This window comes from Pseudomonas brenneri, assembly GCF_007858285.1.
GTDB lineage: Bacteria > Pseudomonadota > Gammaproteobacteria > Pseudomonadales > Pseudomonadaceae > Aquipseudomonas > Aquipseudomonas brenneri.
Genome location: NZ_VFIL01000013.1, coordinates 57672 through 115342 on the forward strand (window position 1 = coordinate 57672; position 57671 = coordinate 115342).

The following is a 57671-nucleotide window of genomic DNA, read 5'->3' on the forward strand; positions in this document are numbered from 1 at the left end:
CAGCCACGTACCAGATACGCTCGGCGCCCGGCACGGTCAGCTCGCGCTTGAGGATACTCATGCTTTCCGGGTTGCTCAGGTCGAGCTTCTCGTCCAGGCCGCAAACGCCCACTTCCAGGCCACGCAGGGCTTTTTGCAGGGATTCCTGGAACGTCCGGCCGATAGCCATGACTTCACCGACCGACTTCATCTGAGTGGTCAGGCGGGCGTCGGCTTTCGGGAACTTCTCGAAGGCAAAGCGTGGCAGTTTGGTCACGACGTAGTCGATGGACGGTTCGAAGGACGCCGGCGTAGCACCGCCAGTGATTTCGTTTTGCAACTCGTCCAAGGTGTAACCGATCGCCAGCTTGGCAGCGATGCGCGCAATCGGGAAGCCGGTAGCTTTTGATGCGAGCGCCGAAGAACGCGATACACGCGGGTTCATCTCGATCACGACCATGCGGCCTGTATCCGGGCAGATGCCGAACTGAACGTTGGAACCGCCGGTTTCAACGCCGATCTCACGCAGTACCGCCAATGAGGCGTTACGCATGATCTGGTATTCCTTGTCCGTCAGGGTCTGTGCCGGCGCAACGGTGATCGAGTCACCGGTGTGCACGCCCATCGGGTCGAAGTTTTCGATCGAGCAGACGATGATGCAGTTGTCCTTTTTGTCGCGGACAACTTCCATCTCGTACTCTTTCCAGCCGATCAGGGATTCGTCGATCAGCAGCTCTTTGGTCGGCGACAGGTCCAGACCGCGCGCGCAGATTTCTTCGAACTCTTCACGGTTGTAAGCGATACCGCCACCGGTGCCACCCATAGTGAAGGACGGACGGATAATGCACGGGAAACCCAGCTTTTCGAGAACCGCGTTGGCCTCTTCCATGCTGTGAGCGATACCCGAGCGCGGGCAGTCAAGACCGATGGACTTCATGGCCTTGTCGAAACGCGAACGGTCTTCAGCCTTGTCGATGGTGTCGGCATTGGCGCCAATCATCTCTACGCCGAACTTTTCCAGGACGCCTTCGCGCTCCAGGTCCAGGGCGCAGTTCAGTGCAGTCTGGCCGCCCATGGTCGGCAGCAGTGCATCCGGACGCTCTTTCTCGATGATCTTGGCAACGGTCTGCCATTTGATCGGTTCGATGTAGGTGGCGTCGGCCATGTCCGGGTCGGTCATGATGGTGGCCGGGTTGGAGTTCACCAGGATGACGCGGTAACCCTCTTCACGCAGGGCCTTGCAGGCCTGGGCGCCGGAGTAGTCGAATTCGCAGGCCTGGCCGATAACGATCGGGCCAGCGCCGAGAATCAGGATGCTTTTTATGTCTGTACGTTTTGGCATGGGTTTGTCACTCAAATCCGCAGGTCAGTCGGCAAGCCGTCTTGAACAATCCTTGAAGAGCCTGAGGGGGCCACCGATTTTCCGGGCCACCCTCAGGCCACTCATTTAGCGTCGCTTGGCCATCTCATTGATGAAACGGTCGAACAGCGGCGCTACGTCGTTCGGGCCCGGGCTTGCTTCAGGGTGGCCCTGGAAGCTGAACGCGCTCTTGTCGGTGCGCTCGATACCCTGCAGGGAACCGTCGAACAGCGACTTGTGAATGGCACGCACGTTGGCCGGCAAGGTGGCTTCGTCCACCGCAAAACCGTGGTTCTGGCTAGTGATCATCACGACGCCAGTGTCCAGGTCTTGCACCGGGTGGTTGGCACCATGATGGCCGTGGCCCATTTTCAGGGTCTTGGCACCGGAGGCCAGGGCCAGCAGCTGGTGGCCCAGGCAGATACCGAATACCGGGATCTCGGTTTCCAGCACATCCTTGATCGCCTGGATCGCGTAGTCGCAAGGCTCCGGATCGCCCGGGCCATTGGACAGAAACACGCCATCCGGTTGCAGGGCCAGCACATCGCTGGCCGGGGTTTGCGCCGGCACCACGGTCACGCGGCAACCACGTTCGACCAGCATGCGCAGGATGTTGTACTTAACGCCGTAGTCATAAGCGACCACGTGGTAAGGCAGCTCGCTAGCCTCGATGGTCGCGTGGCTGTCAGTCTTCAAGTCCCAGACAGTGGAGCGCCACTCGTACTGTTCTTGGGTGCTGACGACTTTCGCCAGATCCATGCCTTTCAGGCCAGGGAAGCCTTGCGCTGCAGCAATCGCTGCGGCTTCGGAAACATTGTCACCGACCATGATGCAGCCATTCTGCGAGCCTTTTTCACGCAGGATGCGTGTCAGGCGGCGCGTATCGATACCGGCGATCGCCACAACGTTGTTGGCTTTCAGGTAATCGGACAGCGACATCGTGTTACGCCAGTTGCTCGCAACCAGTGGCAGGTCACGAATCACCAGACCGGCCGACCAGACACGATCAGACTCGACGTCTTCCGGTGTAGTACCGGTATTGCCGATGTGCGGATAGGTCAGGGTAACGATCTGCTGGGCGTAGGAAGGATCGGTAAGGATTTCCTGATAGCCGGTCATGGCGGTGTTGAACACCACCTCTCCAACGGTCTGACCGTCGGCTCCAATGGCTTCGCCGCGAAAAATGCTGCCATCAGCAAGGGCGAGTATGGCTGGCTTAGTCAAGAAGACCTCCCGTAAATAAAGCCTGAAAGGGCGATCGCAGGTTGTAAAAAAGCGGAGTGACGTATGGACACGTCACCCCGCTTCTTCACTGAATTATTCTGCGCGCTTTTAGTGGACACACTAAAGCTGTAGCTTACAGAAAAAGGCTTTTTTGGTCCACCGCTAAAGAGCCTAAAAGGCAGGAGAATGCGACAGGACGTCGCTTAGCGGGTAAAAACGGGGCCCTAGAGTAATACCCAGGGCCCGTTTTTGCTACTGATTAACGCAGATCCAGCACGTCTTGCATGTCATAGAGGCCCGCTTCGCGCCCCTCCAGCCACAATGCCGCACGCACCGCGCCCTTGGCGAAGGTCATGCGGCTGGAGGCCTTGTGAGTGATTTCCAGGCGCTCGCCTTCGGCAGCAAACAGCACCGTGTGATCACCCACCACGTCACCACCGCGCACCGTGGCAAAGCCAATGGTTTCACGCTCGCGCGCACCGGTATGGCCTTCGCGGCCATATACCGCGACTTTCGACAGGTCGCGCCCCAGGGCATCGGCAATCACTTCGCCCATGCGCATGGCAGTACCCGATGGCGCATCCACTTTGTGGCGGTGATGCGCCTCGATGATCTCGATGTCCGCGTCATCACCCAGTACCCGTGCAGCCATGTCGAGCAACTTCAGCGACAGGTTGACGCCCACACTGAAGTTGGCGGCAAACACGATCGGAATATCCTTGCCCGCCGCGACAAGCAATTGCTTTTGCTCGGCATTCAGGCCAGTGGTACCAATAACCATGGCCTTGCCCGCCTTGCGGCAGAACGCCAGGTTTTTCAGCATCACCTCGGGCAGGGTGAAGTCGATCAATACATCAAATTCATCAGCCACTTGCTCCAGGCTGCCAGACAACGCCACACCGATCCGCCCCAGCGAAGCCAGCTCACCGGCATCGGCACCGATCAGCGTACTGCCCGGACGCACGATTGCCGCCGTCAACCCCGACAGAGGCGAGCGTTGCTGCACCGCCTCCACCAGGTTCTTGCCCATGCGCCCGGCGGCGCCCATCACTGCTATACGTCGCATATCCACGTCCTTACAGGTCGCCGAAGAAGCGCTTCACGCCTTCAAACCAGCCAGCGGTCTTGGGCGAATGGGAGCCATCACCGTCCAGGGAGCTGCGGAACTCTTCGAGCAACTCACGCTGACGACGATCCAGGTTGACCGGAGTCTCGACAGCCACACGGCACATCAAGTCGCCCGCCCCACCGCCACGCACTGGCGCAACGCCTTTGCCACGGATGCGGAACTGCTTGCCGGTCTGCGTCCCCTCAGGGATCTTCAGCTTGACGCGACCATCGAGGGTCGGAATCTCCAGCTCGCCACCCAGGGCAGCATCGACAAAGCTGATCGGCACTTCACAGAACAGGTGCTTGCCGTCGCGCTGGAAGATCGAGTGCTCGCGCACATTGATCACCACGTACAGATCGCCCGTCGGACCACCCTGCGTACCTGCCTCACCTTCACCCGACAAACGGATACGGTCGCCGGTATCGACACCTGCCGGCACTTTCACCGACAGGGTCTTGTACTCTTCGACACGCCCTTCGCCGTGACAGGAGTCGCACGGATCGGAAATGATCTTGCCCTGACCATGGCAGCGCGGACAGGTTTGCTGAACAGAGAAAAACCCCTGCTGCATGCGTACCTGGCCAATACCACCACAGGTTGGGCACGTAATCGGCGAAGAGCCTTTCTTGGCACCCGAGCCGTCGCACGGCTTGCAATTGACCAGCGTCGGCACGCGGATGTTGACGCTAGTGCCGCGCACAGCCTCTTCCAGGTTCAGCTCCAGGGTGTAGCGCAAGTCGCTACCACGCTGGGCACCGCCACGCTGACCACCACGACCGCCACCGAAGAAGTCGCTGAACACGTCGCCGAAGATATCGGAGAAGTTCTGGCCGCCAAAACCGGCACCGCCGCCGCCCATGCTCGGATCGACACCGGCGTGGCCGTACTGGTCGTAGGCCGCGCGCTTGTTCGGATCACACAGGCATTCGTAGGCCTCATTGGCCTCTTTGAACATTTCTTCGGATTCTTTGTTATCCGGATTACGGTCCGGGTGGTGCTTCATCGCCAGACGACGGTAGGCCTTCTTCAGGTCCGCCTCGCTGGAGCCGCGCTCCACACCCAACACTTCGTAATAGTCACGCTTTGCCATAAGTCTTTGCACTCTTAAGGACGTTCAGCAAAACCCTCCTGAGCTTGCCAAACTCGTTGAGCCCCAATACAGGCCCGGACCCAACTCACGTCAAATTCAACGATCCTGGTCTTTACTGCTCTCAGCCGAGACCCAGCTAAAAACGCGGTGACTGTCGATCGCAAAGCAGGAGCATTCCCGATCACACCGCCAGCATCCGACCCTTGTCGCATGCTGTAAAAATTCGCGTACCCCAGACACGCCAACGCGGGAGCAAGCTCCCGCGCGGCGACATCCTACCAGTCACCGCTTGATAGCGGTCAACCGGGCGACCAAGTTACTTCTTATGGCCTTCTTTGACTTCTTCGAACTCGGCATCGACAACGTCGTCGTGCTTGGCTTCAGGCTCTGCCTGTTGCGCAGCGCCATCACCTTGCGGAGCCTGCTCGGCGTACATCTTCTGAGCAACCGGCGCGGAGACTTTCGACAACTCCTCAACCTTGGCTTCGATGGTGGCCTTGTCGTCGCCTTTGACGGCGGCTTCCAGGGCAACCACGGCTGCTTCGATTGCGGTCTTCTCTTCAGCAGTCACTTTTTCGCCAGCATCAACGATCATTTTGCGCGTCGAGTGAACCAGCGCATCACCCTGGTTGCGGGCAGCGGCCAGCTCTTCAAACTTCTTGTCGGCCTCGGCATTGGTTTCAGCATCACGAATCATCTGTTGAATTTCTTCATCAGACAGACCGGAGTTGGCCTTGATCGTGATCTTCTGCTCCTTGCCGGTAGCCTTGTCTTTCGCGCCGACGTGCAAGATACCGTTGGCATCGATGTCGAAGGTCACTTCGATTTGTGGCACGCCACGTGGTGCTGGTGGAATATCGGCCAGGTCGAACTTGCCCAGGGACTTGTTCTGAGCAGCCTGCTTACGCTCACCTTGCAGCACGTGAATGGTCACAGCGCCTTGGTTGTCATCGGCAGTCGAGAACACTTGCGATTTCTTGGTAGGAATCGTGGTGTTTTTCTCGATCAGCGCAGTCATCACGCCGCCCATGGTTTCGATACCCAGGGTCAGCGGGCTGACGTCCAGCAGCAACACGTCTTTCACGTCGCCGGCCAATACCGCACCCTGGATAGCAGCACCCATGGCAACCGCTTCGTCCGGGTTCACGTCTTTACGCGCTTCTTTACCGAAGAACTCGGTCACTTTCTGCTGTACCAACGGCATACGAGTCTGACCACCGACCAGAATCACGTCGTTGATCGCACCCACGTCGATACCGGCATCTTTCAAAGCGGTACGGCAAGGTTCGATGGTGCGCTGAACCAGGTCTTCAACCAGGGATTCGAGCTTGGCGCGCGAGATCTTCACGTTCAAGTGCTTAGGGCCGGTGGCATCTGCTGTGATGTACGGCAGGTTCACGTCAGTCGACATGCTCGACGACAGCTCGATCTTCGCTTTTTCAGCAGCTTCTTTCAGGCGCTGCATGGCCAGCGGATCACCCTTGAGGTTCATGCCGCTTTCTTTCTTGAATTCGTCGACGAGGTAGTCGATCAGACGAATGTCAAAGTCTTCACCGCCCAGGAACGTGTCACCGTTGGTGGCCAACACTTCGAACTGGTGCTCACCGTCGACTTCAGCGATTTCGATCACAGAAACGTCGAAGGTGCCGCCACCCAGGTCATAAACGATCACAGTGTGATCGCCCTTGGCCTTATCCATACCGTAGGCCAGAGCGGCTGCGGTTGGTTCGTTGATGATGCGTTTTACGTCCAGGCCCGCAATGCGGCCGGCGTCTTTGGTCGCTTGACGCTGGCTGTCGTTGAAGTAGGCAGGAACGGTGATCACCGCTTCAGTCACTGCTTCACCGAGGTAGTCTTCGGCAGTTTTCTTCATCTTTTTCAAGACTTCAGCCGAGATCTGCGGTGCAGACATCTTGTTGCCGTTTACTTCAACCCAGGCGTCACCGTTGTCAGCCTTGGCGATTTTGTAAGGCACCATCTTGATGTCTTTTTGTACGACTTCTTCGTCGAACTTACGACCGATCAGACGTTTCACCGCGTACAGGGTGTTGTGCGGGTTGGTTACAGCCTGACGCTTGGCCGACTGACCAACGAGGATTTCACCGTCGTTGGCGTATGCAATGATCGACGGCGTGGTACGCGCGCCTTCGGCGTTTTCGATAACTTTGGCTTTGCCGTTTTCCATGACGGAGACGCAGGAGTTGGTGGTCCCCAGGTCGATACCGATAATTTTGCCCATGATTTACTCTCCCGAAACTTGAATTTGGTTGCCGCAGCAGTGGTGGCTGACTGCGACAGACTTAAACACTTGACTTATAAATGGGGTCGTTACGAAGGATTTCAAGCCTGCTCGTCAATCGACGGTGCAACAGGTGCAGGAGCCTTGCTCACCACGACCATCGCAGGGCGCAACAAGCGACCATTGAGCAAGTAACCCTTCTGGAACACTTTCAACACACTATTGGGCTCAAGATCTGCACTTTCCTGCATCGCCATGGCCTGGTGATGTTCAGCGTTGAACGGCTCACCGCCTTGCGGATCGATGGCTTCCAACTGATAACGCTTCAGGGTGTCCTGGAACATTTTCAGGGTCAGTTCGATCCCCTCGCGCATGGCGCGGATGTTTTCGTCGTCCGGGTTGGACAACTCAAGGCCACGCTCCAGGCTGTCGATGATCGGCAACAGATCACCGGCAAACTTTTCCAGCGCGAACTTGTGGGCTTTCTCTACATCCTGCTCGGCGCGGCGGCGGACGTTCTGCAGATCGGCAGCAACACGCAAAGCCTGATCCTGAGCGCCTACCAACTGCTCTTCGAGCACTTGCACACGAGCCGCCAGGTCTTCACCCGCTGCCTGCGAGGCCTGGTTGGCGTCTGGGTTTTGCGTATCCAGCGTCTGTTCGTCAGCCATAGTTCTCTCCTTTCTAAATCCTGCGCGAACTCGACTCGCGCTTCTGTTCCGGTATATGGGGCCACAATTTCCAGGTTCAAGGGCCGACATGTCCCGACTCATACTTTCCACTCATTCCTCATCGCACTAAAAAAAACTACTACCCAAGCAAATTGAGCTAAGCCGCAGGATTGTCAGCCCAGAACAAAACACTGTATAAATAACCAGACCTAAAGCCTGGGAGCAGCCGTCATGCTGGTTCACCTGTCCGTACATAACTACGCCATCGTCGAGCATCTGGATCTTGAACTGGATCGCGGGATGAGCGTAATCACAGGCGAAACCGGCGCCGGCAAGTCGATCATGCTCGACGCACTGGGCCTGACCCTGGGCGACCGCGCCGACAGTGGCGTGGTTCGCCCCGGCGCAGACAAGGCCGACATCCTGGCAACCTTTGATCTGGCCGACATCCCGGAGGCCAGCGCCTGGCTCGCCGAACGCGACCTTGACAACGATGGCCCGTGCATCCTGCGCCGGGTAATTACCGCCGAAGGCCGCTCCCGCGGCTACATCAATGGCACGCCCTGCCCACTCGGTGATTTGAAAGCCCTTGGCGAACTGCTGATCGACATCCATAGCCAACACGAACACCAGTCCTTGCTCAAAACCGACACCCATCGGCGACTGCTGGACGAATACGCCGGCGCGACCGACCTGGCGCGCCAGGTACAACTGGCCGCACAACGCTGGCGCCAGACCCGCCAGGAGCTGGAACGGCTGTCCAATTCCGGAGACGAACAACGTGCCCGCCACCAGCTTCTCAGCTATCAGTTGGAAGAGCTGGAAAGCCTGGGCCTGGGCGAAACCGAGCTGGAACAGCTGGAGCAGGAGCACAAGAACCTGACCAATGCCGAGACACTGCTGGGCATTTGCCGCCAGGTTGTCGAGCAATGCAGCGAAAGTGACTCCGGCAATGTGCTGAATGCACTGACAGCAAGCCTTAACCGCCTGTCGAGCGTGAACAGCGGCTCTGGATCATTGAATGAAGCCACCACCCTGCTGACCAGCGCACAAATCCAGGTAGAAGAAGCCGTTGGCGAGCTGAACCGCTTCCTCGACCACTTCGATGCCGACCCGGCACGCCTGCAAGAGATCGAAGAACGCCTCGACACTATTTATACCCTGGCACGCAAACACCGTATCCAGCCGACCGAAGTCGCAGCCATGCAGCAAAAACTGCTGGACGAGATCGAAACCCTGAATGCCAATGATGAATCCATCGAGCGCCTGGGCGATGAACTGGCCTCCTTCGCCCGCCACTACCAGGAAAAGGCCCGGGAGTTGAGCGACCTGCGACATCATGCGGCAACCGGACTGGCCTGCGCCGTGGAACAGGAAATCCAACGCCTGGGCATGCCCGGCGGGCGCTTCACCATCGAGTTGCACACCAATAGCGGCAATGAACTGCAGCCCAACGGCCTGGAGCAGGTCGAACTACTGGTGAGCGCCAACCCTGGTCAACCCCTCAAGGCACTGGCCAAGGTGGCGTCCGGCGGCGAACTGTCACGGATCAGCCTGGCGATTCAGGTCATTACCGCCCAGACCTCACGCGTACCAACATTGGTATTCGACGAAGTGGACGTGGGGATCGGCGGGCCGACTGCAGAAATTGTCGGCCAATTGCTGCGCCGCCTCGGCGAGCGTGGGCAAGTCTTGACGGTTACCCACTTGCCACAGGTGGCAGCCCAGGGGCATCAGCATCTATTCGTGCATAAGGTGCGGGGCAGCGATGCGACGCATACCGCCGTGTCCAAGCTGAACAAGACCGAGCGGGTGGAAGAAGTCGCGCGCATGCTCGGCGGCATCGATCTGACCAAGGAGTCCCTGGCTCATGCGAAAAAGATGGTGGTAACGGCAAAGGTTTGATCCCGTTCTTTCCGGGATTTTCTGGCGACAGACAGCACGAAGGCGACCCTAGGGTCGCCTTCGATCGTTTCGCAGAGTGAATCTGCGTAGCTTTCTTACTTTTTCTTACGTATGTACAGAACCAGATTATGGTCCACCAAATCGAATCCGTGCTCCTCAGCAATCTTGTGCTGCAGCGCTTCGATTTCGGGACTGGTGAACTCGATAACCTCATTGGTATCCAGGTCAACCATGTGGTCGTGATGACCACCGTCAGCCAGTTCAAAAACTGCATGACCGCCGTCGAAATTATGACGAACCACCAGCCCTGCGGCTTCAAACTGGGTCAGTACACGGTAAACCGTGGCCAGGCCGACGTCCTCGTTAGACTCCATCAGCGCCTTGTAGACATCCTCGGCACTCATGTGGCGCTGCTCGGCGGAATCGAGCATTTGTAGAATCTTGACTCGTGGCAGAGTCACTTTAAGACCGGCTTTGCGTAGTTCGCTATTTTCAACCATGGTTAGCTTTCTCGCGGATGCTGCTTCGCAGCTTCTCTTAATACGGGTATGATCGGCGTTTACGTTGTCCCAGCCAAGATAGTGGAAGTCGCCCACCGATGCAAAACACCAAGCTCTTGCTAACCAGTTTCACCCTTGTGGGACTGCTCGCACTCGCCGGTTGTTCATTCCCCGGGGTTTACAAAATCGACATCCAGCAGGGCAATGTCGTCACGCAGGACATGATAGACCAGTTACGTCCGGGAATGACCCGACGGCAAGTACGGTTTATCATGGGCAATCCCCTGCTGACCGACACATTCCATGCCGATCGCTGGGATTATCTCTATAGCCTGCAGCCTGGGGGCGGGGAGCGCCAACAGGAGCGCGTCAGTGTCATCTTTAATGGCAACGACCAGCTCGTCAGCCTTTCCGGTGACTTCATGCCTGGCGTGAGCCGCGATGAAGCCCTGCTAGGCAAGGATAACGGCACCAACGTCACTGCTCCTGTGCAGAACGGCGAGAAGCCCAAGTCCGAAGTGCCGGCCAAGCCAGGTTCTTTGCTGGATACGATCCAGAAAGACATCGACAGCGTGGAAACCGTTCCGGTGCCAACACCAGAGCCGCTGGATACTGGCCCGCAATAATTTTCATTGTTCAACAAAAAGCCCGGCATGCCGGGCTTTTTGTTGCCTGCTATTTCACAGGTCACGGATTTTGCCGCCGAGCCTCGGCCGCTTTTGCCGCTCGCAAGCGCCTCACCTCTTTGGGATCCGCCAGCAAAGGGCGATAAATTTCAATGCGATCGCCGACCTGCACGCTGCGGGTTTGCGCATCCGCCACGACCTTGCCGAAAATCCCCAAAGGGCAATTAGCCACATCCACCTCAGGAAACTGTGCCGCAATGCCTGAGGCCAACACCGCCGCCCGCAGGCTCGTACCCGGCGCAACGGCCAGGTTCAACAGCCGTTGGCGGTCTACAGCGGCGTAGACCACTTCAATCTCGATCAGCGGCTCAGCCATGCAGTTGCTTGGCTCGCTGGCAAAACGCATCCACCAGGGTATTCGCCGCCTGGTTGAACAGTGGGCCCAACGTTGCCCGCACTATGGAGCCTGCATAATCAAACGTCAGGTCCAGGCTGATCTTGCACGCCTTCTCCCCCAATGGCTTGAATACCCAGACACCGTGCAGTTGAGTGAATGGCCCTTCTTCCAGATTCATCTCGATGGACCGGCCAGGAACCAGCACATTGCTGGTCACAAATTTTTGGCCAAGCCCGCCCTTGGACACTTCCAGACTCGCACGCATATGCTCATCGCTGCTCTCCAGCACCGTGGACGAGGAGCACCAGGGCAGGAAATCCGGGTAGCTCGCCACGTCGTTGACCAGGTCATAGAGCGCTTGTGCCGGGTAAGGCAACAGGGCCGAGCGTTGAATATGCGTCGTCATGGGAGCGTTATTTCCGAAGCTGAGCGGCAAACATCGCGAAAAGACTGCCCGATTCGCGAGAGAAAAAAATCAGAGAACAGCCTGTATTGTCCGGGATTCATCCAACACGCTCAAGCACGCAGGTTGACCGTAGCCGACACGCTCGCAACTCCCTATAATGCCGCCCCTATGGCTAAACAAAAGAAACACCCAACAGGGACCATCGCGCAGAACAAAAAGGCGCGACACGATTACTTCATCGAACATCGGTTCGAGGCTGGTCTGGTCCTGGCCGGCTGGGAAGTAAAAAGTCTGCGCGCCAGCAAGTTGCAACTGGTCGACAGTTACGTGCTGCTCAAGGATGGCGAGGCCTGGCTGCTCGGCAGTCATATCACGCCGCTGATGACCGCCAGTACCCACGTGATTGCCGACCCGGTGCGTACGCGCAAGCTGCTGCTCAATGCCCGCGAACTGGAAAAGCTTGCCGCTGCCGTGCAGCAGAAGGGTTATGCCTGCGTTTGCCTGTCGTGGTACTGGAGCAAGCACCTGGTCAAGTGCGAGATCGCACTGGGCAAGGGCAAGAAGGAATACGACAAGCGCGATACCGAGCGCGAGCGCGACTCCAATCGGGAATTGCAGCGTGCCGTACGCAACAAGGGCAAGGAAGACTGATCTTCCCCGCCCCTTGATGCGAGCCCGCGCGGCGTAGGGACGACTCCCTGCGCCGCAATGGCAGGCTACATGCCCTTGCGCCGCTCCGCCCGAGCCATGCGCTGCACTTCCTGACGCACCTCCTCCAACACCTCCTGCACATACAGCAGGTGACGTGTTGAAACTTCCCGTGCCTGTTCCGCCCGCCCTTCAATAATCGCCAGGTATAAATCCCGGTGCTGGTTGATCAGCATGTCGCGGGTTTCGGTGCGTTGCTGGTACATGCCGCCGATATTGGTCACCACGTTGCGCTTGAGCAAATCAAACAAGCCGCGAATGGTGTGCAGCAATACCGCGTTGTGGCTGGCCTCAGCGATAGCCAAGTGAAACCTGGCATCGGCCGCCCCCTCTTCAATGCGACTCACTTCATCATCACGCGTGTAGCAATCCTGCAACGCGTCAAAAGCTGCGGTCAGCCGTTCCCGGTCCACTTCGGTGGCGCGCAAGGCGGCGTAATACGCACAAGAGGCTTCGAGCGTCTGGCGAAACTCCAACAGATCGCGCTGGGCCTCGGGATTGCTTTCCAACAAATGCAGCAATGGATCGCTGAAGGTTGAACCCAGCGTCTCCACCACATAATTGCCGCCGCCCTGACGACTGACCAGCAACCCCTTGGCTGCCAGCTTCTGGATCGCCTCGCGCAGCGACGGGCGCGACACACCGAACTGTTCAGCCAGTGCGCGCTCGGCTGGCAATCGCTCGCCCGACTTCAACGTGCCCTCAAGGATCATCCCCTCAAGCTGCTCGACAATATCGTCGGACAAACGGCGCTGACGCACCTGATCAAACGCCATAACTGACTCTCCACGATCCCGGCCACTCGCCGGGCCCTCTATTCTGGCCTATTGCCGCGCCGGCGGCACCTATCAGAACCCCTTTGATTACACCGATCAGACCCTACGCCCGCCGACACGCGACCAAAGTTTCTCAGGCGGCAAATTGACACATCACCCCGAAGGCTCTTACCCTAGCCATCAGCGATTGTAAATTGGTATTACCAATTACCCAGATCAGCTGAGCATGCATGACCAACAACAATTAGGGGCCACCCCATATGCAAACCTGGCAACAGCTCTACAGCCCACTCGGCAGCCTTGGCCTGTCCGCACTGGCCGCCGTCATTCCTATCGTATTTTTCTTCCTGGCCCTGGCGGTATTTCGCCTTAAAGGCCATGTTGCCGGGAGCATCACCCTGGCGCTGTCGATCCTGGTGGCGATCTTCGCCTTCCAGATGCCGGTCGATATGGCACTCGCCGCTGCCGGCTATGGCTTTGCCTACGGCCTGTGGCCAATCGCCTGGATCATCGTCGCCGCGGTATTCCTCTACAAACTGACGGTCAAAAGTGGCCAGTTCGAAGTGATCCGCAGCTCCGTGCTGTCGATTACCGATGACCAGCGCCTGCAAGTGCTGCTGATCGGCTTCTGCTTCGGCGCGTTCCTGGAAGGTGCCGCCGGTTTCGGCGCACCCGTGGCGATTACTGCCGCGCTGCTGGTAGGACTGGGCTTCAACCCACTGTACGCCGCCGGCCTGTGCTTGATTGCCAACACCGCACCCGTGGCGTTCGGCGCCCTGGGGATCCCGATCATCGTGGCCGGCCAGGTCACCGGTATCGACGCCTTCAAGATCGGCGCCATGACCGGCCGCCAACTGCCGCTGCTGTCGCTGTTCGTGCCGTTCTGGCTGGTGTTCATGATGGACGGCTTGCGCGGCGTCAAGGAAACCTGGCCTGCAGCACTGGTGGCTGGCTTGAGCTTTGCCATCACCCAGTACCTCACCTCCAACTTCATCGGCCCGGAACTGCCGGATATCACCTCGGCCCTGGCCAGCCTGATTTCCCTGACCCTGTTCCTGAAAGTCTGGCAGCCCAAGCGCACTGCGGGTGCCCAGATTGCTGGCGCCACGTCCAGCGTTTCGGTCACCGGCAGCGTCGGCGGTTTCGGCCAACCACGCACTTCCGTGGCTTCGCCTTACAGCCTGATGGAAATTTTCAAAGCCTGGTCGCCGTTCCTGATCCTGACCGTGCTGGTCACCATCTGGACCCTCAAGCCGTTCAAGGCCATGTTCGCCGCCGGCGGGTCGATGTACAGCTGGGTGTTCAACTTTGCGATTCCGCACCTGGACCAGATGGTGGTCAAGGTTGCGCCCATCGTCACCAACCCGACGGCCATCTCGGCGGTGTTCAAGCTGGACCCGATTTCCGCCACGGGCACGGCGATTTTCTTCTCCGCATTGCTCTCCATGCTGGTGCTGAAAATCAACGTCAGAACTGGTCTGACCACTTTGAAAGAGACGTTCTACGAGTTGCGCTGGCCAATCCTGTCCATCGGTATGGTGCTGGCGTTCGCATTCGTCACCAACTACTCCGGCATGTCTTCGACCATGGCGCTGGTATTGGCCGGCACCGGCGCGGCATTCCCGTTCTTCTCGCCGTTCCTTGGTTGGCTGGGCGTGTTCCTCACCGGTTCCGATACCTCGTCCAATGCCCTGTTCAGCTCCCTGCAAGCCACCACCGCGCACCAGATCGGCGTCAGCGATACCCTGCTGGTAGCGGCGAACACCAGTGGCGGCGTGACCGGCAAGATGATTTCCCCGCAATCGATCGCCGTGGCCTGCGCCGCGACCGGCCTGGTGGGCAAGGAATCCGACCTGTTCCGTTTTACCCTCAAGCACAGCCTGTTTTTCGCTACGATTGTCGGCCTGATCACCTACGCCCAGGCGTACTGGTTCACCGGCATGCTGGTGCATTAAGACCACAGGCAATACCGTAAGAACCGACGCCGCAGCCGCCTTGCGGCGTCAGCTATTCACAACCCAGTCTGCTGAGCCGTGGCGCCTAGGCTCCTCAGACTGGGTGCTGCTGATCCTGGAGGCACCATGAGCCTACCCATCGCGTTCCTTGATGCTGTCGCACGACTGATCCCGAAAGATCGGCGCTTCGACGACCCTCTTTCCACCCTGGCCTTCGGTACCGATGCCAGTTTTTACCGACTGATCCCACAACTGGTGATCCGCGTCGAATCGGAAGATGAGGTAGTCGAACTGCTGCAACTGGCGCAACGCGACCGCGTGCCAGTGACCTTTCGCGCAGCCGGTACCAGCCTCTCCGGCCAGGCGATCAGCGATTCAGTGCTGATCGTGCTCGGCGATAACTGGAACGGGCGCGAGATTCGTGGCCAGGGTACGCAGATCCGCCTGCAACCCGGGGTGATTGGGGCCCAGGCCAACGCCTGGCTTGCGCCGTTCGGACGTAAGATCGGTCCGGACCCTGCGTCAATCAACGCCTGCAAAATTGGCGGAATTGTCGCCAACAATGCCAGCGGCATGTGCTGCGGCACCGCGCAAAACACCTATCACACCCTGGCGGGGATTCGCCTGGTACTGGCCGACGGTAGCCGCCTGGATACTGAAGATGCCGCCAGCGTCGCAGCGTTCCGCCAGCAACACGGCGCACTGCTTGAACGTTTGGCCACCCTGGGCCGCGAGACCCGGGCCAATGCTGAACTGGCTGCAAAAATCCGCCACAAATACCGTCTGAAAAACACCACCGGCCTGTCACTCAACGCCCTGGTGGATTTCGACGAGCCGCTGGATATCCTCAGCCACTTGCTCGTGGGTTCCGAAGGCACCCTGGGGTTCATCAGCGCAGTCACCTACGACACGGTGATCGATCACCCGAACAAGGCTTCGGCCCTGATCGTGTTCCCCGATGTGGAAACCTGCTGCAACGCGGTGACGGTGCTGAAAACCCAGCCCGTCTCAGCGGTCGAGCTGCTGGACCGACGCAGTATGCGTTCGGTGCAGGACAAACCCGGCATGCCCGCTTTCGTACAACAGCTATCGGAAGGTGCCTGCGCGCTATTGATCGAATCCCGCGCGGCTTCGTCCTCATTGCTGCATGAGCAACTGGCGCTGATCATGGCATCGCTGGCCAGTTTCCCAGTCGAGAAGCAAGTCGACTTCACCGAAGACCCGGTGGAAAACGCGCGCCTATGGGCGATCCGCAAGGACACTTTCCCCGCCGTCGGCGCCGTACGCAAAACCGGCACCACGGTGATCATCGAAGACGTGACCTTCCCGGTGGAGCAACTGGCCATTGGTGTGAACCGCTTGATCGAGCTGTTCGACAAACATCACTACGACGAAGCCATCCTTTTCGGACACGCCCTGGAAGGTAATCTGCACTTTGTCTTCACCCAAGGCTTCAACAGCGCGCAAGAAGTCACACGCTATCAAGCGTTCATGGATGACGTAGCGCAACTGGTGGCCGTGGAATTCGGCGGTTCGCTGAAGGCCGAGCACGGCACCGGTCGCAATATGGCGCCTTTTGTCGAACTGGAATGGGGCAGCGATGCCTACCAGTTGATGTGGCAGCTCAAGCGCCTGCTCGACCCCAACGGTATTCTCAACCCGGACGTGGTGTTGAGCGAAGACCCGCAAATCCACCTCAAGCACCTCAAGCCGCTGCCGGCGGCCGACGAGATTGTGGATAAGTGCATCGAGTGCGGCTTCTGCGAGCCGGTGTGCCCATCCAAGGGCCTGACCCTGAGCCCGCGCCAGCGCATCGTGATCTGGCGCGATATCCAGGCGCGCAAACGCGCCGGTATCGATACCACTGAACTGGAAGCGGCCTATCACTACCAAGGCATCGACACCTGTGCCGCAACAGGGTTGTGCGCCCAGCGCTGCCCGGTAGGCATCAATACCGGCGACCTGGTGAAAAAACTGCGCAGCCGCGAAGCGAGCAGTACGAAAACCGCCGAGTGGCTGGCCGGCCATTTCTCCACCGCGCTGCAAGGTGCACGCTTTACCCTGCATGTAGCCAACGGCGCCCGCATGCTGCTCGGTGCGCCCCGCCTGGCGAAACTCTCGGCCACGGTAACCCGCCTGTCCAAAGGGCAAATACCGCAGTGGAACAACGCCATGCCCCAGCCGGAAAAAGCCATCCGCTTCAGCCCGGCCGTCAATGACGAGCGCCCCCGAGTGGTCTACCTCGCGGCCTGTGTATCGCGGGCAATGGGCCCGGCTGCTGGGGATAAAGAGCAGATGTCGCTGTACGACAAAACCCGAGGCCTGCTGGAAAAAGCCGGTTATCAGGTCGTCATCCCGGACAATCCCGACAGCCTGTGCTGCGGCCAGCCCTTCGCCTCCAAAGGCTACGCAGAGCAGGCCGAGCACAAACGCCAGGAACTGATCGGCGCCCTGCTCCACGCCAGCCGTGGCGGCCTCGACCCCATCTACTGCGACACCAGCCCATGTACCCTGCGCCTGGTCCAGGACCTTGGGCAAACGCGCCTGGACCTCTACGACCCGGTACGTTTTATCCGCACCCACCTGATGGACCGCCTGGACTTCACCCCCCAGGATGCACCGATTGCAGTACATGTCACCTGCAGCACCCAGCACCTGGGCGAAAGCCAGGCCCTGATCGACCTGGCCCGGCGCTGTAGCAATAACGTGGTAATCCCCGAAGGCATCCACTGTTGTGGGTTTGCCGGCGACAAAGGCTTCACCACCCCGGAACTCAACGCTCACTCACTGCGCTCCCTCAAGGACGCCGTGCAGTACTGCAGCGAAGGCATCTCCACCAGCCGCACCTGTGAAATCGGCCTGACCCAACACGGCGGCATCGATTACCACGGGCTGGTCTACCTGGTGGACCGCGTCACCGAAGCCCGGGCCCACTGACCCGACTCAATCCCACCAACCGCTCAAGGCCAACCTTTCGGGTTGGCCTTCTGTGGCCGTTTGACGTACACTGCACAGGCTTGTCGCTCACGATCACATCGAGCAACAAGCACGGGGCCGTTTAGGATTCGACGCCGGTTGCGAACCTTTAGGTGCATGCCGAGTTGGTAACAGAACTCGTAAATCCACTGTTGCAACTTTCTATAGTTGCCAATGACGAAACCTACGGGGAATACGCTCTCGCTGCGTAAGCAGCCTTAGCCCTTCCCTCCTGGTACCTTCGGGTCCAGCAATCATCAGGGGATGTCTGTAAACCCAAAGTGATTGTCATATAGAACAGAATCGCCGTGCAGTACGTTGTGGACGAAGCGGCTAAAACTTACACAACTCGCCCAAAGCACCCTGCCCTTCGGGTCGCTGAGGGTTAACTTAATAGAAACGGCTACGCATGTAGTACCGACAGCAGAGTACTGGCGGACGGGGGTTCAAATCCCCCCGGCTCCACCACTTCATCATCTAAAGACGTCCACGGACGTCTTTTTTTGTGTCTAAAACCCAGCAAATACAGGGCTTTAGCGGCTATTACGGTCTTTGTAGCTTCTTGGAGTTCCAGAAGTTTTGGTATTCCAAACGGTATTCCAGCCCCTACAGTGCTAATCTTTGGAATACCAAATCAGTGCCTGAGGGAAATCTCATGACTGCTCAAACTCTCCGCCTCTCCGATCGACAGCTCAAGGGAGTCAAACCCGCGTCCAAGGATTACGTCCTCACCGACGGGGACGGTTTGCAACTCCGTGTACGCAGCAACGGCTCTCTGCTGTGGAATTTCAACTACCGTGAACCGGTGACTAAAAACCGAATTAACATGGGCTTGGGTACCTACCCAGAGCTTTCGTTGGCGAACGCCCGAAAGATGGCAGTGCAAGCACGGGAGCTGCTCGCCCAGGGCATCGATCCGAAAGTGCAGCGCGATACGCTAAATGAGGCCAAGCGCGCAGAAACGGAACACACTTTCGAGAACGTAGCCACTGCCTGGTTCGAGCTTAAGAAAGACTCGGTCACGCCGGCCTACGCCGAGGATATTTGGCGATCGCTCACGCTGCATGTGTTCCCCGATTTGAAGACGACACCACTCGCGAAAATCACCGCGCCGATGGTGATCGAGCTGCTTCGTCCAATCGAAGCGAAAGGCAGCCTGGAGACGGTTAAGCGCCTTAGTCAGCGGCTTAACGAGATCATGACCTACGGCGTGAACTCCGGCCTGATCTTCGCCAACCCACTGAGTGGCATCCGGGCGGTATTCAAGAAACCCAAGAAAGAAAACATGGCCGCGCTCCCGCCCGAAGAGCTACCCGAGCTCATGCTGGAACTCGCAAACGCCAGTATCAAACGCACGACCCGCTGCCTTATCGAATGGCAGTTGCATACCATGACTCGCCCTGCTGAAGCGGCGACTACTCGCTGGGCAGACCTCGATTTCGAAAGGCGTGTCTGGACCATTCCTCCGGAGCGGATGAAAAAGCGACGCCCACACAGCATCCCGTTAAGCGATCAAGCCATTGCATTGCTGGAAATACTCAAATCCCATAGTGGTCATCGAGAGTATGTCTTCCCGGCAGACCGAAACCCACGTACTCACGCCAATAGCCAGACAGCCAACATGGCGTTGAAGCGCATGGGCTTTCAGGACCGCTTGGTCAGCCACGGCATGCGCTCAATGGCCAGCACAATCCTGAACGAGCATGGGTGGGATTCGGAACTAATCGAAGTCGCGTTGGCGCATGTCGATAAAGACGAGGTTCGAAGCGCCTACAACCGGGCGGATTATATTGAACGCCGGCGTCCGATGATGGCTTGGTGGAGTGAACATATCCAGAAGGCGGCTACCGGCAGCCTGTCGGCAGCCGCGATCAAACACACCAGAGACCTCAACGTCGTACCGATACGCGGAGTATCCTGAGGCCGGTAGCACCGGCGAAAAACCGTGTAACCGCGTAGTACAGCATGGCGACAGACTTCACGACTATCCCCAAATTTCTCGTACGCCTGCGCTCCTTAGTCAAAGCCCCTGAGTATGGGAAGGCTCCGCATTCCCATACTCAGGGGCTTACGCTTAAAAGATCTATCAGCCAACCACGATTTGCGCCTTTCTGCGGCAGATCAACCCTGCTGTTAACTCAAAGTAGTACACGGTCGCTGGTGCTGAGCAACGCAGATAGTCTTCCAAAAACCATCTCACGTGCTTTTCCCTCCAGGACCAGGGAGTCGCGCAACCCCAGCGCTCACGAATCACCTCGTACATCCTTTCTGCTTGTCTAATGTGCCGCCGCCGCGTGGCATGCGCACCGTTGAGTACGGGACTCAGAAACAACGCCATATCGAACTCAGACTTCATCGCCGACCTCCGATGTAGGCACTCACCACATCGATGCGGTTATGCCCCAACTCATGGCTGATCTGCTGTCGTGCTCGCTGATCGAATTCTCGATCCTCTCGATAACCACGACCGCCATTTACCGGTGCTGGGAAGCCGGTCAGTTGCTCATAGCGCTCACAGGCGTAAGCCGCCCGCAGCTCATGAAAGCCTTTCAATCCATGCTCATGCAGGAGGTCCCGTGCAGGCCGCACGACTGCTCGCATGAAGTCTTTGTAACTTTCATCGCTCGCCAACAGGTTCCGACTGCCACTGGGTGAGACAGCACTGGCCGTATTCAGGGCATCGAGGATTTGATCCGTGACCGCGACCCAGCGCGGTGCCGATGCCCCTGACCGACCGCCTTTGGTGCCATCTTGGATGTTGATTTTACCCAGTTGTTGGGCCTCTCGTTGCAGCCGTGGCAAGTCTGCCAAGATCGCTTCACGCAGACGCATACCGGCCTCCCGGGCGAGGTACACAATGGCGCTCACCCTCGACTGCTGACGTTCTGAGAGTGCCCGTGCGATCAACTTGACCTGCGCACGGTCTTGGCCTTGCGGGACCTCATTACGCACACCTGAACGCTGCAAGCCCAGCGCCTTACTCGGAGTCGGGATTTTGACGTACTGATCACCGCGCAGCGCGGCCATCGTTCGGTTCACGCTGGACAGTCGGTTCTGCGCGGTGGCAATGCCGACGTTGCCCTGATCAACCTGCTCCCGCACGTGGACGGCGTACCGCATGAGTATCTCGCGGCCTATCTGGCGCGCGTCGTTGACCCTCGGCCCTTCCTCGGATCGACACCAACGCACGAAGGCCTGCCACCGAACACTATGGGCTTTGACGGTAGCAAAATGGCCGTCGCCAAACAGGTCTTTCAGTGCTTGCGGTCCGGCATAGCTGAGCTGGCGACCGAAGCCGAAATTGCGGCCTGCTCGCTTACCGACCCGAGCCATTTTTTTGTTCCTGATCGGCTGCTGCGAGATCATGCAAAAGGGCTCGCCAGTGCGCACTTACAATCGCGAACTGAGCCCAATCAGTCGGGCGAAAACACAGCGTGTTGTCGGTGACGTAAAGATGCGCACCCTCCTCTTTCAACCATTGAATAATGGCTGTCGTAGAGGCGATAGCTTTATGGGTGGTGGCGACACTGGCGACAGCGGCGACAACCCTCGTCCTGCCTGGTTTTGAGCGTGGCGACAAAGTGGCGACAGTACCGGCGACAAATCGCAGTTTCGGCTCCTTTTGGCGTTGAGCCAGATGGTGGCGCAGCGCTTCATCAAGATTGAACATGGCGCACCTCGAAGGTGTGGCCGTCGGAGATCAACCACTGATGATCAATCAACTCGACCAGCAGCTTTGCGACATGACGACTGCTCTTGCGGGCAAAGCGGGGACCGTTGCGATTCAGATCTCGAATACTGAAGCGCTTCCAATCCTTGACCTGCAGCCAGCGCAACAGCCGGTCCGCCTCTTCCTTTACCCGGCACACCGGTTCCTGCTCGGTCAGGCGCTGGATCTCGGTGAGGTAGTAGCCGACTAAAGCGGATGCCCGTTGGATATGGTCGACCTCCACGACGCTGCTCTCCTCCACAACTGCAAGAATGCCGGCGACGCGCAGCAGGTTATCGGCGGCCTTTGATCCGCTGGGCCGTACGCTGGCCAGCTCGCCAAACTCCCCCAGCTGAGCTTCGATAGCATCATGCAAATCAATCCAGCGACGACGCGCCAGCGGACTGAGGCTCAGCTTTGACAGCTGCAAGGCTCCGTCAGCGGAAAGTGACCAAGGTTGATAAAACAGAGCCAAAAGGCGGTGATGATAGCGCTTGAGGGCGGCGTCTTTGGACAAGTCGACAGCCTGGTAACTGCGTTGTCCGGCCAGGCTGGTGGGCCAGGTCATGAGGCAGCGACCGAGAATGCCTTGCCCCTGCAGCAACGGGTCACTGAGTAACTGCATGGCCAAATACGGTTGCAGCATCAGGTGCAGGCTCAGGCGTCGGTCATAGGCTCGTAGGCTTTCGCCTGCCATAGAGCGAGCACGATCAATCGGGCTACCGTCCCAGAGCGACGACAAGGTCGTGACCGCTTTCAAACGGTTGTCCCGACTCATGGTGCTGCTGCCAAGGAATTGTCCGCCCTCGTCACAGAACAGCCCCATGCTAGGCAGGTCATGACAGAGCCCCTTGATCAGGGCCTCGATAGTCGGGTCGGTGGTGATCAGTCTAGGGGCTGAGGGCTCCGCTTCGAGCGACATTTCGTTTGCGGGCTCAGGATCGCCAGGCCTGATACGATGCGCCTGTCGCTGTGCGGCACGGTACCGGGCAAGTTGTTCGCGATAGCGCTGCCACTGTTCACGCTCCCATTGCCGTGCTGGGAGCAATGCACATCGGTCTGCGGCGGTCTTGCGATCACCTGACGCGGCCACCGTGATCAGATACAGCGACAGGGGATAATTTCTCCCGTCGAGCTGTAAGCCCGCATGACCTTGAGTGGCCAGCGCCGAGGCAGCCAACACTGATTGCGCGGCCAGTGCCTGGGGCACGCCGATGACCTCGGCCATTCGCTCTACCGCAGGCCCAAGAATCCCGCCCAGTGCCTGGACCGGATAAGGCTCGGCCACGGGATTCGACTCAATCAGCGGTCGAGGTGGTTGTGGTAGTTCAAGCTTCGGATCTAACTGCTGCATGGGCCCTCTCCTCATTCATTGCTGGTAGTCCTCACGTAGCCCCGCCACGGGTGTTGAGTGTTATCAGGGATCAAGGCCCCTGCGGCCTGTGAGGTGTTCACTGACGCGGAACGAGCGGCTCCTTACGACCGGGAGCGAGGGCATGAACCCAAGGATCTGGCCTCCTTAGGCGCATCCGAAGATGCGGGCGGGTGGAGGCTGTGCCGACTGACGAGTTCGGCACCTGGAGATCCTGGGCGGGAGGAAGCAAAGACCTGGACACCAGGTGCATGCCTGACTGTCAGTCAGGTGCAGCCCTTCCGTAGGCTGCGGCACCGGTGTCTGTGTCGTTGCGGATGGCGACGAATCGAATTTGTCAGGCCGATTGTCACGAGGAGAGTTGCGGCAATGCCATGTACGACGTGGCTTGCAGCAGTGGTACGAGCGCCCGTCTCTTTCCAGGAGAAAGAGACGGGCAAGGTCTGGCGCAGCGAAGTGTGCCAAGAGGTGAGGTTGCTGCAATGCAGCGAGGTAGGTCCATCGTCTGCCGCAGTGGGCAGATTGGTAGAGTAGGCATCCATCACTCTTGGGAAGTGACCGTGCGAGCCGCCGGACGCTAATCACACTTGGGGAAGAACCACCACGCGAGTGGCGTAGCCTTAAAGGTTCTGGCTACCTGGGCAGGCGCTGTCAACGACAGCGATCCGTGCGCCAATTTTTATACCCACTACAAAAGGCGGTCAAGCGTCACGGCCGAAGTGCTCAGAAAGTGGCGACTGTCGCCGCTTTTGTCGCCATGCTCCAGGCCACGTTCTACGTGGGTTGTCGCCGCCGTCGCCGCTGTCGCCACACCTACATCCATGCCCAACGATAAAATTCGGACACACAAACTGAATAACGTCGCGCTCGATGGAAATCGTGGGGAATTACTGATGGTGAAAGTAGGCGTGGTGTGAATTAAATTTGAGCATGGAGGGTGGAACGCGGCGGCTTCGAGAAAAAGCGAGTGAACCCTCCGATCGGCGCGATCAAAGATCGCTTGATCGGAGGGTTTGGCGGGAAAAGCAAATCTCAAACGTCAATTACAGACTCAGGCATCAAAGCGGGTTGATTGGGAAGTGACGGCCTCACGTCGCATGATCAGCGTCTGCTGCAACCGCAGCAAAAAACCTGCTTCAAATGCCTCTTGTGGATCACCTGGACGATGACGCTTTCGGTTCTGAGACAGCGCCCACCATAACGGTAATGATGAGCCCTCAAGCCAAGTCTCTGCGCAACGAATGCCCTCCTTGATTACCGGAGCGAACTCATCGCCCCAAGGAGTTTGGATCGCGGGAGCCCCTTCAATTGACGGGACAGAGACATATTCATGGATCTGTTGATGGACGCTTTGAGCTGGGATGCCAGTCAGATTCCGGAACGCCCTATCGTACAACACTGCGGCGTCATCCAGCAGCTCTACTGCCAGTTCAACGTCTTGCGGAAAATGAAGCAGAATACTCTGGGCTCCGTTAAGCCGGAGAGTGGCAGCCTGCCGCAGTTTAATCGCTGCATCTTCAGGGGTAAGCACTGAAGTATCGATGCTGTTGGGTTTGGGGAGGCCGATGAGAAGCGAAAGATCAAACATCACGGAATCCTCCGAGATAGTTTGCAGCCTGAACCATTTGGCCGGGGTGGCGCACGAGCTTAAAAGGGGGACATGCCATTTTCCTTATCTCCTTGGTTTGATTAAGGAATGCCATCCACCGTTGCGACACGAATGGGTGGCACACCGTACAGGGGTCGCAAACCGGAAACCAAGGAACCCGGCCAGGCCGAAGCCTGCCCTGCACGGTGCGCCATAGAAAAGCAGCAGCTAGCACTTGAAGTGCTGACTGTGCGATATGGCACATACCGCGCCTTGGTTTCGATTCAGGTTGCGACACCCGGTCGCGGGATTGACCGCGACGGAGCAAAGCGTAAATGTGAAGCGGCGACAACACAAGCATGAGTGTCAATAAGGCTGCATTCGAACAAGCGCTCTGGGCAGAAACTCACGCACGTTCGGATTTAGTGGTTATGGCAAGTCAGATACCACGTCAAGCCTTCTTATTTCCGATTCTGTCCGAAGTGATAGAATCGAAAACGCTACACACGCCCCCCTCTCGAGAAATGGTATGACTACAGAGCTGACGGAAGAAGAAATGCGTCGGGCGCTATTCGGTGCGCCAGAGGCCCCTGCATCAGTAATCGACACCCATGAGCAAGATACTGCACCGGAAATCGTGATCGCGGAGCAGACAAAGGTAGTGAAGAAAAAGAAACTTTCAAAATCCTTTACTCCCAGATTGAAAGTCACACTGAGGGTGGGGAATGAATTCGAAGGCAAGATGCACGAGATCGTACATGAAGCCGATACGCTCAGTTCTCTAGTTGCAGAGCAAGAAGCTACAAAGTTAGCCAAGAAAAAATTCAGGTTTGTGGAAGTTATCTCGGTCAAGTCGATGTAAGCGGGCACGCTAAAGTCCGATTAAAGCGCATTTCATCCCTGCGGCCCAGTCATCCCCTGCTGACCTCGGTCTGCGACGGGCAGAAACCGGCCAAATTCGGTTATTCAGTATCTACAAAAATAGGGACTACTCACGTGATAGGTATCGACGCGGCCAGAACTAGTTGAGACGCGATCAATCCCACCGATTTCTCTGAGCACTAATTTGCCCCTGAGAATTTTGCACAACCATCTCGAGATCTGGCCAGGAACAAAAGAGAGCGATCTCAATTGAGTAAACCGAAGATTTTTGAGAAATAACGAAACGCGTAGACCGCGCATCAATCACATCATGTTGTTGCTTACACCAGCCTAGCCATCTCCTTGTAGCTGCGTCCTCCGACTGCTGCAAACATTAGATACCGGAAAACGCTCGTTGCCTTTTTGTGCAATATACAGACTTGTCAATGACTATATTTATTTTTTGTGGCAGAAAGCCATCATTATTTGATTGATATTGTATTTGTAATATATTTAAATAAAAAGTACACGCGCAGAAAATCAATTGGAAAAAAATCTAGATTACTCAAGGAACGTTATAGATGTCTGATGCAGTGCTGGAAGCCTTAACCAAATTTTTTGACTCCTCTAACGAGCCAGTCCTATTTACAGGGGCCGGTGTGTCAGTCAAGGCTGGACTTCCTACATGGAGGACTTTGATCGAGATACTTGCTTCTGGGATTCGCCCGCGTGATTCAGGTACCGCAGACATTATGGTGTCTAGAATTGAAAAAGGGGCGCTCACAACTGCCGTTGATTATTTCATGCTTAGCGATGGAATGAACACCGGCGACAAGTATCGTTTGATTTCTGATACGCTTTCAAAATATGACCATAGCGCGATATTAAACGTTGCTAAACTTCCATTCAAAGGCTGCCTGACTACAAACTTTGACGAAAGTATTCTGCAAGCTATCGGACACTCAAGGGAAAAGTTTCCTAGAGACTATAAATATGGTGATTCGTCATTCAAACAAGCGCAGTGGGAAAAAAATCTTTTCGTTGCTAGGATTCATGGTGCTGTCGAAAACCCAGAAGCCATTATATTATCAGATAAGCAGTTCGAAAACCTCTTAAAAGATGAGGCTTATCTTGAGCTTCTGAGAACTTGTTTCTCCCATCGTAACGTTCTTTTTTTGGGTTTTTCCTTTTACGATCCTGCAATTCGTCACATTTTCAACGAATTAGAAAAGAAATTTGGGAGCTCGACGCCTGGTCGCCATCTCGCAATCCTCCCAGATAACATCGAATCTGAATTTATTCAAAAGGCACACAACCTCAATATCGACGTTGTACGATATAGCTCTGCTGAGCATCACAAAGAGTTATGGGATGCTCTTGAAAAATTCAATAACAAACCAATTGCTGTTGTTAATATTCCAAAGAATCCATCTCCGTTTAGTTTCACTAAGCAATTCCTCGCCGCATGCTATGCACGTTCCCATGCAGGCTCCCAGAGAGCGCTTCGAGAAGCAGTGGCAGAAGGGGTAATTTCCGCTTTTTTGCAAGAATGTATTCCTAAATCTATAGAGAAATCTGCTTTATATGAAAAAATGCGAGTAAGTCTCGGCGTGAAAAGCGACGACGTGTCTTATCTTGTAGATACCGCTGTAGCATCTCTCGCCGACTCTAGACTTTGCTCGTACCAGCCCGATGGATCGATTATATGGACCGACAGTTCCGAAGGTGATGCCCCTCTCAAGGACGCACTGGCCAGGTTGGTTGAAAGCACTGTTGGCAGGGCTTTCGTCTCGGAAAAATGGGAGATTCCTGGAAACGTGAGAAACGTTATAGAGCGTTTTTTCGACGGCATAATTAACAATCGGGGCTGGGACCTCGGCGTCGCATTTTCTGCCGGACGAGTACCGGAAGCAATTTCCGTAGAGTCCCTAATGAACGAGTGTGCACATGATATTTTTGCGTACGATAAAGAAAGACTACTACGTGTCTGCCAAGATTTGTTCAATCATCCTACTGTAGAAGAAGCTGAGATTCTTTCGGAGCTTGGTCGTGTGAGCTTTGCAATTGAGCTTGCTTTTAAATCCCCGAGCTCAGTATTGCTAAACAAAGCGATATTACCACGAGAGATATATTTTGACGCCAGCGTTATATTGCCGATCATTGCTGAAGGACATCCGTACACTCAGCTTTATAAGGATGCAATATTGCGACTCAAGCAGGCATCTGACTCGGCAGCCGTAACCTTGAAGCTTTATGTTCAAGACGTTTATCTTAATGAAATCATGAGCCACAAAACTAAAGCCGAAGCCTACTATCGTGAAGCAGGAGAAGACTTTTACAAGATTGCAATAAATGATGTAATCTATAGTGGTTCGACTAATACAAATGTGTTCGTGGCCGGTTACGCAAACTGGGTAACAAACAACGGCGTCGATATAAATTTCTCAGAGTATCTCGAGAAGTTCGCACCATTCAACACTCAAGCGAAGCTGAAAACCTGGCTAATCAAGCAGGGTTTCGAAGTTGCATCCGCTACAAAGGGTCAGGTCTATGCAGACCTTTACTCTATTATGGAAAAGTATTACGCCCAGTCATTGGTATATGGTAAGGCCCCATTACTTATCGAACATGATGCGATTCAAGTAGCCACACTGGTTACTGAGGTTCTAAAAGGAGAAAAATGCCTTTTTGTAACTGCCGATCGCCAACTACGACAAATTCTGAAAGATACAAAATACGAAACTGCTACAGAGTTTATGATCAGTCACGTAGGCTTAATCCAATTTATCGAAATTATGCTGGGCGGCGTACGCCAAGGCGTAGGAATGGCCAAACTACTATGGAGTTCTAAAGTTTCCGATAGAGCTCACGCTGTACGATCTTACTTCACATCTAAGGCCCTAGATAAATACGATGCAGGCATGCTTATGTCGATGCCTGAAGTCGTGGAGGGCTTCTCCGAGCATGCAATCTCTGAGCTGAAAAGGAATGATGAAGACCTTGACTCTGAGGATCCAACGAAGAGAGTTAGAGCATTCAAAGCACTGGGAATGCTGGAAACGCAGTATTTCGACAAAATGAAGACAGCTATGAGCAAAGAGAGGCAGTCTGCGGCGGTAACGTCCTAAAATCGGCTCAAGCTAATTCGGCCTGAAGAGAAGGTGGAGCATCCCCGTAACGGTAAAATGACATGGGCTAGGCAAAACCTAGCCCTTATCACTTGGCAAGCAGAGGCTGGTTCAACGCGTCCCAGACGCGAGCGATGGTCGGGCACTCGCAATTACGGTGACTCCTGAGGGTGTGGCTGTTTATGAAAAACTTCGATCAGGTCTGGTCGGAGAAGCCAGTAACGGAGCAATCGAATTACTACTCCGATTTTCTCATGACACAGAGAAACGCTGTGGTCTCAAAGCGTCAAGCAACGACGAATGCCTGTCCAGCCAATGCTGCTGAGGTAGCAACCGGGTTATTCTTCACACGCCTTCAAAACTGCTCAGCCTCGTATCCTGCTTCAGTGCCATAGCGAAAATCTAAATTCTTGAAGGTTTTTACGGATGCACCAAAAAATCTTGTTCTTCCCTATGGTTATGCCAGACGAAACTAGCCTTCCTGCTGTGAGGCGCATTCGGTTTGGTAATCCACTCCGAAAGCGGCCGTATCATCTTGGGATCGTACTAAATGGATGGAAATTTTCTGCGCTTCAGCCACAGTCGACTCATTTTTTCTGCTAGGTCCTAGGGAGCGAAAGCGTCCCTTTCTACCTCCCCGGCCCCGGATTTTCAGGGCCGAGGCTTGGGATACAGCTGAGCGACCTTTCCTACTGGTTCACGTTGTCCGCAGCCACACGGGCAAACCATGCTTCGTGGTGGCATTGGTCAACATCTTGCTATTTCAGCCCAACGGCCTAGAACGATGTTTGAAGGCGAATTCGATTATTTCAATGTAACTATCGTTTGAACCACGCCGTTTTTCAGCAACCATCTGCATGTTTTGCCCCGTAGGTTGCTTGGTCCACAGTGTATTTTTCTCCAGCGCTCGAGGAAAGTTGCTTAATGAGGCCTTTGCACGAGAAGCCCATCATATTGAGATACTGCTTCGCAGACCTCACCGCCTGCTGGTTCCAATCAATGTTCATGCTGTCCACTGCTATCGTGGCGTCAGAAACGTCGAAACCCTCTCCAGCATCAGATGAAAGCTGATGAATAAGCCCATTCCGTGAGAAGCCCGTCATGCTGAGATACTGCTTCGCTGATCTGACTGCATTATTTTGTGGTCCAGTCAAATCTCCAGCCCATGAGGGAGCAGCAGCAAAAAAAGTGACAGCCAATATTACTTTCAAAAAATTCATCGGAATATCTCCAGAACCCATGCAGCGCCTCTAACGGCCTTAAAATTCTTGTCTTACGGCTCAACTTTACATGACACGTCCCTTTGAGGGGACTGAGCGAATTTCCTCGGCTTTCACCTGGTCAATCAGTGCCTGCAGCTGCGGCGGTAGGCCAAGAATCACGTTTATTGCGAGAGTCATTTTTTCCTTGATTACTGAGCTACCGGACGACGTTGAACTCAACAGACTCGTGGCTAACTAGACAAGCCGCCTTCTTGTCGAGGCCATTTACTTTTAAGTCATAGGTTAGGCGTACTGAGCCGTTCGGAGCTTCGTAAAAGCCTTGGTTGGCAATTGTGGCGCCGGGCAGTTTCTCAGCCAATTGGCCTGCACAAAGAGGTTCAGCATACCCACGGGAAACCGGCTCACTCGTAGCCGGCGTGCCCATCTCGATCTGTGTCCGCGTGTAGAAGGTGTTGTAAAGCTGGCCGCTTCTCACTTCTTTGCACTGGACATAAAACTTCGGGTCCACTGGGTCAGAGTCGATATCGGGCATCGCATACTCAACTGAGGAGCACTTCTCCTGCCTGCGGTGCATTTCAACCAGCGGAGCGAGCAGCGGTTGCCACTGAGCAAACTTGTCCAGTTTCTTACAACCTTCCCCGCAGCCGCCGATCTTTTCGGGAATGGCACCAGGTGTGATCGGAGCAAGGTGAAGTACAGCTGCTGGCTTGGATTCCTGACCACAGCCGGCCAAGAGCACGGTGACGCTTAAAACGATGAGATATTTCAATGCGGAATTTCCTTTTTCCGTCAATTAGTATTTTTCGAGGCTTCGCTTTGCTGAACTGACGCAATCGCCGTATCCGCTAGCGTCCTCGCTGGCAGCGTAAACTTCATCGCAGGTCTGCTTCGCTTGCTGCGTCGAGGATGCTGTATGTGCCGGTGGATTGCAGGCTGAAGTATTCGCCGCAATTATGGCGGCGATAATCAAACCTAAAGCTATCAGCGTGTGACGGGGCTCCATGCTTCGGTTTCCTCGAACAGTTCGTCAGTCGTTGTCCTTGCCTACCTTCACTCCATCCACTGTCAGGGTCAGGAAAACAGGCCAAGTCGAACCGTTCTTGATATCCCACACATAAAAGTGCTTGCCAGGAGTGCCCATGATCTGTGAGTTGTCCTCGACCTGGCGTCTCGCCTGCTCATCCGGCGCGATTACCTGGACGGCGTAACGCGGACGGCCGGTATCTAAGTCATACGGACCAGCCTGTCGCCGAAATCGAGAGCCGGGGGGCAGAGTGATTTTGTGCTCGTTTTTGTCACTGCTCATGATTTTTTCCTCGAACTCGTTGCTGCATTGATAAAGCGTTCATAAGTCCCCGGCCAGCTTGATTGGGCAATGAACGCTTTCCCGTGCAGCCCCGAAAGGCTGGCCTGAATTTTCTAAGCAGTTGTGAGTAAAAAATCGCCGTGGAAAGGGAGCGCCTCAAGGGTTGGATCATTTTCGAACAGATCTTCCCAAGCCCGGCAAATCTTGAAGAAAAACATGAGCAGGTCGATGTCCTCGCCGCTTGAACGTACGATGCTAAAAGCTTGCCGTTCTTTTTCTAGCCCTTTGATTACACCATTTGGACCTAGCGCGGACAATTTCTGATTGCCAACACCGACCGAAACTGACTTCACCACTAGGTGCTTCGAGGCGTTAGCGATATCGGCACATTCACCAAACAGACCATTAGCCTTGGCTCGCCAAGCACTATGAAAAGCTGCATCACCTTTTTCGTCCTTTGATTGCAGAATCCAGTCCCGTAACGAGGAATTGGTTACACAGAAATTGAAAAGGTGATCTCCCATCTCTTCCAAGGTGCTTGCATTCCAGGCTCGGCCAGCTTCTCGAAATAGCTTCAAGGCGATATCGCGAGGGCACTGAAACACAGGGATTACAGGACTGATTGTCATTTTCTTACCTTGATTGTGCGGGAGTCAAATAGGCACTTCTCTACGTCCTCAGCCCTGTTTTTTTCAGGTCAAGGGCTTGAGTGCAGCGGGTGATTTGCCCAAAACTCATTAGGAGTACTTCGTTCGCTTCGCCCTATTGAAGGGCCATGGCCAAGGACTGGCTTCCAGCTTCGCTCGATCCCAGTCATGCTTCAGTAGCAAAGCAATTCGCTTTGAAAACTCGGCAAGCTCAGCCTTTGACTCTGCAAGGCAATTCAGTCTGCAAATACTGGCCAGAATGCCATTATCTTCAGAATCGAGCGGATTGAGCATGTGTTCAAACGTTAAGTGCAGTTCGGAAAGCTTTGGAGCATTGTTAGCTACTGATGCCCTGTGTACCTCTAGCGCATTGAGTCGTATCTTGTCCCGCCACTTTGCCCGCTCTTGAGTAACGTTCTCTATCTCAATCTTTCTTTCCGAAGACCGTAAGGTCACGAGGGCGGCCACCATCGCCGACAATACGGCGGAGGAAAAAAGCTCAGTGAATGTCATGTCAATTTTTCCTACACATCTGGACGCTGATCTTTAGCCCTCGCACCCTTATCCTCAATCATCTCAAAGTAGGTGCCGCAGGGGCTGATTTTGGTTACGGCTCCAGACAGCGACGTTCCGTCTGGTAGAACAATTTGCGCATGACTGATAGCAGGCGATTTCAGCAAGTCCACACCTAAGTTAGCTACCTGGACGCTCGTTTTTTTGCCTAGTTCTCGACAGATCAAAATCGGCTGGGCCGAGTACTTCGCCTGACGGCCGAGACCAGGGGCAATACCATAGGTCAGCGTAAGGTCGACCTCGCAAGATATTTCTGTTGGTAACTCGTTGCTTTTCATCATTGTCTCCTACTTCTTCTTGATTGGCATGGCCTCAAAATCGCCGCTGCTACGAGACGTGAAGTGATGTATGTATGTATGTATGGGTAAGGTCGTCGTTATTTCGACGTTGATGTGCTGACTGGAGGTTTAGCATGGCGTGCGCTATATAAGTCTCCTCTCGGCATCCGCACATAGATGCTGTTAGATTCACGAACGCTCAAAGGAAAGCAGCCGGCCTGTGTGCTCAGCACCAAGTTGTCCCGGCATCACTTAGGAAGAGGTGACCATGAAGCTACAGGCATATCGGCTGCAGAACTATCGCCGACTGCGCGACGTCGTCATTGAGCTTGACGATGAGATTTCCATCTTCGTTGGCGCCAACAACAGCGGCAAGACGTCTGCCGTACAAGGCCTGTACTCGATGCTCCGTGGCGAAGCGAAGAAGTTCGAACTCTTCGACTTCAGCGCGGCGTTGTGGGCCGAGATCGACGTCATCGGCAGGACGCCTCCAGGCGATGAGGACGCGCCCAAGCAGTTGCCGTCCATTCTTTTGGATCTCTGGTTCCGGGTCGGTGAAGACGACCTCGCCACTGCAATGTCGCTTCTTCCGAGCACGGAGTGGGACGGTAAGTGCGTCGGGATCCGGGTGGCGTTCGAGCCTCAGGACGCCCATGCACTCGTCCGGAAGTTCCACGAACTGCATGAAAAGGCCAACAACGCTGCGAACGCACTGATGGCCAGACGCAGTGTAGGCGCGGAGGCAGGTGCGGAAAATGCGGCGGCGGTGGAAGCGGATCCCGGCGAGTACAAGCCCTGGCCGGAAAGTCTGACGAAGTACCTCACCAAGGAACTGAGCAAAGAATATACGTTCCGCTACTACGTGCTCGATGAGCGCGCATTTGTCGGCTATCAGCCAAAGGAAGTCGATTATGCGCCGCTGCCACTAGGCAAGGAGCCGGGTGGCGCGGCGATTCTCAAGTCTCTGGTGAGGGTAGACTTCCTGCGCGCGCAGCGGCACCTCGATGACCCGGATGCTGGCAGCTCCGACCGCGCCGAGAGCTTGTCGCGGCGTCTGAGCCGTTTCTATCACCGCAATCTGGAGAAGCGTGGCGACGACCATGCAGCGCTCAAAGCGCTCGATACCTCGGAGAAAGAACTGAACTTCCACCTGAAGGAAGTCTTCAGCGACACTCTCAAGCGCCTCGCCAAACTCGGCTATCCAGGCGTCAACAACCCCGAGATCGTGATTCGGGCGTCCTTGGATCCGACCACCGTCCTGGGGCAGGATTCCAAGGTTCACTACGTGGTTCCTGGTGCGATCACCGCGCAACTGCCCGACAGCTACAACGGTCTGGGGTTCAAGAACCTAGTCTATATGGTGGTTGAACTCCTCGACCTGCACGAGCAGTGGAAAGCCGAGGAAGACAAGCGGGCGCCACTGCATCTGGTCTTCATCGAGGAGCCTGAGGCGCATCTGCACGCTCAGATCCAGCAGGTCTTCATCAGGAATGTTTTGCGCCTCCTTGAGGATGCCAACGATCACGCAACGTTTTTCCACACGCAGCTCGTTGTCACCACGCACTCCCCGCACATTCTCTATGAGCGCGGGTTCTCTCCCATCAGGTACTTTCGCCGTGTTAGCGACCAGTTGGACCATAACACCGAGGTAAGGAATCTTTCGCTCTTCAAGACGGGCGCGGCCGACGCTCCAGCGCGCGAATTCTTGCAGCGGTATCTGAAACTGACACACTGCGATCTCTTCTTTTCCGATGCTGTCATCCTGGTGGAGGGCAATGTCGAGCGCCTGCTCTTGCCAGCCATGATCGAGACGGCGGCCAAGCGCCTGCGTTCCTCCGCCCTAACCATCCTTGAAGTCGGTGGCGCGTTCGCGCATCGGTTCCAGGAGTTGATTGCCTTCGTTGGACTTACTACGCTGGTCATCACGGATCTGGACAGCGTAGCGGTCAAGACGGATGCCGAAAATGCCGCCGAGCAAGACACAGGAGCCGGTGCCGTCGACGGAGATAACGAGGAAGACGACCTGAAGCCCTTCGAGCTCGAAGACGACGACGAAGCAGCACCGGGCGGCAAGAAGAAGTCTAAGAAGCGTGGCAGCACCTGCCATGCTCACGTGGAGGGTGCGTTCACGTCCAACCAAACCCTTATCAGTTGGATCCCTAAGAAGCGGTTGGTTGCCGAACTCTGGGAAGTCACGGCGGAGCAAAAAACGCTGTCGCTTGCCGAGGGGACCAGCGCTGAGGTTCGGGTGGCCTATCAAACCAAGGTTTTGGTGACGGTGGGTGCCACGACCTCGCAGCTCTGCGGCCGCACGCTTGAGGAGGCCTTCGGTCTTGAGAACTCCGACTGGTGTCAGGCTGAGGCTAACCGGGCGGTCGGACTCAAGCTGAAGCGCGCACCAAACAGCCCTGAAGAACTGGCTGAGAAGTTGCACGAAAGGGTGATCGGCAAGAACTTCGACAAGACTCGCTTTGCGCTGGAGGTCCTCGCAAGCGGACCGCTCAACTGCTGGAAAGTCCCCACGTACATCGCCGAGGGCTTAGCCTGGCTCGAAACCAAAGTGGCCCACGAGATTGAGGCGGACGCGGCTATTGCCAACGAGGTCGCGACAATTGAGCCGACTGCAGCCGGTATTGTCGCAGTTATTGCAGGCGCGGGGCAGACGACATGAGCAGACGAATTGATAGCCCAGACACCGACGCCGACCGCGAGATCCACGCATGTATTGCCGAGGCCCCCCCGCAGCCGTTCGTGGTCCGCGCCGGCGCAGGTTCCGGCAAGACCACCTCCCTGATCAAGGCGCTGGACTGGGTGATCTCAGAGCACGGCGCCAGCATGCGGGCGAAGAAGCAGAAGGTCGCCTGCATCACATATACGGACCTCGCCGCCAAAGAAATCTTGGCGGATGTCAACGACGACCCGCTGGTTCATGTCTCGACCATCCACAGCTTCTACTGGTCTATTACCAGGACGTTTCAGGCGGACATTAAGGTTTGGCTACAGAACGACATCCGCAGGCGGATCACCGAACTGGAAGAAGAATTCAAGAACTACAGCTCACGTGTCCGGCAGACTACACGCGACAGGAACAAGGCTGACCAAGAGCGTTATGCCCGAAGCCTGGAGGCTATTGCTGGCGTCAAGACTTTCAACTACGGCGTGGGCAGTGACTACGCGAAGGGCGTCCTCGGCCACGAGGACATCCTTCAGCTCGCCGATTTCCTGCTGCAAAATCGCCCGCTGTTCCGACGGGTCGTAGCGCTGAACTTCCCGTTTGTGTTCATTGACGAGAGTCAGGACACGTTCCCGAGCGTAGTGAAGTCCTTCAAGGAAGTGGAAGCCCAGATGCGGCGCAAGTTCTGTCTCGGTTTTTTTGGCGACCCGATGCAGGCGATTTTCATGAGAGGGGCGGGGGACATCCCGCTTGAGGACCATTGGCGGGCCATCACGAAACCAGAGAATTTTCGCTGTGCCAAGCAGATCCTTGACGTTGCCAACGCCGTGCGCGCGCAGGGCGACGGCATGGAGCAAGTCCGCGGGCTGCACGAAAGGGTTAATGGAGAACTCACGCCGGTGGAGGGCTCGGCCCGGATGTTCGTCCTGCCGAACACGCTGAACCGAATTGAGGCCCTGGCGAGAATCCGGGCGTGGAGTGCGGCGACGAACAACGACGAGGGTTGGACGACCCCAGACATCGCGCTCAAGATTCTTGTCATCGTGCACCGCATGGCCGCAAACCGGCTCGGCTTCGGTGGCATCTACTCGGCGCTGAACGATAAGACATCGGAGGGCATGAAGCAGGGGATGCAGGATGGCACCGGCTGGCCCGTTCGACCGTTCCTAAGTTTTGCGCTACCGATCGTTGCCGCCGTGAAGGCCGGCAACGAGTTCGCGGCGATGAACCTGCTCCGGAAGTTCAGCCCGCGTCTGGCGCCAGGGGCTCTTACCGGCCGACGTGCCGCGGCTGTATTGCGAGAACTGCACGCTGCTATGTCTAGACTTGTCGCCATGCTGGACGAGGCAGGGACCACCATTGGTGACATAGCACTCCATCTCTGTGACACGGGTCTTTTCGAGTTCGACGATCGCTATGCGCGTGTTCTCGGATTTGTCAGGGATGTTGCAGACGCTGCCCAGGAGCCCGAGGCTGCTGATGCAGTTCCGGCCGAAGGACTATCCTCAGATGCGGCAATGGCCAAGTTTTTCAAGTGTTCTGCACAAGAGCTTTGGCCCTATGAGCGCTATGTCTCAGAAGGGTCTCCCTATGCTACACAGCACGGTGTGAAGGGAGCGCAGTTCGAACGCGTCATGGTGGTGATGGACGAGGAAGAAAGCGACTACCGAACGTACAACTACGAACGTGTCTTCGCGAGCGCTGAGGCCCGTGCTGCAGATCGTGCACGAGCACTAGGCGGTGATGAAAACACTTGGAGCCGAACGCTGCGACTGCTTTACGTCTGCTGCACTCGCGCCCAGCGGGGGCTGGTACTAACGTTCTTTGTCGCCGATCCGACGACCACCTTGGAAAATGTCGTGGCGAGCGGGATCTTGCCGCGAAGCGCAGTCTTTACGCAGGAAGTGTTAGCTGGATGGCCATAGACGAACGATTGCCTGACCTATTTGAAGCAAGAGGCGAGCGGCAGGCTCCCGTGATGGCAAGTGGTAGCTACCGGGGGGTAACTCTGCTGATGTGATCGACAGCATTGGCCGTTTTTTTCCATTCACCACCTTCAGCCTCTTATAAAGCGTAACCTGTGTCCTGAGAGCGGCAGGAAGATCACCCCAGATCATCGATGAGAAGCAAGGCCGTAAAATCGATTACAAGCGACGTGCCAGAGCATGGATATGCTCGTTGGGCATTCCAATTGGTATTCCAATGAAAATAAAAAAATAAATTTAAAGATAGTAATCAATACTATAGGAGGCCAATTCAGATTACCCCGGCTCATCATCTAAAGACGTCCACAGACGTCTTTTTTTGTGCCTGAACCCCAGTGAATACGGACGCTCGGGCAGTCCAGAATTGCTAGTGGCGCGTGCGCTGAATATTCTTGTAGTTCCAGCCAATACCCCACCTGCCCTATAGGAACGAACGTCTTCGCAAAGTCCCCAAAGCGATCGCGATTATCCACCCCAATACGCGTTATCGTTAACGCTCATCGCTGGCACGCCAGCGCCAGCGCCTCTTCGTCATTCATCAGGACCGTGCCATGCCGTTGAGTTTTCACAAAATGCACGCCAACGGCGATGACTTTGTCATTGTCGACGCACGTACCACCATCAACCCCATCACCAGTGCCCTGGCCAAGCGCATGGGCGATCGTCACCGTGGGATTGGTTTCAACCAACTGGCGGTGATGCTCGATTGCGAGGATGCGGCGGCGTGGGTGATGTTCTGGAATGCTGATGGTACTGCGCTGGATGCGTGCGGCAGTGCCACGCGGGGGGTTGCCAGTCGTTTGATGAGCGAATTGAACAGCACGTCGGTGGTGCTGCGGACCCATCGCGGCTTGCTTACCTGTGAGCGCAGCGCAGCCAACACAATCACCGTGGGCATGGGTGAGCCGCTGTTCGATTGGCAGCAGATTCCTCTGGCCCGTGAGTTGGACACAGCGCATCTGCCGCTGGCCGGTGAGCCTGCCGCGTGCAGCATGGGCAATCCGCACTGCACTTTTTTTGTCGATGATCTGGGCACTCTTGATATCGCGGCAATCGGGCCGACGATTGAGACCAACCCATTGTTTCCCGAGAAGACGAATGTGCACTTCGTGCAGGTGATCAATCGCCGGCATATTCGGCTGCGGATCTGGGAGCGCTGCGGCGGTGTTGCGCTGGGTTCGGGCACGTGTTCATGCGGTGCGGCCGTCAACGGTATGCGTCGTGGGTTGCTGGACGATTGCGTCGAGGTTGAATGCGACGGCGGGAGCGTCACGGTGCAATGGCGAGGCACCGGCCCGGTGTTGCTCACTGGGCCGGTTGAGGTGGTTTTTTCAGGAGCGTTTGCGCTCTAGAAATCCCAGCGTGTGGTGACCATCACGTTGCGTGGGTCACCGTATTACGCCTTGTCGAACATTTATCCGACCAAAAGGCATGGGCGATGATATGCCCCCCCTCATTGTTCATGCATGGAAGCCCATTGAATTGAAAAAACTTCACTGGGGGACGGCTTTTTGACCGGGAATTGGAGAGACGAATAAAGATCTGCCAAGCAGATACTCTGAGAGATGGCGGCAAAATACGCGTGGAAAAACTCAGCGGCCCTTTAGGTATGGTGGTGCAGCGAGTTCAATTGCTCTGACGACAGGCCCTCTGTAGGCGCGAGCTTGCTCGCGAAGCACTTGGAAACGCCGCGTTTACCCAGCAAACACGCGTTATCGTTGACGCCCTTCGCGAGCAAGCTCGCTCCTACAGTGGGGCTAGGCCAGTGCCCTGCGCCCACCATGAATCACCCCATGCACCAGCAACCCCGCCACCAGCCCCCAGAACGCGCCGCCAACCCCCAGCAATGTGACATTGGCCGCCGTCGCCAAGAAGGTGATCAACGCCGTTTCCCGGGTACGTGTGTCGGCCATCGCATTGGCCAGGCTTGAACCGATGGCCCCAAGCAACGCCAGGCCCGCCAAGGTGGTGATAAACGCGCGCGGCAAGACCATGAACAAGGTCGCCAGCGTCACGCCAAACACCCCGACCAGGATATACAGCGCCCCGCACACCAACCCGGCGATGTAGCGTTTGGACGGATCCTGATGGGTGTCGCGCCCGGTGCAGATCGCCGCCGTGATCGCCGCGACATTGAACGTATGGGCACCAAACGGCGCCATCAACAGCGACCCCAGCCCCGTCACCGTGATAATCGGGTTGGCGCTGGTCTTGAACCCGTCATTGCGCAGTACCAGCATGCCGGGGATGTATTGCCCGGTCAGGGTGATCACGAACAGCGGCAATGCCACGCCAAAAAACGCCGCGATCGAAAAGTGCGGCATTTCAAACACCGGTGCCGCCAGTTGCAGTTCCAGGCTGTGCAGGTCGAGCCGCTGCTGGACAAGCAGCAACCCCAGGCCCACCAACAGAACCCCGACCATCGCATAACGCGAGGTGAAACGGCGCAGCACCGCGTAGGCCACCACCAGAACGATCACCAGCAGCGGATCCGCGCTGGCCCCACCAAACGCCGCCACGCCAAATTGCAGGAGAATCCCCGCCAGCAAACCCGCCGCAATACCACCGGGGATCAGTCGCACCAGCCGCTCAAATGCACCGCTCAGGCCCAACACGATAAAGCCGACAGCACACATCACATAGGCGCCGATCACTTCGGCATAGGGGGTAAACGCCATGACGGTCGCCAGGAAGGCTACCCCCGGCGTCGACCACGCCGTGATGATCGGCTCACGGTAGCGGTAACTCAACCACGCCCCTGTCACGCCCACGCCAATACTCACCGACCAGACCCAGGAAGCGGTTTGCGCCGCGCTCAGTTGGGCCAAGTGGGCGGCCTGGAACACCAGGACAAAGGTGCCGGCGTAATTGACGATGACGGAAATCAGCGCACTGATACTGGGTGACAGGCAGTCGACGAGGCGCAGGCGTGTGGCGGGTCGGTTCATGGCGCATTCCTTTTGTTTAGGCCGCAAAGGCTAACAAGCGCCGGACCGCCCTTTCAGTCCACTTCCCTACCGTGCACCAGACCACTCTTGAGCACCTTGGCCAACTGCCGGCAGGCAGTGTCGATCTCACCGGGCGTCAGCGCCGAGAACCCCAGCAACCAGCCGCCCCGTGGCGGCGGCTGGGCATAGAGGCGAGTGAGGCCCGGCAACTGGATACCCACCCGCGCCGCCTGGCGAATGGTCGAAAGCTCCGACCACCCTTCATGCAGCACACAAGGCAACTGCAAGCCACCGGGCGGCAGGCTGGCAGTGACCACATGGCTCAAATGGCGCCCGAGCGCCTCGGCCATGGCGTCACGTCGCTCACCGTAGACTTTGCGCATCGCGCGTATATGGCTGCCGAAGTGCCCATCGCTCATAAACCGCGCCAGGGTCAGTTGGGCGATTTGCGGGGTGTGGCCATCGAGAATGCTGCGGGCGTAGGTCATGGGTTTGACCAACTCCCGCGGCAGCACCATAAAACCCATGCGCAAACCGGGGTACAGGGATTTACTGAAGGTGCCGAGGTAGAGCGTGCGCTGATAGTTGTCCAGGCCCTGCACACAGGCGGTCGGCAAGCCTTCGTAGTGGAACTGGCTGTCGTAGTCGTCCTCGATGATCCAGCCTTGACGTTGCTCGGCCCAGGCGATCAGGTCCAGGCGTCGTTCCAGCGCCAGGGTCGCACCGGTGGGGTATTGATGGGACGGCGTGACGTAGACGGTGTTGGCGCCGCTGCGGTTGGCGCGCAATGCGTCGATACACAGGCCTTTGTCGTCCACCGCAACCGGCACCACCTGCAACTGGGCCATTTCAAACGCCTTGCGAGCGCCGAAGTAACCCGGGTCTTCCATCAGGATCGGCTGGCCGCCATCCACCAGCACCTGCGCGCACAAGTACAGGGCCTGGCGCGTACTCGACAACACCAGCACCTGATCCGGCGTGACCCGCGCACCGCGTTCCAGGTTCAGATAATCCGCAATGGCCTGGCGCAGGGGCTCGGCGCCTTGCGGGTCGCCATGCAACAGCAGGTTCGGACGATAATCCTTCAACGCCTGGCGGTGCAGGCGCTCCCAGATACCGACTGGAAAGGTGCGCGTTTCCGGCAACCCCGTGGCAAACGCCTTGACCACCTGCTGATCGGTAACCCCGCCGCCGGCGAGGATCTGTGCGCCCCTGGCACTCAGCGACGCGGCTTGCTTGGGCAGCACCGGCTTGCGCTTGCGCGCACCCAGCAGGCTCGGCCCGATCTTTTCAGAGACGAAACTGCCCGAGCCTTCGCGCCGACACAGGTAACCGTCCAGTTGCAATTGGACGTAGGCCATTTCCACGGTATCCCGCGAGATACCCAGGGACTTGCACAGAGTGCGCGTGGCGGGCAGGCGGCTGCCAGGTGCGAGGATGCCTTCCAGGATCAACTGGCGCAGCACGCGCTGCACCCGCACACGCAAATCCAGGGCGGCCAGCTTGGGGTCCGTCAGGCGGATCTTCAGCGTGTCCAGTTCAAGGTTGTGGGTCATCGACTTGGCCAAATGCGCGTAAGGCACGCATCTTTGTGCGCTGCCGCCGATATGTCCACGACCAATATCGGCGAGCGTCGCGGGCGGGCGTTACAGGGCCATCCGGTACTCGATGCAACCCGAGTCTTCGGCGATCCAGTTGTAGAGTTTTTGCGCGCGTTTATTGGTCTGCTGGGTATGCCAGTACAACCGTGCGCAGGCGTGGTATTGCGCATAACGCTGGACCCATTCGATCAGCAATTTGCCGGTGCCGCCGCCGCGTACCGTGGGGGCCACGTACAAGTCTTCAAGGTAGCAAAAGTCAGCAACTGCCCAGGTCGAACGATGCAACACCGCATGCACCACCCCCACCAACTCATCGCCCTGGACTGCCACGGCGCAGGCCATGGCTTCATCGGCATCGAGCAAGCGGCTGAAGGCGGTGCGGGTCGTCGTCTCATCCAGGGTGACTTGATAAAAGTCCTGATAGGCCAGCCACAGTTGCAGCCATTGCTCATAGTCATCGGGCTGCACGGCTCGTACCACGATTGCCTGTGGGTCGTTAGTCATTGCACTCTCCTGTAGGAACCCCCGCTCCGGTGTGGCTCGGGGCCCGGCAATGGTAGGTTCCCAAGGTGGCGGCAAACCGACCACTTCCAGGCCATCTGGCAGGCCAATTCGCAACAAGCGCCCCATCGTTCGGACGTTCACAATTGGTTAAGGATTGCCTTCGTATACTCGAACGCTGTCCCCTTGCATCCGGTAACCCTCCCCATGACACGCCCTGCCCCGCTGCTGTTGCTGCTTGCCGGTCTGCTGTTCTTTGTTGCCCTGGGCAATCACGAGCTACAAGGTTCCACCGAAGCCCGGGTGGCCGGGATTGCCATGGCCATGCACCTGGATAACGACTGGGTGGTGCCGCGTCTGTTCGATGAGCCGTTCCTGGAAAAACCGCCCCTGAGCCTGTGGCTGGATGCCGGGGCGATTCGCCTGTTTGGCGCCAGCACTGGCGCGGTGCGGCTGGCCTCGGCGTTTGCCGGTTTGTTCAGTGTGATGCTGCTGTACGGCATGCTGCGCCGGTTCGGGCGGCCCAAGCCTCTGGCGTTTTGCGCCGCGCTGATACTGGCGACGATGGCCAGTTACTGGAGCAACGTGCGCGGCGTGGGTGAAGATGCGTTGCTCAGCCTCGGCGTAACCCTGGCGTTGCTGGCGTTCTACCAGGCTACGCGCCCTGAATCCCGAGACGCGTCTAACGCGGGCAGTTGGCTGCTGTTTACCCTGGGGATGGTAATCGCCACCTTGAGCAAAGGCGTGCTGGGCCTGGCGATGCCGGGCATCGTGATATTCGCCTACCTGGCCTGCACCAGCCTGATGGACAAACGCTTGCAACTCGGCCAATGGCTCAAACCGGGTGTATTCACTTTGCTCGCGCTGGTGCCGCTGCTGATCTGGCTGGGATTGCTGTATCAACGCGGCGGGATGCAGGCAGTCGGCGAGGTGTTGTGGACCAACAGTGTCGGACGTTTCAGCGGCTCCTTCGTCGAAGCCGGGCATTACGAGCCGATCTACTATTACCTCGCCAAATTGCCCGAAGCTTTTTTGCCGTGGAACATCCTGGTGTACCTGGGCCTGTGGCACTTTCGCAAAAGCCTGGCGAGCAATCGTTACCTGCTGTTTTTCAGCCTGTGGCTGGTGGCGCAATTTACCCTGCTGACCTTCGCATCCAGCAAACGCGTTGTGTATCTGATGGCCCTGACCCCGGCGGCGGCCGTCCTCGCAGCCGAGTACGGTGCAGTCCTGCTCGACCGCCTGCCCGCTTATCGCCGTGGCGTGATCACCGGCGTGTTTGCCCTGGTGATCGCCTGCTACCTGGGTGCCGCGATCTGGTATGCACCCAAGGCCGATCGACGCGAGTCCTTCGTGCCCCTGACCAGCCAAGTCCAGGTACTACAGAGCCAAGGCCGTCATGTGGTGCTCTATCAACCCAATGAGCGCGTGGCCGGCGCCACGGTGTTTTACACCATGAGCAACTTGCCGATCCTGCAGACACAAACACAACTGCGTGCCTATCTCGATGCCCAGCCGGGCAACGTGGCCTTGCTCGATCGCATCGAAGAACTGACGACCCCGGTCACCACGCTCAAGCAAATCACCGTGGGCAGCCGCCCCTACTACTTTGTCGAGCAGTAGGGCTTACCAGAGCGCCAGGTCGTACGTCAGGTAGACCCGGTAGTTATCGCGGTCACTGGCGTAGGTCGAACGGTAGGTCGCCTTGCGCAACTCCACGCCCAGGCCTTTGAGCGTGCTGTCCTGGATCACGTAGCGCAGGTTGGTGTCGGACTCCCACTCACGGGCTTCGCGGCCCTTGAAATCGCCGTTCTGCCCCTTGTAGTAACGGGTCATGAAACTCAGGCCCGGCAGCACGGCGGCTAAATCGTAGTCATAGCGCAGCATCCAGGTTTGCTCGCCAGCCTGGATAAACTTGCCGACCCCGGCGTTGCTGAAGGAGTACACCGTCGACACGCTGGCATAGGGCAGCGCGGTATCGCCGCTGACCTTCTGGTAGCCCACGCCCAACGCCTGCGGCCCCAACCGATAGGTGAACAGGCCGCTGAACATATCGCTATCAACCTTGCCATTACGCGCCTCGCCCGCTTCATTGCTGATGAAGTAGCGCAGATCACTGGTCAGGCTGCCCGGGCCCAACGGCTGCTTATGCACCAGGCCGAGGAATTGTTGGCGATAGAACTCGCGCATTTCCCCGTAGTACCAGGTGCCACTGAGCGTAGGCGTGAAGGCATAGGTCGCGCCCGCGAAGTCGAAGTCGCTGCCCTTTTTGCCACTGTAGCCCTGTGGATAAATATCCACGCTGTCGGTGGAGTTGCGCTGCTTGAATTGATCCAGGTGCCCGCTGTGCAGGTACAGGTTGCGGATGCCCGTGTATTCGATCTGGGTGCCACGAAACGTCTGCGGCAGCAGGCGCCCATCGTTGTGTACCAACACCGGAATCTTCGGCAACAAGGTGCCGGTTTTCACCACGGCGGCGCCGATGCGCATTTTTGCGGTCACGCCGAGGCTGGAAAACTCATTGGCGGCGCGTCCATCATCGTGGACCGGCAACAGGCCGGTGCCTGAGTGGGTGCGGCTGGAGTCGAGCTTGATCCCCGACAGCCCCAGGGCATCCAGGCCAAAACCTACGGTGCCTTCGGTGTAGCCCGATTGCAGGTTGAGCAAAAAGCCTTGCGCCCACTCCTTGCGGTCCTCGCCACCGTCGCGATAACCGTCGTTGAAATAGTAATTGCGCAGGGTCAACTTGCCCTGGGAATCCTCCCAGAACCCCTGGGCCATCAACGACGGCGACAGACTCGCCAACACACTGGCAGTGACCACACCGCCTCTGGTGAAAAGTTCACGCATAACTGTTTCCTCAATGCCGTATTGTCGATTTTTATGGGCAGTTGCTCCGTGTACCAGGCTGGACGCCAGGTCACATTGGGGCGGACACTAACGGCTTGCCGAACGCCCCACAACGTTATGCGAGAAGCGCATGACGCTATGCGCAAAGCCGCCCTTCGACAGGAAATCCACGGTGAATTTCAAGCAACTCGAAGCCTTCAAGGCGATCATGTCCACCGGTTCGACCATCGGCGCAGCCACACGCATGGGCTTGTCGCAGTCTGCGGTCAGCCGCCTGTTGAGCCAGTTGGAGGACGCCCTGGGGTTTGCCCTGTTCCTGCGCAAAAAGGGCCGCTTGATGGCCACGCCAGAGGCCGAGGAACTGCTCACCGAAGTTGCAGGATTGGTGGACGGCATGCAGCGTATCCAGCGCCTGGCCGATGAAATGCGTGTGGGCCGTTCACGCAAAAGCCTGCTCAAGGTCGGCGTGCCTACCAGCATGACCCAGGAATTGTTGCCGCGTATTGTCGCGGACTTTCTCAAGGACCATGAAGACATCGTGGTCGAACTGCTGACCGGCTCCTACGACATGATCGAGCGCGCCGTACTGGACCGTTCCGCCGACCTGGGTTTTGTGCGCCTGCCCACCGAGATGCCCGACTTTGATATCGAACCGATGCTGCGCACTGAAGGCGTGTGCGTGATGCCGGCCGACCACCCGTTGAGCCGGCATGAATTTATCGAGGTACAGCATCTGCGCGATGTGCCGCTGGTGATGCTGGGCCGGCAACGGGCAGTGCGTACCGAGCTGAACCAGATGTTCCGTGCGGCCAACCTGACACCGCAAGTGCGGGTCGAAGTACATTCGGTGGGCGCTGCGTGCAGCTTTGTCGCCGAAGGGCTGGGGGTGTCGATCGTCAACGGTTTACTGGCCAGCCACTTCATGCATTTGCCGATTGTCAGCCGCCCGTTTCGCCCGGCGCTGCCCTATGAATTTGGCCTGGCATTCCGTGCTGATGAACCTCGCTCGCAGTTGGTAACGGCCTTTGCCGAGCACCTCAAGCAACGCCTGAGCACAATCCCGTGACCGCAACTGGCAGGAGCGGTTTTGTGTAAAACGCATACCCCAACCCGCCCCACGCATAACGTTGTGGCCGGCAAAGCTTTGCCCTAGTGTCCGCCCAACCAAGCGTCACTACCCACAACAATAACAGCGCACGCACCCCGCTCAGACGGGGCCGCGCCGGGGCCGCCAGCATGACCGAACCGCAGATCCTCCGTACCCCGCCGCCCACCGAGGCGGCTGCAGACAAACCCGTGCAACGCAAGCAAATCAACCCGGCGATCATTCTGTTGAGCATCGTCCTGCTCGCCGTGGCGTTCACCTACGCGGTGAACGCCGGCAAGTTCCAGCGCCAGAATGGCCTGGTGGTACCAGGCTCCTACCAGGTGCTGGAAAAGCAGGACACCTTCAGCCAGTTGTTCTCCCTGGAACCGCGCAAGGCCGGCGACACCGTGGCCCGCCCGGTGTCGCTGGTGGAGGGTTTCATGGCCATTCCCCAAGGCATCGAAAAGCGTGCGGCGCTGATTTTCATGGTGCTGTTCATCGGCGGCATGTTCGGTGTGCTGAACAAGGCCGGGGTGATCGATGCCGGGCTGGAGCGCCTGCTGGGGCTGACCCGGGGCAATATCTATGTGCTGGTGCCAAGCCTGATGCTGGTGTTTTCTGCCGGCAGTACGTTTATGGGGCTGGCCAAGGAATTCATCCTGATCGTGCCGTTGATGGTGGCCATGGCCAATCGCCTGGGGCTGTCGAACCTGATTGGCCTGGCCATCGTCACCATCTCGGTGAAGATCGGCTACCTGGCGTCGATCTCCAACCCGGTGGCGTTGTCGGTAGCCCAGCCCATGGTCGGCCTGCCGATTTTCAGCGGCTTGAGCATGCGCGTCGCGGCTTATTGCACCTTCTTGCTGGTGGGCATCGCGTTCGTGCTGTGGAGCATTCGCAAGCACGGGTTTGATGCCAGCGCGCAGATCACCTTCGAAAGCAAACCCCTGCCCGTTCGCCACCTGTTGAACCTGCTGGTGCTGGGTGGTGGCATTGGTTTCCTGGTCTATGCCTCTAACCGTTGGGGCTGGAAATACCATGAGCTGTCGGCGTTCTACCTGCTGCTGACCGTAGCTTTCGCGGTGATCGCCGGCCTGGCCGCCAGCACCGCCGCCAGCGCCTTTGTCGACGGCATGAAAAAAGTCCTGATCGCCGGCGTCCTGATCGGCCTGGCCACCGCCGTGGAAATCATCCTCAGCACCGGCCAGGTACTGGACACCATCGTCAACAGCCTGGCCAACCTGGTCGGCGACCACGGCCCGGTGGTCTCGGCCTACGGCATGTTCTTCGCGCAACTTGGACTGGACGTGCTGATCCCCTCCACCTCCGGCCAGGCCGCCGTGACCATGCCGATCTTCGGCCCGCTGGGCCAGTTGTCCGGGGTCAGCCCACAAACCACCGTGTTTGCCTTTTTGATGGGCAACGGCCTGACCAACATGATCACCCCGACCTCCAGCGGCCTGCTGGTACTGCTGGCCACTGCCAACGTCGGCTGGGGCCAATGGGCGCGCTATATCCTGCCGCTGTTCTTGATCTATGCGGTGCTGGCAATGGTGCTGCTGGCCATTGCCGTGCACACCGGATATTGAGTCGATGAGTGTTTTACCTATGCAAACCCTGCACAACCAGATGATCGCCATGCGCGACGGCATCCACCTGGCGACCGATATCTACCTGCCGGCGGGCGGCGAAGGACCGTTCCCGGTAGTGATCGAACGCACGCCCTATGACAAGAGCAAACCGTCGCGTTCGGAAAAACAGCTCGACGGCCAGCACATCTCCCGCGAGCAAATGGCCGCTCGGTTTACCGCCCGGGGCTTTGTTGCAATTTTCCAGGATTGTCGCGGACGCTATGCGTCAGAAGGCGTGTTTACCAAGTACACCGCCGAAGGCGAAGACGGGTTCGACACCCTGGCCTGGATCGTCCGCCAGCCATGGTGCAACGGCAAGATCGGCAGCATGGGCCTGTCCTATGCCGCCCACACCCAACTGGCGATGGCCTGCCTGCATCCGCCGGGCTTGAGCGCCATGGTGCTGGACAGCGGCGGCTTCGCCAACGCCTACCAATGCGGGATTCGCCAGGGCGGTGCGCTTGAACTCAAGCAGGCCACCTGGGCGTTTCGCCAGGCCAAGGAAAGCCCGGCCGCCCTGGCCGATCCGCAGGTGCGCCAGGCGCTGGAAGCCGAAGATATCCATGAGTGGTTCCGCCGCATGCCCTGGCAGGCGGGCCAATCACCGTTGCGCCATGTGCCCGAGTACGAGGCCTATCTGCTGGAACAGTGGGCCCAGGGCAGCTTTGGCCCTTATTGGCAGAAGCCGGGTATTTATGCCGAAGGCCATTACGCAGCGTTGCCGGATATTCCGGTGTTGTTCATGTCCAGTTGGTATGACGCCTATGTCAGCTCGACCCTGGCCAACTACACCGCCTTCAACCACGCCAGCAGCGCACCGCAACAGTTGATCATGGGGCCGTGGTTGCACGGTGACCGCAACATCAGCCACAGCGGTGATGTGGAATTCGGCCCCCAGGCCGCCTTTGACGGCCAGGTGGCCGAGGACTGGTTGAGCTGTCGCCTGCAATGGTTCGAACAGTCCCTCAAGCCCGAGACGCCACAACCGCCGGCCAGCGTGAAGGTGTTCTTGATGGGGGGCGGCAGCGGCACCCAGGATGAAAACGGACGCCTGCGCCATGGCGGCCGCTGGTTGCACGCACAGCAATGGCCACTGCCCGGCAGCCAATCGTTGACGCTGTACCTGGACGCACAACGCCAGTTGACGCAGCGCTTGCCCAGCGCAGACGAGGCCGCCTTGGGTTATTACGCCGACCCGGCCAACCCCGTGCCCACCGTGGGCGGAGCATTGACCTCCGGTGCACCGATCTTTGTCGGCGGTGCTTTCGATCAACGTGAGCGCGCAGACTTTTTTGGCAGCCGTGGTGACAATCGCCCCTTGTCCGAGCGCGACGATGTGCTGGTCTTCCAGACCGCGCCCCTGGCCGAAGACCTGATCGTCGCAGGCCCGGTACAGATCGAGTTGTGGATCGACAGCGACGCCCCGGACACGGACTTCACCGCCAAGCTGGTGGACGTCTACCCGACAAGCGCCGATTACCCGGAGGGCTTTGCGATGAACATCACCGACGGCATCCGGCGCTGCCGTTATCGCGACTCTTGGGAGCAGCCCAAACCGCTGGCCCCCGGTGAGCGAGTGAAGGTGACCATCGAGCCGTTCGCCACCTGCAACCTGTTCAAAAAAGGCCATCGCCTGCGCCTGGACATATCCAGCAGCAATTTCCCGCGCTTCGACGTCAACCCCAATAGCGGCGAGGCCGAGGGCCAAGCCCGGCAGCCGCGCATTGCTCACAATCGCCTGCACCTGAGCCGAGACGCTGCGTCATGCCTGGTCCTGAACATCCTCCCCAACGGGTGAAAGCCCCCCTGTAGGAGCCGGCTTGCCGGCGAAGAACCTGAGAGCAACGCGGGGCACCAGGCACCCCGCGTTATCGTTGACGGCTTTCGCCGGCAAGCCGGCTCCTACAGGGATATCGATGACCGCTCATCCGCGAATCCCACATTCATTAAAAAACCGTTTCAGCTCTCGCCCTGGCTGCCGATACGTCCTGACTATCCATCGGCTGGGCGACCTTCCAGCAACTGATGTACACGCAATCTGTTCCTGGAGGAACTCGATGAATACATGGTTTGGCAACATCAGCGTCAACTTGAAACTGGGCCTGGGCTTCGGCCTGGTGCTGGTGCTCACCTCGATCCTGGCCCTGACCGGCTGGACCAGCCTCAGTGGCCTGATCGACCGCAGCAACTGGATGAGCGACATCACCCAGCTCAACGCATCGCTGACCAAACTGCGTATCGTGCGCCTGCAATACATGCTCGCCAACGGTGACGAAACCGTGGCGCAGAATGTCCAGACCACCCTCGACAGCTTTGCCGCACAACAGCAACAGCTGATCAACAGCTTCAAGAGCCCGGAAAACCTCAAGCTGCTGACCGAGCAGAAAGACATCATCACCGCCTACCGGCAGTCGCTGAACAAAATGCGCGAGGCCTACCGTAACGGCAATGCGGCACGCCAAACCATGGGCGAGCGCGCCGACGCCGCCGGCCTGGTGATTGCAGCCCTGGACCGCAGCGTGCGGCAGATGCCTGAGAGCAGTGAGCGCTTCGCCCAGTACGAAGCCGTCAACCACGCCAAGGAAGAGTTCCAGGTCGCCCGTTATGAAGTGCGCGGCTACACCGGCAACGTCAACCCGGATACCGAAGCCCGTGCAGTGGCGCAAATCGAATCGGCGATCAATGGCCTCAAAGGCTTGAAGAACGTGTTCGGTGAGTCCCAGCAAACCGAGCTGAACGCCCTGGAAAACGCCCTGGGCGCCTACCGCAATGCGCTACAAGTGTATAAAACCGCCAACGCCAATATCGTCCTCGCCCGCCAGGAAATGACCGTGCAGGGCGCCGATATCGTGTCGCGCAGCGAAGCGCTGTATGACATCCAACTGCAACGCCGCGACGCAGAAAGCGCCCGGGCCCGTAGCTTGCAATTGATCAGCACGTTGCTGGCATTGCTGGTGGGGATTATCGCCGCACTGGTCATCACCCGGCAGATCACCCGCCCATTGCGGGAAACCCTGGCCGTGGTCGAGCGCATCGCTTCCGGCGACCTGAGCCACAACATCCAGGTGACCCGCCGTGATGAACTGGGTGTGCTGCAACAAGGCATCCAGCGCATGGGCACGACCTTGCGCGAGCTGATTTCCGGGATCCGTGATGGCGTCACGCAGATCGCCAGTGCCGCCGAAGAACTGTCGGCCGTGACCGAGCAGACCAGCGCCGGGGTCAACAGCCAGAAGATCGAAACCGATCAGGTCGCCACCGCCATGCACGAGATGACTGCCACCGTGCAGGAAGTCGCGCGCAACGCCGAGCAAGCCTCCCAGGCCGCATCCGCCGCCGATGGCCAGGCCCGTGAAGGCGACAAGGTGGTGGCCGAAGCCATCGCCCAGATCGAACGCCTGGCCGACGAAGTGGCGCGCTCCACCGACGCCATGGCGCACCTGCAACAAGAGAGCAACAAGATCGGCAGCGTGATGGACGTGATCAAGGCCGTGGCCGAACAGACCAACCTGCTGGCGCTCAACGCCGCTATCGAAGCCGCCCGTGCCGGTGAAGCCGGGCGCGGGTTTGCCGTGGTCGCCGACGAAGTACGTGGCCTGGCCCAGCGCACGCAGAAATCCACCGAGGAAATCGAAGGCCTGGTCGCCGGCTTGCAGAACGGTACCCAGCAAGTGGCCAATGTGATGAACAACAGCCGCAGCCTGACCGACAGCAGCGTCGAGCTGACCCGCAAGGCCGGCGTCTCCCTGGATAACATCACCCGCACGGTGTCGAACATCCAGTCGATGAACCAACAGATCGCCGCCGCTGCCGAACAGCAAAGCGCCGTGGCCGAAGAAATCAGCCGCAGCATCGTCAATGTGCGTGATGTGTCGGAGCAGACCGCAACCGCCAGCGACGAGACCGCCAAATCCAGTGTCGAGCTGGCACGCCTGGGCAGCCAGTTGCAGCAGATGGTCAGCCACTTCCGGGTGTAAACAAAAAGCCGCCCCGGCCAAAACCGGGGCGGCTTCGCTTCTCAGGCCTTAACGGTCATCGAAGCTGTCTCGCAGGAATTTCCACACGTGATAGACACGCAGGCAATTCACTACGAGGTCCCACGTACGTCGTGCAAACTTGGACATACTCGGCCCTCCTTGAGTTGGGCCTTACCTCCAGCGCACTTACCGGAACACGTGAGCCTTTGGACGCTAGTCGATTGCGTCTTTTGAGGTGGCCGGGCTAATGGTCCTTCCGCATGAATCCGGCACGGATTACTAGCCCGTGGCGGCCGGTCCAGAATTCGCGTGCGTACCCGACGCCCCCAAAAGCGACAAACGCAGAACGGGGAAGATCCTAACCAACATTTCGGCCAAAAGTGTGACCAACAATGGTCAAATATCCAGTATTGGACGGGAGATTTATTGCAGCCTTTTGCAGCCAGAGTTGACGCGAGAAAAGCTCAAAAAACGATCAGCGCTCAATCTTGCAGGCCGATATGAACAGCGCTAATATTCCTGCGAGTCGATTGCGTCTTTTGAGAGAGCAACCCTAGCTGCTAACTGGGATTGCAATAAAAAACCGCCCTACTAAGGCGGTTTTTTATTGCCTGAAATTTGTCAATCAGCCCTCGCCTTCCTCGACAAACACCAGCCGATTGCCAAATGGATCCTTGATGCTCATCTCCCGTGTGCCCCAAGGGGTTTGCTCGATCCCGGGCTTGGCAAAGCGATAATCCTTGGCCTGCAATTGCCCAAGGTAAGCGTCCAGCCCCTCGGCCTGGATCCGCACCGCCGCGCCGGGTGACGCATCGCCATGATGCTCGGACAGATGCAGCACACAGTCCCCCCGCGACACTTGTAGGTACAACGGGAAGTTGTCCTCGAAGCGGTGCTGCCAATCGACCTTGAAGCCGAGAAAATCGACGTAGAACTCCCGGGCCTTGGCCTCATCGAACGTGCGCAGGATCGGGGTGACTTTTCCTAAGTGCATGGCGCTGGCTCCTTGTCTGAAACCCTCACTATAAAGGCCCGGCCAAGAGAAATGACAGAACCCTAGCGCAGCACATCAAACCCCCGGCGCAAATCCCCGGAGCGCGCCAGAAACTGCCCTGCCCGTTGCCCGTTCGCCTGCCCGTCCTGATAGCTCAACACACCATTGATCCAGACCCCGTCGATGCCTTCGGCAGCGCGTTGCGGGTCCTTGAAATCCGCCACATCCCGTACCCGCAACGGGTCGAACAGCACCAGGTCGGCCCAGTGCCCCTCGCGGATTTCACCGCGCCCGGCCAGGCCAAATCGCGCGGCCGACAAGCCGGTCATTTTGTGTACCGCCGTGTGTAGCGGGAACAGTCCGAGGTCGCGGCTGAAATGTCCGAGTACCCGCGGGAATGCGCCCCACAAGCGCGGATGGGGGAATGGGTCTTCCGGCAGGCCATCAGAGCCAACCATCGACAGTGGATGGGCGAGGATACGCTGCACATCAGACTCATCCATTCCGTAATACACCGCCCCCGCCGGTTGCAGGCGGCGGGCAGCGTCCATCAGGGAAACGTCCCACTCGGCGGCGATGTCCTGCAAGTCTCGCCCGCCTACTTCCGGGTGCGGCGTCGACCAGGTGATGGTGATACGGAAGGCATCGGTGACTTGCTTGAGGTCCAGGGTCGAGGAACTGGCGGCATAGGGATAACAGTCGCAGCCCACCGGATGGGTCTTGGCTGCCTGTTCCAGGGACGCCAGCAACTGTGGACTGCGCCCCCAATTGCCCGCGCCGGCGCATTTGAGGTGGGAGATAATCACCGGCGCCTTGGCGTGGCGGCCGATCAGAAACGCCTCGTCCATGGCCTCCAGCACCGGTTCGAACTCACTGCGCAAATGGGTGGTGTACACCGCGCCAAACGCTGTCAGTTCTTCACTCAGTTGCAGCACTTCGTCGGTGTCGGCGTTGAACGCGCTGGCGTAGGCCAGGCCTGTGGATAAACCGAGGGCACCCGCTTCAAGGCTTTCCTGCAATTGCACACGCATCAACGCGATTTCAGTCGGCGTGGCGCTGCGCTGCAGGTCGTCCATATGGTTGCTGCGCAGCGCCGTATGGCCGATCAATGCCGCGACGTTGAGCGCCGGCTGGGCGTTTTCCACGGCGCTGCGGTAATCGATAAAACGCGGATAGACAAACGCCTCGGCCTTGCCCAGCAGGTTCATCGGGTCCGGCGGATCACCGCGCAGGCTGACCGGCGAGGCGCTGATGCCGCAGTTGCCGACAATCACCGTAGTCACGCCCTGGCTAAGCTTGGGCAGCATCTGCGGCTGACGGATCACCACGGTGTCATCGTGGGTGTGCACGTCAATAAACCCCGGCGCCAATACGCGGCCACTCGCCTCGATCTCATGCTCGCCACGGGCCGCCGACAAGTCGCCGATCTTCTCGATACGCCCATCACGCACACCCACGTCAGCGACATACCCCGGTGTGTTGCTGCCATCAATGATCAGCGCCTGGCGGATCAGCGTGTGGTACTTCATCTCAATCTCCAAGCGGCAGGCTGTCAGGGCCGCCGCGATAGTCGTCCAGGGCCAGCTTGATCCGGCGCAGGCGTTCCTGGTTGTCGTCCGGCAAGGCCAGAGCCAGTTCGGTAGCGAGTACATCAATGGCCAGCAGCATGCCGTAACGCGCCGCCGTGGGTTTGTAGATAAAACTGGTTTCGGCCGGTTGCAGTGGCAGCAGCACGTCGGCCAATTGCGCCAGCGGTGAATCGGCCAGGGTGATGGCGACAATCCGAGCACCGTAGTTGCGGGCCAGTTCCACCACGCCCAGCAACTCGGGCGTGCGGCCAGTCAGGGAGCAGACGATCAGCGCATGCTCCGGTCCCAATGTCGCGGCGGTGACGCGCATCATCACTGGGTCATGGCAGGCCGCAATCGGATACCCCAAACGCACCAGGCGCACCTGCAACTCGTCGCTGCACAGGCTCGACGGGCCGCCCATGCCGAACGCGTGGGTCATCCGCGCCTTGCCCAACAGGTTCACCGCATCGACAAAAGCGGCCTGGTTGAAGCCCGATAGGTGCTGGCGCAAGGTCGCTTCGATATCACCGAGGATCTGGCGATGAAACGCCGATTGTTCGGGCAACCCCGCCGGATCGAGAAAACGGCTGCCTACGCCGCTGGCCTGGGCCAGTTGCAGGCGCAGGTCACGCAAGTCACGGCAACCGACGCTGCGGGCAAAGCGCGACAAGGTGGCGGTGCTGACCTCGGCGCGCTGGGACAACTCTTCCAGGCTGGCGGATGCGGCGAAGCCCACATCGTCAAGCATCAGCCGGGCGATACGCCCTTCACCGGCGCTGAAGGAATCCTGGCGGGCGCGGATCTGGTAGAGGATGTCCATGGGGTCTCCAGGTTACAAAATGAGGCTCATAAAACAAGAGACAGGCCGTAGGTCAGACCGAAGGCGACCAGCGAAATCAAAGTCTCCAGCACGGTCCAGGTCTTGAAGGTCTGGATCACCGTCATATTGAAGTATTCCTTGATCAGCCAGAAGCCGCCGTCGTTGACGTGGGAAAAGATCACCGAGCCAGCACCGGTCGCCAGCACCAGCAATTCCGGGTGTGGATAACCCAGGCCCAGGGCCACGGGGGCGACAACGCCCGAAGCGGTGGTCATGGCCACAGTGGCCGAGCCGGTGGCAATGCGCATCAGCGCGGCGAACAACCAGCCCATCACCAGCGGCGACAGGTTGAAGGCATTGGCCATGCCGAGGATTTCGTGGGTCACGCCGGCGTCCACCAGGATCCGGTTCAAGCCACCGCCCGCGCCCACCAGCAAGGTGATGCTGGCGGTCGGTGCCAGGCATTCGTTGGTGAACTTGAGGATCGACTCGCGGTTAAAGCCCTGGGCCAGGCCCAGGGTCCAGAAGCTGAGCAGGGTCGCCACCAGCAAGGCGATCACCGAGTTGCCGATAAACAACAGGAACTGGTTGAAGCCAGTGCCCGGCGTGGAGATCAGGTTGGCCCAACCGCCGATCATCATCAGCACCACTGGCAACAGGATCGTGCCCATGGTCAGGCCAAAACTTGGCAGACGGGTGCGTGGTTCGCGCTCGATGAACTGGCGCTCCAGCGGGTTCTCGGCAGGCAAGTGAATGCGCGGCACGATGAACTTGGCGTACACCGGGCCGGCGATGATCGCGGTAGGGATGCCGATCAAAATCGCATACAGCACGGTCTGCCCGACGGAGGCGTTGTACGCCAGCACCGCCATCATCGCCGCCGGGTGTGGTGGTACCAGGGCATGTACCACTGACAGGCCGGCAACCATCGGCAGGCCGACCATCAGGATCGACACACCCACGCGCCGGGCCACGGTAAAGGCAATCGGCACCAGCAATACAAAACCGACCTCGAAAAACAACGGCAGCCCCACCAGGAAGGCAATGCACACCATGGCCCAATGGGCATTACGCTCGCCGAAGCGGTCGATCAGGGTACGTGCCACCTGCTCGGCACCACCGGACTCGGCCATCATCTTGCCGAGCATCGTGCCCAGGGCCACCACCAGCGCAATATGCCCCAGGGTCTTGCCGACACCCGCTTCATAGGAGCCCATGATCGTATCCGCCGGCATCCCGGCCAGCAGCGCCAGGCCAATGGACACCAAGGTGATAACGATAAACGGATTGAGCCGATAACGTGCAATCAGCACGATCAATGCAATGATGGCGATGGCAGCGTATGCCAACAGCCAGATGCCCGGTGATGCGGCCATGCGGTACTCCTCGGAAAGGGTCACGTCGAATTGGTTGTGAAACTCATAAATCATTACCGAGGAATATTTTCAAATTTTATGAAAGTAATTTTCGCGAACGGATAAGCGCTGTCGCTTTGGGACATGCCCGCAGAGCAAAGATGAAAATCGGGGGATAGTTCTTACATGCAGGCTGTAGTGGGTACGGGAAACTCGACTGCCGCTTTCCGGTCATAGATTGCGCATCGAATCCCCTCAGGAAATCCACCATGAACCGCACAACCCTCGCCGCCAGCGCGCTATTGCTGGCCTTGTCCGGCACCGCAGCGGCCAGCAGCCCGGCGCTGCAAAAGTGTCTGGACAACGCCAGCAACACCGGCGCGATAGTCGGCTGCAACGCCCAGGAAACCAAGATCCAGGACAAGCGCCTGAACAGCGCCTACAAGACCGCGCTGCAGGCCCAGCAAGGCCCGCGCAAGCAACAGTTGCAGGCTGTGCAGCGCCTGTGGATCAAATACCGCGATGCCAATTGCGCCTTCGCCGGCTCCGCGACCGGCGGTAGCATCGATCAGATCAACGGCTCCGGCTGTGTGCTGGACATGACCCAGACCCGCGCCGAAGAACTGGAAAACCTCGTCGGGCCATAAGCCTGCGTCGATCTCCTGGCCACATCGCCGGCAAGCCGGCGCCTACAACATTGGGCGCACCTGGGCACCTGTAGGAGCGGGCTTGCCCGCGAAAAACCTGAGAGCGCCGCGTGTATCCAGAAAGCCCGCGTGATCGTTGACGCTTTTCGCGAGCGAGCTCGCTCCTACAGGGTGTGAGGATCAGTCGTGTTGCACCCGCGCACAATTGCAGGCTGTGCAGCGCCTGTGGATCAAATACCGCGATGCCAATTGCGCCTTCGCCGGCTCCGCGACCGGCGGTAGCATCGATCAGGTCAACGGCTCCGGCTGTGTGCTGGACATGACCCAGACCCGCGCCGAAGAACTGGAAAACCTCGTCGGGCCTTGATCCCTGTGGGAGCGGGCTTGCCCGCGAAAAACCTGAGAGCGCCGCGTGTATCCAG

At 58.0% G+C, this 57671-nt stretch carries 45 protein-coding genes, 1 other RNA gene and 3 pseudogenes (1 of these 49 only partly in view); 20 read left to right on the top strand and 29 right to left on the bottom strand.

Features of this window, described 5'->3' with window-relative positions; all coding sequences use genetic code 11:
- From carB to grpE, 6 genes are all read right to left on the bottom strand, one after another.
- Positions 1–1321: the 5' end (the start) of a carbamoyl-phosphate synthase large subunit gene (gene carB, locus FJD34_RS23960; RefSeq protein ID WP_090292963.1), read on the bottom strand. It extends 1901 nt beyond the left edge of the window; 1321 of the gene's 3222 nt are visible here — the first part of the coding sequence; the start codon lies at positions 1319–1321; the stop codon falls past the left edge of the window.
- Between the two features lie 105 nt (positions 1322–1426).
- On the bottom strand, positions 1427–2563 hold the full coding sequence (carA, locus tag FJD34_RS23965; RefSeq protein ID WP_065942930.1) for a glutamine-hydrolyzing carbamoyl-phosphate synthase small subunit: 1137 nt from the start codon (positions 2561–2563) through the stop codon (positions 1427–1429).
- A 259-nt stretch (positions 2564–2822) separates the two neighbouring features.
- Complete coding sequence (dapB, locus tag FJD34_RS23970; RefSeq protein WP_032862899.1) at positions 2823–3629, bottom strand: 4-hydroxy-tetrahydrodipicolinate reductase; 807 nt, start codon at positions 3627–3629, stop codon at positions 2823–2825.
- Positions 3630–3639: 10 nt separating this feature from the next.
- A complete protein-coding gene (gene dnaJ, locus FJD34_RS23975) occupies positions 3640–4764 on the bottom strand; it encodes a molecular chaperone DnaJ (protein WP_032862898.1) in 1125 nt (374 codons plus the stop codon).
- A gap of 316 nt (positions 4765–5080) precedes the next feature.
- Entirely contained in the window at positions 5081–7003 is a 1923-nt protein-coding gene (gene dnaK, locus FJD34_RS23980) for a molecular chaperone DnaK (RefSeq protein WP_090292961.1), read from the bottom strand.
- Between the two features lie 101 nt (positions 7004–7104).
- A complete protein-coding gene (grpE, locus tag FJD34_RS23985) occupies positions 7105–7674 on the bottom strand; it encodes a nucleotide exchange factor GrpE (protein WP_032862896.1) in 570 nt (189 codons plus the stop codon).
- Between the two features lie 231 nt (positions 7675–7905).
- Here grpE and recN point away from each other — a divergent pair, with 231 nt between their 5' ends.
- Positions 7906–9579, top strand: coding sequence for a DNA repair protein RecN (gene recN, locus FJD34_RS23990; RefSeq protein WP_065942931.1), 1674 nt, complete (start codon positions 7906–7908; stop codon positions 9577–9579).
- A gap of 95 nt (positions 9580–9674) precedes the next feature.
- Here recN and fur read toward each other — a convergent pair whose 3' ends face one another.
- On the bottom strand, positions 9675–10079 hold the full coding sequence (fur, locus tag FJD34_RS23995; RefSeq protein WP_003194220.1) for a ferric iron uptake transcriptional regulator: 405 nt from the start codon (positions 10077–10079) through the stop codon (positions 9675–9677).
- Between the two features lie 98 nt (positions 10080–10177).
- Between fur and FJD34_RS24000 the strand changes: the two genes are divergently transcribed.
- Entirely contained in the window at positions 10178–10705 is a 528-nt protein-coding gene (locus tag FJD34_RS24000; protein ID WP_032862893.1) for an outer membrane protein assembly factor BamE, read from the top strand.
- Between the two features lie 61 nt (positions 10706–10766).
- Here the strand turns inward: FJD34_RS24000 and FJD34_RS24005 are convergent, their stop codons facing one another.
- Together FJD34_RS24005 and FJD34_RS24010 are read right to left on the bottom strand one after the other, a co-directional pair.
- Complete coding sequence (locus FJD34_RS24005) at positions 10767–11081, bottom strand: RnfH family protein (protein WP_032862892.1); 315 nt, start codon at positions 11079–11081, stop codon at positions 10767–10769.
- Positions 11074–11508 (bottom strand): type II toxin-antitoxin system RatA family toxin, encoded by a 435-nt coding sequence (locus tag FJD34_RS24010; protein ID WP_032862891.1) that lies wholly within the window; start codon positions 11506–11508, stop codon positions 11074–11076. The genes FJD34_RS24005 and FJD34_RS24010 overlap by 8 nt, the downstream gene beginning before the upstream one ends.
- A 168-nt stretch (positions 11509–11676) precedes the next feature.
- On the opposite strand from FJD34_RS24010, the gene smpB reads away from it, so the two are divergent.
- A complete protein-coding gene (gene smpB, locus FJD34_RS24015) occupies positions 11677–12159 on the top strand; it encodes an SsrA-binding protein SmpB (protein ID WP_029299012.1) in 483 nt (160 codons plus the stop codon).
- 65 nt (positions 12160–12224) lie between these two features.
- On the opposite strand, the gene FJD34_RS24020 is transcribed toward smpB, so the two are convergent.
- Positions 12225–12992 (bottom strand): FCD domain-containing protein, encoded by a 768-nt coding sequence (locus FJD34_RS24020; protein WP_032862889.1) that lies wholly within the window; start codon positions 12990–12992, stop codon positions 12225–12227.
- Between the two features lie 260 nt (positions 12993–13252).
- On the opposite strand from FJD34_RS24020, the gene FJD34_RS24025 reads away from it, so the two are divergent.
- From FJD34_RS24025 to FJD34_RS24040, 4 genes are all read left to right on the top strand, one after another.
- Positions 13253–14947, top strand: coding sequence for a lactate permease LctP family transporter (locus tag FJD34_RS24025; RefSeq protein WP_090292960.1), 1695 nt, complete (start codon positions 13253–13255; stop codon positions 14945–14947).
- A 126-nt stretch (positions 14948–15073) separates the two neighbouring features.
- A complete protein-coding gene (locus tag FJD34_RS24030; RefSeq protein WP_090292958.1) occupies positions 15074–17884 on the top strand; it encodes an FAD-binding and (Fe-S)-binding domain-containing protein in 2811 nt (936 codons plus the stop codon).
- A 113-nt stretch (positions 17885–17997) separates the two neighbouring features.
- Positions 17998–18391: a transfer-messenger RNA gene (ssrA, locus tag FJD34_RS24035) on the top strand.
- A gap of 187 nt (positions 18392–18578) precedes the next feature.
- Complete coding sequence (locus FJD34_RS24040) at positions 18579–19844, top strand: integrase domain-containing protein (RefSeq protein ID WP_090292956.1); 1266 nt, start codon at positions 18579–18581, stop codon at positions 19842–19844.
- A gap of 165 nt (positions 19845–20009) precedes the next feature.
- Here FJD34_RS24040 and FJD34_RS28545 read toward each other — a convergent pair whose 3' ends face one another.
- The 5 genes from FJD34_RS28545 to FJD34_RS24070 form a co-directional block, all read right to left on the bottom strand.
- Positions 20010–20279 carry a hypothetical protein gene (locus FJD34_RS28545; protein WP_090292955.1) on the bottom strand — a complete coding sequence of 90 codons (270 nt, stop codon included), beginning with the start codon at positions 20277–20279 and terminating at the stop codon, positions 20010–20012.
- Positions 20276–21256: an integrase domain-containing protein gene (locus tag FJD34_RS24050; RefSeq protein ID WP_090292953.1), complete on the bottom strand. Its 981-nt coding sequence runs from the start codon at positions 21254–21256 to the stop codon at positions 20276–20278. The genes FJD34_RS28545 and FJD34_RS24050 overlap by 4 nt, the downstream gene beginning before the upstream one ends.
- Positions 21240–21593: a hypothetical protein gene (locus FJD34_RS24055; protein ID WP_090292952.1), complete on the bottom strand. Its 354-nt coding sequence runs from the start codon at positions 21591–21593 to the stop codon at positions 21240–21242. The genes FJD34_RS24050 and FJD34_RS24055 overlap by 17 nt, the downstream gene beginning before the upstream one ends.
- Positions 21580–22986, bottom strand: coding sequence for a YfjI family protein (locus FJD34_RS24060; RefSeq protein ID WP_090292950.1), 1407 nt, complete (start codon positions 22984–22986; stop codon positions 21580–21582). Before FJD34_RS24060 ends, FJD34_RS24055 begins: the two co-directional genes overlap by 14 nt.
- 1069 nt (positions 22987–24055) lie before the next feature.
- Positions 24056–24592, bottom strand: coding sequence for a LasR-specific antiactivator QslA (locus FJD34_RS24070; RefSeq protein WP_090292949.1), 537 nt, complete (start codon positions 24590–24592; stop codon positions 24056–24058).
- A gap of 529 nt (positions 24593–25121) precedes the next feature.
- Between FJD34_RS24070 and FJD34_RS24075 the strand changes: the two genes are divergently transcribed.
- Together FJD34_RS24075 and FJD34_RS24080 are read left to right on the top strand one after the other, a co-directional pair.
- Positions 25122–25454 (top strand): hypothetical protein, encoded by a 333-nt coding sequence (locus tag FJD34_RS24075; RefSeq protein WP_065950574.1) that lies wholly within the window; start codon positions 25122–25124, stop codon positions 25452–25454.
- A gap of 580 nt (positions 25455–26034) precedes the next feature.
- On the top strand, positions 26035–28581 hold the full coding sequence (locus tag FJD34_RS24080) for an SIR2 family protein (RefSeq protein WP_090292947.1): 2547 nt from the start codon (positions 26035–26037) through the stop codon (positions 28579–28581).
- An 842-nt stretch (positions 28582–29423) separates the two neighbouring features.
- Here FJD34_RS24080 and FJD34_RS24090 read toward each other — a convergent pair.
- From FJD34_RS24090 to FJD34_RS24115, 6 genes are all read right to left on the bottom strand, one after another.
- Positions 29424–29801, bottom strand: a complete 378-nt coding sequence (locus FJD34_RS24090) for an Ltp family lipoprotein (RefSeq protein ID WP_028237301.1) — start codon at positions 29799–29801, stop codon at positions 29424–29426.
- A 199-nt stretch (positions 29802–30000) separates the two neighbouring features.
- Positions 30001–30573, bottom strand: a complete 573-nt coding sequence (locus FJD34_RS24095; RefSeq protein ID WP_090292945.1) for a hypothetical protein — start codon at positions 30571–30573, stop codon at positions 30001–30003.
- Positions 30574–30831: 258 nt separating this feature from the next.
- Positions 30832–31110 carry a hypothetical protein gene (locus FJD34_RS24100; protein WP_090292943.1) on the bottom strand — a complete coding sequence of 93 codons (279 nt, stop codon included), beginning with the start codon at positions 31108–31110 and terminating at the stop codon, positions 30832–30834.
- A gap of 113 nt (positions 31111–31223) precedes the next feature.
- The gene (locus FJD34_RS24105; protein ID WP_090292941.1) at positions 31224–31739 is read right to left on the bottom strand and encodes a hypothetical protein; all 516 of its coding nucleotides are present in this window, start codon (positions 31737–31739) and stop codon (positions 31224–31226) included.
- A gap of 108 nt (positions 31740–31847) precedes the next feature.
- Positions 31848–32270: a hypothetical protein gene (locus FJD34_RS24110; RefSeq protein WP_090292940.1), complete on the bottom strand. Its 423-nt coding sequence runs from the start codon at positions 32268–32270 to the stop codon at positions 31848–31850.
- 11 nt (positions 32271–32281) lie between these two features.
- On the bottom strand, positions 32282–32608 hold the full coding sequence (locus tag FJD34_RS24115) for a hypothetical protein (protein WP_090292938.1): 327 nt from the start codon (positions 32606–32608) through the stop codon (positions 32282–32284).
- A 268-nt stretch (positions 32609–32876) separates the two neighbouring features.
- On the opposite strand from FJD34_RS24115, the gene FJD34_RS24120 reads away from it, so the two are divergent.
- The 3 genes from FJD34_RS24120 (at position 32877) to dapF (ending at position 38619) form a co-directional block, all read left to right on the top strand.
- Positions 32877–35279 carry an AAA family ATPase gene (locus FJD34_RS24120; protein ID WP_090292937.1) on the top strand — a complete coding sequence of 801 codons (2403 nt, stop codon included), beginning with the start codon at positions 32877–32879 and terminating at the stop codon, positions 35277–35279.
- The gene (locus FJD34_RS24125) at positions 35276–37207 is read left to right on the top strand and encodes a UvrD-helicase domain-containing protein (protein WP_090292935.1); all 1932 of its coding nucleotides are present in this window, start codon (positions 35276–35278) and stop codon (positions 37205–37207) included. Before FJD34_RS24120 ends, FJD34_RS24125 begins: the two co-directional genes overlap by 4 nt.
- 611 nt (positions 37208–37818) lie before the next feature.
- Positions 37819–38619, top strand: coding sequence for a diaminopimelate epimerase (dapF, locus tag FJD34_RS24130; protein WP_090292934.1), 801 nt, complete (start codon positions 37819–37821; stop codon positions 38617–38619).
- A 405-nt stretch (positions 38620–39024) separates the two neighbouring features.
- On the opposite strand, the gene FJD34_RS24140 is transcribed toward dapF, so the two are convergent.
- The 3 genes from FJD34_RS24140 to FJD34_RS24150 form a co-directional block, all read right to left on the bottom strand.
- The gene (locus tag FJD34_RS24140) at positions 39025–40215 is read right to left on the bottom strand and encodes a benzoate/H(+) symporter BenE family transporter (protein ID WP_090292932.1); all 1191 of its coding nucleotides are present in this window, start codon (positions 40213–40215) and stop codon (positions 39025–39027) included.
- A 53-nt stretch (positions 40216–40268) separates the two neighbouring features.
- The gene (pdxR, locus tag FJD34_RS24145; RefSeq protein ID WP_090292931.1) at positions 40269–41771 is read right to left on the bottom strand and encodes a MocR-like pyridoxine biosynthesis transcription factor PdxR; all 1503 of its coding nucleotides are present in this window, start codon (positions 41769–41771) and stop codon (positions 40269–40271) included.
- Positions 41772–41861: 90 nt separating this feature from the next.
- Entirely contained in the window at positions 41862–42320 is a 459-nt protein-coding gene (locus tag FJD34_RS24150) for a GNAT family N-acetyltransferase (protein ID WP_090292929.1), read from the bottom strand.
- A 204-nt stretch (positions 42321–42524) separates the two neighbouring features.
- Here FJD34_RS24150 and FJD34_RS24155 point away from each other — a divergent pair, with 204 nt between their 5' ends.
- Positions 42525–43940, top strand: a complete 1416-nt coding sequence (locus tag FJD34_RS24155; RefSeq protein ID WP_090292928.1) for an ArnT family glycosyltransferase — start codon at positions 42525–42527, stop codon at positions 43938–43940.
- 3 nt (positions 43941–43943) lie between these two features.
- On the opposite strand, the gene FJD34_RS24160 is transcribed toward FJD34_RS24155, so the two are convergent.
- Positions 43944–45167, bottom strand: coding sequence for an OprD family porin (locus tag FJD34_RS24160; RefSeq protein WP_090292926.1), 1224 nt, complete (start codon positions 45165–45167; stop codon positions 43944–43946).
- Positions 45168–45339: 172 nt separating this feature from the next.
- On the opposite strand from FJD34_RS24160, the gene FJD34_RS24165 reads away from it, so the two are divergent.
- From FJD34_RS24165 to FJD34_RS28935, 5 genes and pseudogenes are all read left to right on the top strand, one after another.
- Positions 45340–46233 (top strand): LysR family transcriptional regulator, encoded by an 894-nt coding sequence (locus FJD34_RS24165; RefSeq protein WP_032862955.1) that lies wholly within the window; start codon positions 45340–45342, stop codon positions 46231–46233.
- A gap of 170 nt (positions 46234–46403) precedes the next feature.
- Positions 46404–47843: a YfcC family protein gene (locus FJD34_RS24170; RefSeq protein WP_065942956.1), complete on the top strand. Its 1440-nt coding sequence runs from the start codon at positions 46404–46406 to the stop codon at positions 47841–47843.
- A gap of 19 nt (positions 47844–47862) precedes the next feature.
- Positions 47863–49683 (top strand): CocE/NonD family hydrolase, encoded by a 1821-nt coding sequence (locus FJD34_RS24175; protein WP_090292924.1) that lies wholly within the window; start codon positions 47863–47865, stop codon positions 49681–49683.
- A gap of 259 nt (positions 49684–49942) precedes the next feature.
- Positions 49943–50959 (top strand): annotated as a pseudogene (locus FJD34_RS28930) (methyl-accepting chemotaxis protein); the annotation flags it as partial.
- A 306-nt stretch (positions 50960–51265) separates the two neighbouring features.
- Positions 51266–51862, top strand: a pseudogene (locus FJD34_RS28935) (methyl-accepting chemotaxis protein); the annotation flags it as partial.
- Between the two features lie 625 nt (positions 51863–52487).
- On the opposite strand, the gene FJD34_RS24185 reads toward FJD34_RS28935, so the two are convergent.
- From FJD34_RS24185 to FJD34_RS24200, 4 genes are all read right to left on the bottom strand, one after another.
- Positions 52488–52856: a glyoxalase superfamily protein gene (locus FJD34_RS24185; RefSeq protein ID WP_032862839.1), complete on the bottom strand. Its 369-nt coding sequence runs from the start codon at positions 52854–52856 to the stop codon at positions 52488–52490.
- Between the two features lie 62 nt (positions 52857–52918).
- Positions 52919–54385, bottom strand: coding sequence for an N-acyl-D-amino-acid deacylase family protein (locus tag FJD34_RS24190; RefSeq protein ID WP_065942959.1), 1467 nt, complete (start codon positions 54383–54385; stop codon positions 52919–52921).
- Between the two features lies 1 nt (position 54386).
- Positions 54387–55247: a MurR/RpiR family transcriptional regulator gene (locus tag FJD34_RS24195; RefSeq protein ID WP_032862836.1), complete on the bottom strand. Its 861-nt coding sequence runs from the start codon at positions 55245–55247 to the stop codon at positions 54387–54389.
- A gap of 26 nt (positions 55248–55273) precedes the next feature.
- Positions 55274–56677 (bottom strand): GntT/GntP/DsdX family permease, encoded by a 1404-nt coding sequence (locus FJD34_RS24200; protein WP_032862834.1) that lies wholly within the window; start codon positions 56675–56677, stop codon positions 55274–55276.
- A gap of 194 nt (positions 56678–56871) precedes the next feature.
- Between FJD34_RS24200 and FJD34_RS24205 the strand changes: the two genes are divergently transcribed.
- Positions 56872–57249 carry a lysozyme inhibitor LprI family protein gene (locus tag FJD34_RS24205; protein WP_090292921.1) on the top strand — a complete coding sequence of 126 codons (378 nt, stop codon included), beginning with the start codon at positions 56872–56874 and terminating at the stop codon, positions 57247–57249.
- A 199-nt stretch (positions 57250–57448) separates the two neighbouring features.
- A pseudogene (locus FJD34_RS24210) lies at positions 57449–57616 on the top strand (lysozyme inhibitor LprI family protein); the annotation flags it as partial.
- Positions 57617–57671: the final 55 nt, after the last annotated feature.

What these genes read in the sequence shown, in the direction of transcription:
- FJD34_RS24185 (WP_032862839.1), bottom strand. Translation starts at nt 52,856, where the DNA reads ATGCACTTAGGAAAAGTCACCCCGATCCTGCGCACGTTCGATGAGGCC.
- grpE (WP_032862896.1), bottom strand. Translation starts at nt 7,674, where the DNA reads ATGGCTGACGAACAGACGCTGGATACGCAAAACCCAGACGCCAACCAG.
- FJD34_RS24100 (WP_090292943.1), bottom strand. Translation starts at nt 31,110, where the DNA reads ATGAGCAGTGACAAAAACGAGCACAAAATCACTCTGCCCCCCGGCTCT.
- FJD34_RS24000 (WP_032862893.1), top strand. Translation starts at nt 10,178, where the DNA reads ATGCAAAACACCAAGCTCTTGCTAACCAGTTTCACCCTTGTGGGACTG.
- FJD34_RS24190 (WP_065942959.1), bottom strand. Translation starts at nt 54,385, where the DNA reads ATGAAGTACCACACGCTGATCCGCCAGGCGCTGATCATTGATGGCAGC.
- dnaJ (WP_032862898.1), bottom strand. Translation starts at nt 4,764, where the DNA reads ATGGCAAAGCGTGACTATTACGAAGTGTTGGGTGTGGAGCGCGGCTCC.
- FJD34_RS24030 (WP_090292958.1), top strand. Translation starts at nt 15,074, where the DNA reads ATGAGCCTACCCATCGCGTTCCTTGATGCTGTCGCACGACTGATCCCG.
- FJD34_RS24105 (WP_090292941.1), bottom strand. Translation starts at nt 31,739, where the DNA reads ATGACAATCAGTCCTGTAATCCCTGTGTTTCAGTGCCCTCGCGATATC.
- FJD34_RS24160 (WP_090292926.1), bottom strand. Translation starts at nt 45,167, where the DNA reads ATGCGTGAACTTTTCACCAGAGGCGGTGTGGTCACTGCCAGTGTGTTG.
- FJD34_RS24070 (WP_090292949.1), bottom strand. Translation starts at nt 24,592, where the DNA reads ATGTTTGATCTTTCGCTTCTCATCGGCCTCCCCAAACCCAACAGCATC.
- fur (WP_003194220.1), bottom strand. Translation starts at nt 10,079, where the DNA reads ATGGTTGAAAATAGCGAACTACGCAAAGCCGGTCTTAAAGTGACTCTG.
- FJD34_RS24175 (WP_090292924.1), top strand. Translation starts at nt 47,863, where the DNA reads ATGCAAACCCTGCACAACCAGATGATCGCCATGCGCGACGGCATCCAC.
- FJD34_RS24110 (WP_090292940.1), bottom strand. Translation starts at nt 32,270, where the DNA reads ATGACATTCACTGAGCTTTTTTCCTCCGCCGTATTGTCGGCGATGGTG.
- FJD34_RS24195 (WP_032862836.1), bottom strand. Translation starts at nt 55,247, where the DNA reads ATGGACATCCTCTACCAGATCCGCGCCCGCCAGGATTCCTTCAGCGCC.
- FJD34_RS24170 (WP_065942956.1), top strand. Translation starts at nt 46,404, where the DNA reads ATGACCGAACCGCAGATCCTCCGTACCCCGCCGCCCACCGAGGCGGCT.
- FJD34_RS24040 (WP_090292956.1), top strand. Translation starts at nt 18,579, where the DNA reads ATGACTGCTCAAACTCTCCGCCTCTCCGATCGACAGCTCAAGGGAGTC.
- FJD34_RS24020 (WP_032862889.1), bottom strand. Translation starts at nt 12,992, where the DNA reads ATGGCGTTTGATCAGGTGCGTCAGCGCCGTTTGTCCGACGATATTGTC.
- FJD34_RS24120 (WP_090292937.1), top strand. Translation starts at nt 32,877, where the DNA reads ATGAAGCTACAGGCATATCGGCTGCAGAACTATCGCCGACTGCGCGAC.
- pdxR (WP_090292931.1), bottom strand. Translation starts at nt 41,771, where the DNA reads ATGACCCACAACCTTGAACTGGACACGCTGAAGATCCGCCTGACGGAC.
- dnaK (WP_090292961.1), bottom strand. Translation starts at nt 7,003, where the DNA reads ATGGGCAAAATTATCGGTATCGACCTGGGGACCACCAACTCCTGCGTC.
- FJD34_RS24155 (WP_090292928.1), top strand. Translation starts at nt 42,525, where the DNA reads ATGACACGCCCTGCCCCGCTGCTGTTGCTGCTTGCCGGTCTGCTGTTC.
- FJD34_RS24115 (WP_090292938.1), bottom strand. Translation starts at nt 32,608, where the DNA reads ATGAAAAGCAACGAGTTACCAACAGAAATATCTTGCGAGGTCGACCTT.
- dapF (WP_090292934.1), top strand. Translation starts at nt 37,819, where the DNA reads ATGCCGTTGAGTTTTCACAAAATGCACGCCAACGGCGATGACTTTGTC.
- FJD34_RS24010 (WP_032862891.1), bottom strand. Translation starts at nt 11,508, where the DNA reads ATGACGACGCATATTCAACGCTCGGCCCTGTTGCCTTACCCGGCACAA.
- FJD34_RS24005 (WP_032862892.1), bottom strand. Translation starts at nt 11,081, where the DNA reads ATGGCTGAGCCGCTGATCGAGATTGAAGTGGTCTACGCCGCTGTAGAC.
- FJD34_RS24025 (WP_090292960.1), top strand. Translation starts at nt 13,253, where the DNA reads ATGCAAACCTGGCAACAGCTCTACAGCCCACTCGGCAGCCTTGGCCTG.
- FJD34_RS24150 (WP_090292929.1), bottom strand. Translation starts at nt 42,320, where the DNA reads ATGACTAACGACCCACAGGCAATCGTGGTACGAGCCGTGCAGCCCGAT.
- FJD34_RS28545 (WP_090292955.1), bottom strand. Translation starts at nt 20,279, where the DNA reads ATGAAGTCTGAGTTCGATATGGCGTTGTTTCTGAGTCCCGTACTCAAC.
- FJD34_RS24125 (WP_090292935.1), top strand. Translation starts at nt 35,276, where the DNA reads ATGAGCAGACGAATTGATAGCCCAGACACCGACGCCGACCGCGAGATC.
- FJD34_RS24055 (WP_090292952.1), bottom strand. Translation starts at nt 21,593, where the DNA reads ATGTTCAATCTTGATGAAGCGCTGCGCCACCATCTGGCTCAACGCCAA.
- FJD34_RS24075 (WP_065950574.1), top strand. Translation starts at nt 25,122, where the DNA reads ATGACTACAGAGCTGACGGAAGAAGAAATGCGTCGGGCGCTATTCGGT.
- FJD34_RS24200 (WP_032862834.1), bottom strand. Translation starts at nt 56,677, where the DNA reads ATGATTTATGAGTTTCACAACCAATTCGACGTGACCCTTTCCGAGGAG.
- FJD34_RS24050 (WP_090292953.1), bottom strand. Translation starts at nt 21,256, where the DNA reads ATGGCTCGGGTCGGTAAGCGAGCAGGCCGCAATTTCGGCTTCGGTCGC.
- FJD34_RS24080 (WP_090292947.1), top strand. Translation starts at nt 26,035, where the DNA reads ATGTCTGATGCAGTGCTGGAAGCCTTAACCAAATTTTTTGACTCCTCT.
- smpB (WP_029299012.1), top strand. Translation starts at nt 11,677, where the DNA reads ATGGCTAAACAAAAGAAACACCCAACAGGGACCATCGCGCAGAACAAA.
- FJD34_RS24140 (WP_090292932.1), bottom strand. Translation starts at nt 40,215, where the DNA reads ATGAACCGACCCGCCACACGCCTGCGCCTCGTCGACTGCCTGTCACCC.
- dapB (WP_032862899.1), bottom strand. Translation starts at nt 3,629, where the DNA reads ATGCGACGTATAGCAGTGATGGGCGCCGCCGGGCGCATGGGCAAGAAC.
- recN (WP_065942931.1), top strand. Translation starts at nt 7,906, where the DNA reads ATGCTGGTTCACCTGTCCGTACATAACTACGCCATCGTCGAGCATCTG.
- FJD34_RS24090 (WP_028237301.1), bottom strand. Translation starts at nt 29,801, where the DNA reads ATGAATTTTTTGAAAGTAATATTGGCTGTCACTTTTTTTGCTGCTGCT.
- FJD34_RS24205 (WP_090292921.1), top strand. Translation starts at nt 56,872, where the DNA reads ATGAACCGCACAACCCTCGCCGCCAGCGCGCTATTGCTGGCCTTGTCC.
- FJD34_RS24060 (WP_090292950.1), bottom strand. Translation starts at nt 22,986, where the DNA reads ATGCAGCAGTTAGATCCGAAGCTTGAACTACCACAACCACCTCGACCG.